At 56.4% G+C, this 56,591-nt stretch carries 51 protein-coding genes and 1 other RNA gene; 42 read left to right on the forward strand and 10 right to left on the reverse strand.

What is annotated here, in order from left to right:
- Nucleotides 1–47: 47 nt before the first annotated feature.
- The 4 genes from HALTITAN_RS04535 to HALTITAN_RS04550 form a co-directional block, all read right to left on the reverse strand.
- A complete protein-coding gene (locus HALTITAN_RS04535) occupies nt 48–620 on the reverse strand; it encodes a BON domain-containing protein (RefSeq protein ID WP_009286384.1) in 573 nt (190 codons plus the stop codon).
- A gap of 64 nt (nt 621–684) precedes the next feature.
- Nucleotides 685–1,275 (reverse strand): phosphoheptose isomerase, encoded by a 591-nt coding sequence (locus tag HALTITAN_RS04540; RefSeq protein ID WP_007114714.1) that lies wholly within the window; start codon nt 1,273–1,275, stop codon nt 685–687.
- An 86-nt stretch (nt 1,276–1,361) separates the two neighbouring features.
- Nucleotides 1,362–1,733 carry a YraN family protein gene (locus HALTITAN_RS04545; protein WP_022523915.1) on the reverse strand — a complete coding sequence of 124 codons (372 nt, stop codon included), beginning with the start codon at nt 1,731–1,733 and terminating at the stop codon, nt 1,362–1,364.
- Nucleotides 1,723–3,231: a penicillin-binding protein activator gene (locus tag HALTITAN_RS04550; RefSeq protein WP_027959093.1), complete on the reverse strand. Its 1,509-nt coding sequence runs from the start codon at nt 3,229–3,231 to the stop codon at nt 1,723–1,725. The genes HALTITAN_RS04545 and HALTITAN_RS04550 overlap by 11 nt, the downstream gene beginning before the upstream one ends.
- 113 nt (nt 3,232–3,344) lie before the next feature.
- Between HALTITAN_RS04550 and rsmI the strand changes: the two genes are divergently transcribed.
- The 17 genes from rsmI (at nt 3,345) to lpxC (ending at nt 22,408) form a co-directional block, all read left to right on the forward strand.
- Nucleotides 3,345–4,202: a 16S rRNA (cytidine(1402)-2'-O)-methyltransferase gene (gene rsmI / locus HALTITAN_RS04555; protein ID WP_009286387.1), complete on the forward strand. Its 858-nt coding sequence runs from the start codon at nt 3,345–3,347 to the stop codon at nt 4,200–4,202.
- Between the two features lie 32 nt (nt 4,203–4,234).
- An RNA gene (rnpB, locus tag HALTITAN_RS24490) (RNase P RNA component class A) lies at nt 4,235–4,593 on the forward strand.
- 67 nt (nt 4,594–4,660) lie between these two features.
- Entirely contained in the window at nt 4,661–5,617 is a 957-nt protein-coding gene (gene rsmH, locus HALTITAN_RS04560) for a 16S rRNA (cytosine(1402)-N(4))-methyltransferase RsmH (protein ID WP_027959094.1), read from the forward strand.
- 8 nt (nt 5,618–5,625) lie between these two features.
- The gene (gene ftsL / locus HALTITAN_RS04565) at nt 5,626–5,961 is read left to right on the forward strand and encodes a cell division protein FtsL (protein ID WP_022523909.1); all 336 of its coding nucleotides are present in this window, start codon (nt 5,626–5,628) and stop codon (nt 5,959–5,961) included.
- Entirely contained in the window at nt 5,958–7,664 is a 1,707-nt protein-coding gene (locus tag HALTITAN_RS04570; RefSeq protein ID WP_027959095.1) for a peptidoglycan D,D-transpeptidase FtsI family protein, read from the forward strand. Before ftsL ends, HALTITAN_RS04570 begins: the two co-directional genes overlap by 4 nt.
- Nucleotides 7,665–7,681: 17 nt before the next feature.
- A complete protein-coding gene (locus tag HALTITAN_RS04575) occupies nt 7,682–9,175 on the forward strand; it encodes a UDP-N-acetylmuramoyl-L-alanyl-D-glutamate--2,6-diaminopimelate ligase (RefSeq protein WP_009286389.1) in 1,494 nt (497 codons plus the stop codon).
- Entirely contained in the window at nt 9,175–10,527 is a 1,353-nt protein-coding gene (locus tag HALTITAN_RS04580) for a UDP-N-acetylmuramoyl-tripeptide--D-alanyl-D-alanine ligase (protein ID WP_009286390.1), read from the forward strand. The genes HALTITAN_RS04575 and HALTITAN_RS04580 overlap by 1 nt, the downstream gene beginning before the upstream one ends.
- A 14-nt stretch (nt 10,528–10,541) precedes the next feature.
- Nucleotides 10,542–11,624: a phospho-N-acetylmuramoyl-pentapeptide-transferase gene (mraY, locus tag HALTITAN_RS04585; RefSeq protein WP_009286391.1), complete on the forward strand. Its 1,083-nt coding sequence runs from the start codon at nt 10,542–10,544 to the stop codon at nt 11,622–11,624.
- A gap of 72 nt (nt 11,625–11,696) precedes the next feature.
- Entirely contained in the window at nt 11,697–13,085 is a 1,389-nt protein-coding gene (gene murD / locus HALTITAN_RS04590) for a UDP-N-acetylmuramoyl-L-alanine--D-glutamate ligase (RefSeq protein WP_035539170.1), read from the forward strand.
- Nucleotides 13,082–14,263, forward strand: coding sequence for a putative lipid II flippase FtsW (gene ftsW / locus HALTITAN_RS04595; protein ID WP_009286393.1), 1,182 nt, complete (start codon nt 13,082–13,084; stop codon nt 14,261–14,263). The genes murD and ftsW overlap by 4 nt, the downstream gene beginning before the upstream one ends.
- Nucleotides 14,264–14,296: 33 nt before the next feature.
- Nucleotides 14,297–15,394, forward strand: coding sequence for an undecaprenyldiphospho-muramoylpentapeptide beta-N-acetylglucosaminyltransferase (gene murG, locus HALTITAN_RS04600; RefSeq protein ID WP_083868698.1), 1,098 nt, complete (start codon nt 14,297–14,299; stop codon nt 15,392–15,394).
- A 17-nt stretch (nt 15,395–15,411) separates the two neighbouring features.
- A complete protein-coding gene (murC, locus tag HALTITAN_RS04605; RefSeq protein WP_027959097.1) occupies nt 15,412–16,857 on the forward strand; it encodes a UDP-N-acetylmuramate--L-alanine ligase in 1,446 nt (481 codons plus the stop codon).
- The gene (locus HALTITAN_RS04610; RefSeq protein ID WP_009286394.1) at nt 16,854–17,795 is read left to right on the forward strand and encodes a D-alanine--D-alanine ligase; all 942 of its coding nucleotides are present in this window, start codon (nt 16,854–16,856) and stop codon (nt 17,793–17,795) included. The genes murC and HALTITAN_RS04610 overlap by 4 nt, the downstream gene beginning before the upstream one ends.
- Before the next feature lie 40 nt (nt 17,796–17,835).
- Nucleotides 17,836–18,549: a cell division protein FtsQ/DivIB gene (locus tag HALTITAN_RS04615; RefSeq protein ID WP_009286395.1), complete on the forward strand. Its 714-nt coding sequence runs from the start codon at nt 17,836–17,838 to the stop codon at nt 18,547–18,549.
- Between the two features lie 313 nt (nt 18,550–18,862).
- A complete protein-coding gene (gene ftsA / locus HALTITAN_RS04620) occupies nt 18,863–20,152 on the forward strand; it encodes a cell division protein FtsA (RefSeq protein ID WP_022523899.1) in 1,290 nt (429 codons plus the stop codon).
- A gap of 34 nt (nt 20,153–20,186) precedes the next feature.
- On the forward strand, nt 20,187–21,362 hold the full coding sequence (gene ftsZ, locus HALTITAN_RS04625) for a cell division protein FtsZ (protein WP_022523898.1): 1,176 nt from the start codon (nt 20,187–20,189) through the stop codon (nt 21,360–21,362).
- A gap of 134 nt (nt 21,363–21,496) precedes the next feature.
- Complete coding sequence (lpxC, locus tag HALTITAN_RS04630; protein WP_009286396.1) at nt 21,497–22,408, forward strand: UDP-3-O-acyl-N-acetylglucosamine deacetylase; 912 nt, start codon at nt 21,497–21,499, stop codon at nt 22,406–22,408.
- A gap of 137 nt (nt 22,409–22,545) precedes the next feature.
- Here the strand turns inward: lpxC and HALTITAN_RS04635 are convergent, their stop codons facing one another.
- Nucleotides 22,546–23,007, reverse strand: a complete 462-nt coding sequence (locus tag HALTITAN_RS04635; RefSeq protein ID WP_009286397.1) for a DUF721 domain-containing protein — start codon at nt 23,005–23,007, stop codon at nt 22,546–22,548.
- A gap of 110 nt (nt 23,008–23,117) precedes the next feature.
- Here HALTITAN_RS04635 and HALTITAN_RS04640 point away from each other — a divergent pair, with 110 nt between their 5' ends.
- The 4 genes from HALTITAN_RS04640 to HALTITAN_RS04655 all read left to right on the forward strand — a co-directional run bounded on the left by HALTITAN_RS04640 (nt 23,118) and on the right by HALTITAN_RS04655 (nt 28,677).
- On the forward strand, nt 23,118–23,468 hold the full coding sequence (locus HALTITAN_RS04640) for a hypothetical protein (protein ID WP_027959098.1): 351 nt from the start codon (nt 23,118–23,120) through the stop codon (nt 23,466–23,468).
- A 101-nt stretch (nt 23,469–23,569) separates the two neighbouring features.
- The gene (gene secA, locus HALTITAN_RS04645; RefSeq protein WP_027959099.1) at nt 23,570–26,302 is read left to right on the forward strand and encodes a preprotein translocase subunit SecA; all 2,733 of its coding nucleotides are present in this window, start codon (nt 23,570–23,572) and stop codon (nt 26,300–26,302) included.
- A 67-nt stretch (nt 26,303–26,369) separates the two neighbouring features.
- On the forward strand, nt 26,370–27,599 hold the full coding sequence (gene argJ / locus HALTITAN_RS04650) for a bifunctional glutamate N-acetyltransferase/amino-acid acetyltransferase ArgJ (RefSeq protein WP_027959100.1): 1,230 nt from the start codon (nt 26,370–26,372) through the stop codon (nt 27,597–27,599).
- Nucleotides 27,600–27,720: 121 nt separating this feature from the next.
- Nucleotides 27,721–28,677 (forward strand): Nudix family hydrolase, encoded by a 957-nt coding sequence (locus tag HALTITAN_RS04655; RefSeq protein WP_009286398.1) that lies wholly within the window; start codon nt 27,721–27,723, stop codon nt 28,675–28,677.
- Between the two features lie 114 nt (nt 28,678–28,791).
- Here HALTITAN_RS04655 and HALTITAN_RS04660 read toward each other — a convergent pair whose 3' ends face one another.
- Both HALTITAN_RS04660 and HALTITAN_RS04665 read right to left on the reverse strand, forming a co-directional pair.
- On the reverse strand, nt 28,792–29,694 hold the full coding sequence (locus HALTITAN_RS04660) for a carbon-nitrogen hydrolase (RefSeq protein ID WP_022523893.1): 903 nt from the start codon (nt 29,692–29,694) through the stop codon (nt 28,792–28,794).
- Nucleotides 29,695–29,704: 10 nt separating this feature from the next.
- Nucleotides 29,705–30,757 (reverse strand): agmatine deiminase family protein, encoded by a 1,053-nt coding sequence (locus tag HALTITAN_RS04665; protein WP_035539174.1) that lies wholly within the window; start codon nt 30,755–30,757, stop codon nt 29,705–29,707.
- 178 nt (nt 30,758–30,935) lie between these two features.
- Here HALTITAN_RS04665 and HALTITAN_RS04670 point away from each other — a divergent pair, with 178 nt between their 5' ends.
- Both HALTITAN_RS04670 and HALTITAN_RS04675 read left to right on the forward strand, forming a co-directional pair.
- Nucleotides 30,936–32,177: a lipoprotein-releasing ABC transporter permease subunit gene (locus tag HALTITAN_RS04670; RefSeq protein WP_022523891.1), complete on the forward strand. Its 1,242-nt coding sequence runs from the start codon at nt 30,936–30,938 to the stop codon at nt 32,175–32,177.
- A gap of 25 nt (nt 32,178–32,202) precedes the next feature.
- The gene (locus tag HALTITAN_RS04675) at nt 32,203–32,916 is read left to right on the forward strand and encodes an ABC transporter ATP-binding protein (RefSeq protein ID WP_022523890.1); all 714 of its coding nucleotides are present in this window, start codon (nt 32,203–32,205) and stop codon (nt 32,914–32,916) included.
- A gap of 16 nt (nt 32,917–32,932) precedes the next feature.
- Here HALTITAN_RS04675 and HALTITAN_RS04680 read toward each other — a convergent pair whose 3' ends face one another.
- The gene (locus HALTITAN_RS04680) at nt 32,933–33,490 is read right to left on the reverse strand and encodes a DUF2062 domain-containing protein (protein ID WP_009286403.1); all 558 of its coding nucleotides are present in this window, start codon (nt 33,488–33,490) and stop codon (nt 32,933–32,935) included.
- Nucleotides 33,491–33,585: 95 nt separating this feature from the next.
- On the opposite strand from HALTITAN_RS04680, the gene HALTITAN_RS04685 reads away from it, so the two are divergent.
- The 7 genes from HALTITAN_RS04685 to murB all read left to right on the forward strand — a co-directional run bounded on the left by HALTITAN_RS04685 (nt 33,586) and on the right by murB (nt 41,308).
- Nucleotides 33,586–35,865, forward strand: coding sequence for a DNA internalization-related competence protein ComEC/Rec2 (locus HALTITAN_RS04685; protein ID WP_027959103.1), 2,280 nt, complete (start codon nt 33,586–33,588; stop codon nt 35,863–35,865).
- A 55-nt stretch (nt 35,866–35,920) separates the two neighbouring features.
- The gene (gene msbA, locus HALTITAN_RS04690; RefSeq protein WP_027959104.1) at nt 35,921–37,657 is read left to right on the forward strand and encodes a lipid A export permease/ATP-binding protein MsbA; all 1,737 of its coding nucleotides are present in this window, start codon (nt 35,921–35,923) and stop codon (nt 37,655–37,657) included.
- A gap of 24 nt (nt 37,658–37,681) precedes the next feature.
- A complete protein-coding gene (gene lpxK / locus HALTITAN_RS04695) occupies nt 37,682–38,710 on the forward strand; it encodes a tetraacyldisaccharide 4'-kinase (protein WP_009286404.1) in 1,029 nt (342 codons plus the stop codon).
- A gap of 13 nt (nt 38,711–38,723) precedes the next feature.
- The gene (locus tag HALTITAN_RS04700) at nt 38,724–38,945 is read left to right on the forward strand and encodes a Trm112 family protein (RefSeq protein ID WP_027959105.1); all 222 of its coding nucleotides are present in this window, start codon (nt 38,724–38,726) and stop codon (nt 38,943–38,945) included.
- A complete protein-coding gene (kdsB, locus tag HALTITAN_RS04705) occupies nt 38,945–39,733 on the forward strand; it encodes a 3-deoxy-manno-octulosonate cytidylyltransferase (protein ID WP_009286405.1) in 789 nt (262 codons plus the stop codon). Before HALTITAN_RS04700 ends, kdsB begins: the two co-directional genes overlap by 1 nt.
- Nucleotides 39,734–39,807: 74 nt before the next feature.
- Nucleotides 39,808–40,272, forward strand: a complete 465-nt coding sequence (locus HALTITAN_RS04710) for a low molecular weight protein-tyrosine-phosphatase (protein ID WP_009286406.1) — start codon at nt 39,808–39,810, stop codon at nt 40,270–40,272.
- Between the two features lie 25 nt (nt 40,273–40,297).
- Nucleotides 40,298–41,308, forward strand: coding sequence for a UDP-N-acetylmuramate dehydrogenase (gene murB, locus HALTITAN_RS04715; protein WP_035539177.1), 1,011 nt, complete (start codon nt 40,298–40,300; stop codon nt 41,306–41,308).
- 105 nt (nt 41,309–41,413) lie between these two features.
- Here murB and rne read toward each other — a convergent pair whose 3' ends face one another.
- Nucleotides 41,414–44,857, reverse strand: a complete 3,444-nt coding sequence (gene rne, locus HALTITAN_RS04720; protein ID WP_027959107.1) for a ribonuclease E — start codon at nt 44,855–44,857, stop codon at nt 41,414–41,416.
- Nucleotides 44,858–45,565: 708 nt separating this feature from the next.
- On the opposite strand from rne, the gene HALTITAN_RS04725 reads away from it, so the two are divergent.
- From HALTITAN_RS04725 to sppA, 3 genes are read left to right on the forward strand one after another with little or no spacing between them, the layout of a single operon-like run.
- Nucleotides 45,566–46,507: an RluA family pseudouridine synthase gene (locus HALTITAN_RS04725; protein WP_009286408.1), complete on the forward strand. Its 942-nt coding sequence runs from the start codon at nt 45,566–45,568 to the stop codon at nt 46,505–46,507.
- 39 nt (nt 46,508–46,546) lie between these two features.
- The gene (locus HALTITAN_RS04730) at nt 46,547–47,191 is read left to right on the forward strand and encodes an HAD family hydrolase (protein WP_027959108.1); all 645 of its coding nucleotides are present in this window, start codon (nt 46,547–46,549) and stop codon (nt 47,189–47,191) included.
- 9 nt (nt 47,192–47,200) lie between these two features.
- Complete coding sequence (gene sppA, locus HALTITAN_RS04735; RefSeq protein WP_009286409.1) at nt 47,201–48,322, forward strand: signal peptide peptidase SppA; 1,122 nt, start codon at nt 47,201–47,203, stop codon at nt 48,320–48,322.
- 22 nt (nt 48,323–48,344) lie between these two features.
- Here sppA and HALTITAN_RS04740 read toward each other — a convergent pair whose 3' ends face one another.
- The gene (locus HALTITAN_RS04740) at nt 48,345–48,986 is read right to left on the reverse strand and encodes a Maf family protein (protein ID WP_162471386.1); all 642 of its coding nucleotides are present in this window, start codon (nt 48,984–48,986) and stop codon (nt 48,345–48,347) included.
- A gap of 202 nt (nt 48,987–49,188) precedes the next feature.
- On the opposite strand from HALTITAN_RS04740, the gene HALTITAN_RS04745 reads away from it, so the two are divergent.
- The 9 genes from HALTITAN_RS04745 (at nt 49,189) to mltG (ending at nt 56,553) form a co-directional block, all read left to right on the forward strand.
- Entirely contained in the window at nt 49,189–49,719 is a 531-nt protein-coding gene (locus HALTITAN_RS04745; protein WP_027959110.1) for a YceD family protein, read from the forward strand.
- A gap of 36 nt (nt 49,720–49,755) precedes the next feature.
- Nucleotides 49,756–49,926, forward strand: coding sequence for a 50S ribosomal protein L32 (gene rpmF / locus HALTITAN_RS04750; protein ID WP_007114757.1), 171 nt, complete (start codon nt 49,756–49,758; stop codon nt 49,924–49,926).
- 43 nt (nt 49,927–49,969) lie between these two features.
- On the forward strand, nt 49,970–51,019 hold the full coding sequence (plsX, locus tag HALTITAN_RS04755; protein WP_009286412.1) for a phosphate acyltransferase PlsX: 1,050 nt from the start codon (nt 49,970–49,972) through the stop codon (nt 51,017–51,019).
- Nucleotides 51,020–51,132: 113 nt separating this feature from the next.
- Complete coding sequence (fabD, locus tag HALTITAN_RS04760; protein WP_027959111.1) at nt 51,133–52,092, forward strand: ACP S-malonyltransferase; 960 nt, start codon at nt 51,133–51,135, stop codon at nt 52,090–52,092.
- Nucleotides 52,093–52,150: 58 nt separating this feature from the next.
- Entirely contained in the window at nt 52,151–52,894 is a 744-nt protein-coding gene (fabG, locus tag HALTITAN_RS04765) for a 3-oxoacyl-ACP reductase FabG (protein ID WP_009286414.1), read from the forward strand.
- Nucleotides 52,895–53,018: 124 nt separating this feature from the next.
- Nucleotides 53,019–53,252 (forward strand): acyl carrier protein, encoded by a 234-nt coding sequence (gene acpP, locus HALTITAN_RS04770; protein WP_008956801.1) that lies wholly within the window; start codon nt 53,019–53,021, stop codon nt 53,250–53,252.
- A gap of 192 nt (nt 53,253–53,444) precedes the next feature.
- The gene (gene fabF / locus HALTITAN_RS04775; protein ID WP_022523874.1) at nt 53,445–54,683 is read left to right on the forward strand and encodes a beta-ketoacyl-ACP synthase II; all 1,239 of its coding nucleotides are present in this window, start codon (nt 53,445–53,447) and stop codon (nt 54,681–54,683) included.
- Nucleotides 54,684–54,689: 6 nt separating this feature from the next.
- Nucleotides 54,690–55,502: an aminodeoxychorismate lyase gene (gene pabC / locus HALTITAN_RS04780; protein ID WP_009286416.1), complete on the forward strand. Its 813-nt coding sequence runs from the start codon at nt 54,690–54,692 to the stop codon at nt 55,500–55,502.
- Between the two features lie 43 nt (nt 55,503–55,545).
- Nucleotides 55,546–56,553 (forward strand): endolytic transglycosylase MltG, encoded by a 1,008-nt coding sequence (mltG, locus tag HALTITAN_RS04785; RefSeq protein WP_022523872.1) that lies wholly within the window; start codon nt 55,546–55,548, stop codon nt 56,551–56,553.
- Nucleotides 56,554–56,591 lie beyond the last annotated feature (38 nt).

The following is a 56,591-nucleotide window of genomic DNA, read 5'->3' on the forward strand; positions in this document are numbered from 1 at the left end:
AGNGNGCTTTTTTTGTGGCTGCTAAAACGCAATGGGAAAACAGTGGATTAGTCTAGGTAATCAAATACTTTTACGATTCGTTGTACACCGCCAACTGAGGAAGCGGCATTGACGATACGGTCAGCCTCTTCCCGGGTCACGCGGCCCATCAGATATACGCTGGCATTTTCGGTGGTGACTTTGATTTTTGAAGAATCGATGCGGTCGTTGGTTGCCAGGTGGCTGACGACATTCGTGGTGAGCCATGTGTCGGTCAGGCGCTGGCTGGCCGGTAGGCGAGCGGCGATGGTGAGTTCGTTGTGGACGTCAGTAACACCGCGTAGGTTGCTGGTAACCTCACCCGCCATATCGCGAAGCTCTTCACTGGGTACTTGGCCCACCAGGAGCACAACGCCGTTATAACTGTGGGCACGAATGCGGGCATCGCCTAACCGGGCGTCAGCACGCTTTAATGCGTCATCAACTTCACGCTCAATGGTGGTATCGATGGCTTCAACATCGTCGCTACGCTGAGCATAGTTGGACTGATTGGAGGCTGAGTTGTTAGCGCAGCCGGTAATGAAGAGTGCCGCGCAAAGCGCAACGGCCATGAAGCCGCGGGGGGAGAGGCGTTGGGTCATCGTATGACTCCTTTGATGCTAGCAGTTAAAGACATCGTGGTTGTTAACACAGTACAAATGGCGACTAAGCGCTGCCAAACAACTGTTCATCGATAAGATCGCATAAACAGTGAATCACCAGTAGGTGAACTTCCTGGATGCGGGCCGTCGATGTCGCCGGGACGCGAATCTCGCAGTCATCCTGGCCTAACAGTGACGCCATATCGCCACCGTCGCGGCCGGTAAGGGCAACCACGGTCATATCGCGATCATGGGCGGCTTGAATGGCCTGCACAATATTGCCCGAATTGCCACTGGTGGAGATGGCCAAGAGTACATCACCGGGCTGCCCGAGGGCGCGAATCTGCTTTGAAAACACCTCGTTGTAGCTATAGTCGTTTGCGATTGAAGTGAGCGTGGACGTATCAGTGGTGAGTGCCAGTGCGGGTAGGCTAGGGCGTTCTCGCTCAAAGCGGTTGAGCAGTTCAGAGGAGAAGTGTTGGCTGTCACCAGCGCTGCCGCCATTGCCGCAGGCAAGAATTTTTCCTTCGCTGACAAGGCACTGCACCATCATTTGGCTAGCCACTTCAATGAACGGCGGAAGTACTTCGCTGGCGTACGTCTTGGTGTCGATGCTAGCGTTGAAGTGGCCGAGTATCCGAGATTGAAAGTCCATCAGGGCTTCCTGGTTGAATAGTGATAAAGAGTGTTTTTTAAAGACCGTTTTTAAAGCCAGTTTATACAAACAGCTTTAAAAAACAGTCAAAAGGCATCAAAGGCAGCTTTTACCCAGTGAAACTCCAGGTTGGGCGGCTTACCCGTTATGGCCAGGATATCAAAGCGGCAGGGTGAAGAAAGCCCGCCGCGGGCGATATAAAGCCGTGCTGCACGCACCAGGCGCTGTTGCTTCTGATAAGTGACGGTTTCCAGCGGGTGGCCGTAGCGCGTCGTGGTGCGGTGTTTGACTTCAACAAAGACGAGAATATCGCCATCGCGCATTACCAAGTCAAGCTCACCCCCTTTCACGTAATGATTCTGCGTGACAAGGGTGAGCCCCTGTTGGCGCAGCCATTGAGCGGCAAGCTGCTCAATGGCTGCGCCGCGGGCACGGGCAGTGTGGGCGTTAGTCGTCACTTTCGACCAGGTTAGGAATTAAAATAGGTGATGGAACGCCATTCTGGAATTTAGCCCAGGGCAGCTCGCGGTAGATGCGGCCATCGTCGCTTAAGTAGAGAGTGCCGGTGCTGCCATGAAGGCCGTTCAGCTCGCCAAGGTTGGACAAGCGGATAGCCAGCTCGTATGCATCAACGCCCATTGCCATCAGGCGGAACATGGAAGCGTCTGATTCATCCCGCAGGCTTTGGTAGGTAGATGCAAAGGGCAGAGCCTCTTCGCCACCAACGGCGGCGTCGGGGATTTGCCAGGGGATATCAACGAACATGACATCGTTTAGATCTTGATCGAGGCGAGTCTGCAGGCGTCCTTCATGCAAGTGTGAGGTGGCATAGATTGGCAGGTTGGGAGCGTAGTAGTAATCCATAGTCGGCGGTACCTGGCGCGCATACTCGGGCAGTGCGAGCAGGAATAGGGCGTCAATATTGCCTAGGCGCGCGCGATCACCGCTAACACTGAGCGCGGTTTGTACGGCATTGGAGACCGAGCTATCCGGGTTATAGCGCACGGCGTTGGTGATTTCGCCACCCTGGCTATGCCACTCATTCCAGAAGGCTTCGCCTACGCGTCGGCCCCAGCCGTTATCCGGAACCATCATGGACATTTGGCGGTGCCCGTCCTGCCAGGCGCGGCGGGCAACTTGGCGTGCTTCGTCTTCAGCTGAAAGGCCGTACTGGAAGAGTCGCTGGGCTTGATTGTTATCACCGCTACCATAGTTGAGTGCCAGTGTAGGGAGCGGCACGCTATCGCGCTGTTCTAGCTGGGTAACTCGATCCTTATCCAGCGGGCCAATAATTAACTGCGCATTCATTTGTTGGGCGCGGTCATAGAGCTCATCCATCGAGTAGCGCGAGGTGTCCAGGAAGCTTAGCTCGACGTTGCTGCCCTTGGCGTCATGGTGCTGCCGCATAGCCGAAGCGATAGTATTGGCGACGCTGCTAAGCGGGCCTGATTCGGGCAGTGCTACCACGATGCGGCGTATTTCCTGACCCTCAAGCTCTGGCAGCGCAACGCTCACTGCGCCGCTGGGCTGATCAAGCGCCTCACGGGCCCAGCGCTGGCGTTCTTCAAGCCGCTCCTGCTGGTTAGCCTGCATCGGCAGCTCGTCGCCGAGTACCTGAGTGGCGCGCAGCACGGCACGGGGTTCATTCAACGCGCGGGCAAGCTCGGAAAATAGCAGTGCCCAGCGTACCCGGTCGGGTTCTGAGAGCAAGCTTTCATCAATCCCATCGGCGGTTTCGAAGGCTCTGTCGCGCTCACCTTGACGGGCCAGAATATTAGCCGCTTCCAGGCGTGTTTTTGCGGCTTGCTCTGGCGCTTGCTGTTCCGCTTGGCTGAGTAGCTGGCCAGGGTTTTCATCGGGCACTCGATCTACCACGCTAGGCGATTGCATCGCACAGCCAGCAACGAGAAATGCCACAAGGGCAGCGGCGAGTAAGCCACGTAATGACTGTTTCATGTATCCTTCCTTAGTTTCCATTTGCGCTGTCGCTGCTTGTCAGCGATTGACCAAGCCACTGCACAAGCATAGCGCACCAGCAGGGCAAGCCATCAACGAATTGAGAGTCAACAATGACAGACGATAATCCGGGCACATTGTACGTGGTTGCCACGCCAATTGGGAATTTGGATGACTTAACCGCGCGTGCCGCTCGGGTGTTGGGCCAAGTGACACGAATTGCCGCTGAAGATACTCGCCATAGTGGCCGCCTGTTGGCGCACTTGGGGCTAAACAAGCCCATGCTCTCTTTACATGAGCACAACGAGGCGCGCCGGGTAGAGGCTTTGGATAGTTATCTCGCCGCAGGTGAAGATATCGCCCTGATCAGTGACGCCGGCACACCGTTGATTAGCGATCCCGGCTTTGTGCTGGTACGTGAACTGAGGGCGCGCAATCGCCATATTGTGCCTATCCCCGGCCCCTGTGCGCTGATTACTGCGCTGTCAGGGGCAGGCCTGCCAACAGACCGCTTTGTGTTTGCCGGTTTTCTGCCTGCCAAGCCAGGCGCACGACGCCAAGCATTGGAGAGTTGGAAAACCCGCGAAGAGACGCTGGTGTTTTATGAATCTCCCCACCGTATCGTGCATACCCTTGAAGCGTTACAGGCGCAAATGGCGGATCGCGATGTGGTATTGGCGCGTGAACTCACTAAAACCTTCGAAACGTTTTTGCACGGTACGCCTGCATCGTTACTGGAGCAATTGACTGTCGACCCTAATCAAGCCCGCGGCGAATTCGTGGTGATTGTTGCCGGGGCTCCGCCGGTTGAGCAGAGTGAACATCAGGATATATCAGCGGACGCCTTGCTGGAGGCACTGCTGGCAGAGGGGGTTGGAGTGAAACAGGGCGCTGCAATTGCCGCGCGAATGCTTGGTGGTCGTAAGCAAGTCTGGTACGCGCGTTTGCAAGCAATCAAAGGTGAGCATTGAGGCAAGTCGAGGGCGCTGGTATGCTTGCCGCCGGAGTTGGCCAGACAGTCGCCGCTAATACCCCTTAAAAGGTGTTGGGGGAGGAAAGTCCGGGCTCCATAGGGCAGAGTGCCAGGTAACGCCTGGGCGGCGTGAGCCGACGGAAAGTGCAGCAGAGAGTAGACCGCCTAAGCCTTTCGGGGCCGGTAAGGGTGAAAGGGTGCGGTAAGAGCGCACCGCGCGCCTGGTAACAGTGCGTGGCATGGTAAACCCCACTCGGAGCAAGACCAAATAGGGATCCAATGGCGTGGCCCGCGCTGGATCCGGGTAGGTTGCTTGAGCGCTGTGGTAACGCAGCGCCTAGAGGAATGGCTGTCCACGACAGAACCCGGCTTATCGGCCGACTCCCCCACTTACGTACCAGAGCGTGTCCGCACGCTCTTTATTACGCTGTCACTATCATTTTGTGTGAGAAAAACATGCCTTCTCCTGACGCTGAACAGGTTGCTAACTGCTTTCGCCATACCAGCGTTCTACTGGAAGGTGCTGTCGATGCTCTGGTGCACGATGCGCGAGGCGTCTATTTAGATGGCACCTTTGGGAGGGGCGGTCACTCACGCTTGATCCTTGATCGTCTGGATGCTCAGGGCCAGCTGCTTGCGATGGATCGCGATCCACAAGCGATTGCCGCGGCCGCTGACATAGACGATCCACGCTTTCAGATTGCCCAGCGAGAATTTGCTCAGCTCGCCGAGTTTGCCCGTGAACAGGGCGTATTTGGCAAGCTTTCCGGTGTGTTACTCGATGTTGGCGTGTCGTCGCCTCAACTAGATGACCCCGAGCGCGGCTTCAGCTTTATGCGCGATGGCCCGCTAGATATGCGTATGGATCCTACCCAAGGGCAAAGTGTGGCTGATTTCCTGGCCCGGGCCAGTGAAGCAGACATTGCCTACGTGTTTAAAACCTACGGCGAAGAGCGCTATGCCAAACGTTTGGCCCGCGCTGTGGTCACTCGCCGGGTCGAGAAGCCGTTTACCCACACGGTGGATTTGGCCGAGGTATTAAAAGTAGCCCACCCCGCCTGGGAAAAGGGACGCCATCCTGCCACCAAAGCGTTTCAAGGGCTGCGTATTTTCGTCAACGGCGAGCTGGAGCAGTTAGACAGTGCTTTAGACGCCGCGCTAGAGGCGCTGGCACCTGGTGGTCACTTAGTGGTTATCAGCTTTCACTCGTTGGAAGATCGTCGCGTGAAGCGCTTTATTCGCCACCATGTCCGCGGCGATACCGACTTGCCGCGAGGGGTGCCGATTCGCGATGATCAAATGAATCGGCGTCTTGAAGCGCTAGGCAAAGGTGTGCGGCCAAGCGAGGAGGAAGTGGATGCCAATCCCCGCGCACGTAGTGCCGTCATGCGGGCTGCACGCAAACGGATGTAAATGTCATCATGAGCATGGATCGGATTGAGCAGTGGGCAACCACGCTACGCACCGAATGGCCTTTCAGGCTGCGTTTACGCGCCTGGCCGGTAGCTATTACGCTACTCTTTCTACTCTGCATGGCCTCCGGGCTGGGCGTGGTTGTCACTACCCATATGACGCGGGTTCAATTTGCTCAGCTGCAACAGCTGGAGCAAGAAGAGAACCAGCTGCAAACGGAGTGGGGACAACTGCTGCTCGAGGAGGGCGCATGGTCGACACCTGCCCGTATTGAACAAATTGCCACTGATCGCCTGGGTATGCGAATCCCCGATGTCCATGATGTTGAGGTGATTCGACCATGAGAAGCGAACGTCGAGGCGGTACCTCGCGTCAGGCGCCGATTGCCCCTCCGCTCGGCAGCGGGCGGTTCATGTTTATTCTGCTTGCGATTGGCTTGGCATCGGCTATTTTGATTGGTCGGATTACCTTGCTGCAGGTCATTGACCGTCCCTTTCTGCAAAGCCAGGGCGACGCGCGTACTCTTCGTCACGAAACTATCCCCGCCCACCGCGGCATGATTACAGACCGCAATGGCGAACCGTTGGCGATTTCCACTCCAGTGGTCACCCTCTGGGCCAATCCGCAAGAACTGCCCGACGATGCTATACAGCGTGTAATGCTGGCCCAGGCGCTGGGTATGACGCTGGGTGACTTTGAGGCGCGGGTAGCGCGCTTCAGCGAGCATGAGTTCATGTATTTACGTCGTCAGATGACCCCCGCGGCGGCCCAGCAGATTCTAAACCTGCGCACGCCCGGCGTTTACCCGCAGCGTGAATATAAACGCTACTATCCCGCTGGCGAGGTCGCCGCCCAACTGCTGGGAGTAACCAACGTTGACGATGTCGGTCAGGAAGGCCTGGAGCTTGCTTATCAGCCTTACCTGGCGGGGCGACCTGGTCAGCGGCGGGTCATTAAAGATCGCCGCGGGCGCCTGGTGCGTGAGCTGGGCGTTATTGACGAAGCCCAGCCGGGGGGCGAACTGACCCTCTCTATTGATCAACGCATTCAATATATGGCTTACCGGGAGCTGCGCGCCGCGGTGGTTGAGAATGAGGCCGATGGCGGCGTGCTGGTGATGATGGATGCCCGTACGGGAGAGGTGTTGGCTATGGCTAACTTGCCCTCCTACAACCCTAACAACCGAGCGGGGCTTGATCCGCGTGGGTTACGTAACCAGGCGTTGGTCGATGTATTTGAGCCCGGTTCGGTGATGAAGCCGCTGGCCATGGCTGCCGTGTTAGAGAGTGGCGTGGTGGACCGCGACGCTGTGGTCGATACCTCGCCCGGTTGGATGCGATTGGATCAGTTCACCATTCGCGATTTCCGTAATTATGGCGAACTGGATTTGGCTGGCATTCTGGAACACTCTTCGAATGTGGGGATGTCCCGACTAGCGCTGCGGTTGAGCGATACGGCGATTTGGGAAAAGTATAACCAGTTAGGGCTGGGGCAGGCACCCGGAACCGGTTTTCCTGGCGAGTCCACTGGCAGCTTACCGGCGCCGGTTCGCTGGTCGCGCAGCGAGCGGGCGACGCTCTCCTACGGTTACGGCCTATCCGTGTCAGCGGTGCAGTTGGCGAGTGCTTACACGGCGCTAGCCAATGATGGCGTGCGTTTGCCGCCTTCGCTGTTACGCCTTTCTGAGCCACCCCAAGGCATCCCCGCGATAGAGCCCACGGTTGCCAATGACCTGTTGCGAATACTGGAAACTTCCGTTGCGGCCTATACCGGCGGGCGGCGAGCTCGTGTCGAGGGTTATCGTGTTGGCGGAAAAACGGGCACGGTGCGCAAAATAGGCCAGCAGGGCTATACCACCGATGCCTACCGCAGCGTTTTTGCCGGTATTGCGCCTATTTCCGACCCGCGTATTGTCACAGTGGTAATGATTGATCACCCCAAAGCAGGCGAATTTTATGGCGGCGCTGTTGCCGCACCGGTTTTTTCCAGCGTGACGGGGAATGCTTTACGCTTGCTGGACGTCCCGCCGGATCACGAGGCGGAGTAGTTTTTTAAGGAGATGGCATGACGCTGAGTCCAGGCGAAATATTAACGGCGCTCGCGAAAGTATGGCCCAAGTCACCACTGCCCGCTGACCTGCCCAAGCTGCCGGATCAGGTGCGCATTGAAATGAACTCGCGCAAGCTTGCCAAGGGCGACATTTTTGTGGCCGTGCCTGGTAGCCAGCGTGACGGACGCGATTTCATCGAGCAAGCCCTTGAGGCTGGGGCTTCGCTTGTTTTAGCGCAGGGGTCTCACGGCGATGTACAGCTTGAGGGGCGGGTGTTGAAGCTACCGCATTTGTCGTCGCGCTTAGGCGAGCTAGGTAGGGCACTGTACCAGGTGCCTAGTGATCTGGAAGTCATTGCGGTGACCGGTACCAATGGTAAAAGCTCTGTTACTCACTATATTGCTGCCCTCAGCGAAGCGTTGGGAACACCTGCGGGTCTTGTCGGCACCTTAGGCGTGGGGCGTCCTGGCGAACTGAGCGATAGTGGCTTAACCACGCCTGGCCCCTTGGCGCTGCAGGCGACGCTGGGTGAATTGGCCCAACAGGGGGTGAAGCGCGTTGCCCTCGAAGCCTCTTCCCACGCTCTGGATCAGTACCGGTTGGAAGCGGTCAACGTTAGTGTAGGGGTGTTTACCAATCTGACCCGCGACCATTTAGATTATCACGGCAGCATGGCGGCCTATGCGGCCTCGAAAGCCAAGCTGTTTCGCCGTTCTGAGCTTAGCTTGGCGGTGGTGAATGGTGATGACCCTTTGGCGCGCTTAATGCTGGCTGGTTCTAGTAGCCGCGTACGTGTGCTGGCCACTGGGCAAGACGAGGCCGTTACGCTGCGGGTGCTGGACTGGCAGGCGTTCGAGCAGGGGCAGCAGGCAATGATTGCGACCCCCGATGGCGAGAAAATGCTGCGCTTAACGTTAATGGGGCGCTTTAATTTAGATAACGTCCTGCTAGCGATGGCTGTGCTGTATGGGTTAGGTGAATCCCTCGATGCGCTGTTTGATGCAGCGACAACACTTTCTCCGGTGCCGGGGCGTATGGAGCGCTATGGCGATGTGGACGCCCCCAGTGTGGTCGTGGACTATGCCCACACACCGGATGCCCTACAGAGTGCCCTTCAGGCGCTACGTGCTCACTTGGGGGACGCGGGTAAATTGTGGTGTGTGTTTGGCTGCGGCGGGGAGCGTGATACGGGTAAGCGAGCCGAGATGGCCCGGGTCGCCGAGCAGTTGGCAGATCGCATCGTTGTCACTGACGATAATCCGCGGAATGAATCCGCCGCGCAAATCCGTGAGCAGATTCTGACCGGGTTCTCAACCGCTGTGCAGCCGATTGAAATTGCTGAGCGTCGCGAGGCCGTAGTAGCGGCTATTCAACAAGCTGGCGCCCAGGATGTGGTGCTGATCGCCGGGAAAGGGCATGAGGCGTATCAGGAGATACAGGGGGTGCGCCATCCTTACGCCGATAGCGAAGAGATTCAACGCGCTTTTGCTCAGCGGAGAGCGCAGTAATGCATTGGGCTCTTGGTCAAGTGGCCGCCGCGCTCGGCATCGAAGCGCCATCAGGCAGCGCACAGTTAATCATTCACTCGGTTGTTACCGATAGCCGTAAAATTGAGCCTGGCTGCCTGTTTGTCGCGTTAAAAGGCGTCAATTTTGATGGCCACGATTTTGTCGAGCGTGCCCATGCGCTCGGCGCGGCAGCGGCGTTGGTCGACGCACCTGTTGCTAGCGACTTACCCCAATTGGTGTGTCCCGATACGCGCTTAGCCCTGGGATTGCTAGCCGGTGCACATCGGCGCGCATGGCACGGGCCCTTGGTAGCGGTCACCGGCAATAGTGGTAAAACCACGGTTAAGGAGATGTGCGCGGCACTGCTGAGGCCTTTGGGCGAGGTGTTAGCGACCGAGGGGAATCTGAACAATGATTTCGGTGCGCCGCTGACCTTATTGCGATTGCGTCAACAGCACAAAGTCGCCGTGATAGAGTTAGGCGCTAATCATCTGGGTGAAATCGCCTGGACGGCGCCGCTGGCACAGCCCGATATTGCGATTATCACCAATGTCACCGGCGCCCATGTGGGTGAGTTTGGCGGCATGGGGCAGATCGCCCAGGCGAAAAGTGAACTGCTCGCCGGGCTAAGCGAGCAGGGTACGGCCATATTGAACCGCGATGATCGCTACTACTCCTTTTGGGCTTCGCGTGCGGCCCCAAGGCGAGTGGTTAGCTTTGGCTTTCATCCCCAGGCAGATGTCAGCGCCTCAGCGCTTTCCTGTGATCCTCAAGGGCGGTATGCTTTCACGCTACTGCAGCATGGTCAGGCGCTGGGCCAAGTGCGTTTACCGCTACTTGGCAAGCATAATGTCAGCAATGCCTTAGCTGCGGCTGCCGCGGCATTAGCGCTGGGCGTGCCGCCAGAGCAGATCATTACGCGCGTGGGTGCATTGCAAGCGCTAGCGGGTAGACTAACCGTAGTGCCCGGTTTGCGGGGGGGCAAGCTACTGGATGATACTTACAATGCCAACCCCGGGGCGGTCAAAGCCGCTCTGGATACGCTGGCAAGTTTCCCGGCTCCACGCTGGTGTGCATTGGGCGTAATGGGCGAGCTGGGAGACGAGTCGGCAGCGCTGCATGCGGACATTGGCCGTTACGCTGCAGAGCTTGGCATTGATCAGCTGTTGACGCTGGGCGACGCGGCACGCGCTGCCAGCGAGGCCTTTGGTCGTGGGCTGCATTTTAACGATCACGAGGCGCTAACGCGTCATGTCACTAATACTTTGCCGCCGGACACCACCTTGCTGGTGAAAGGGTCGCGCAGTGCGGGCATGGAACATGTCATTAATGCACTGCGTTCGGATAAATAAGGTAAACGCCGTTCATGTTACTTCACTTGGCGAATTTTCTGTCGCAGTACCAATCTGATTTTCAGGTAGTCAATTATTTAACCCTGCGCGTGATTTTAGGCGCTCTCACCTCATTAATGCTCTGCTTATGGCTGGGGCCATGGATGATCCGCAAACTGGTCGAGGGGCAAATCGGTCAATCCGTGCGTGACGATGGCCCTCAGTCCCATCTTTCCAAGGCGGGTACCCCGACCATGGGGGGAGCGATGATTCTGTTGGCCATTGCCATGAGTACCTTGCTATGGGGTGACCTAACCAATCTTTATATTTGGGTGGTGTTAGGCGTCACACTAGGTTTTGGTGCTATCGGCTGGGTCGATGATTACCGCAAAGTAGTGGAGAAAAATCCGCGTGGCTTACCCGCCCGCTGGAAGTATTTCTGGCAGTCGGTGGTGGGGATTGGGGCGGCAGTGCTGCTTTATTTGACTGCCTCAACGCCGGTCGAAACCAGCTTGTTAGTGCCAATGTTAAAAGAGGTCGCACTGCCGCTGGGCCTATTCTATATCGTGCTCACCTACTTAGTGATTGTGGGCAGTTCCAATGCGGTTAATTTGACCGATGGTCTGGATGGCTTGGCAATTATGCCTACGGTACTGGTGGCCATGGGCTTGTCAGTGTTTGCTTATGCCAGCGGTAATACCGTGTTTGCCGAGTATTTACATATTCCGTTTATTGCCGGTACCGGTGAGCTGGCGGTTTTTTGTGCCACCATTGCCGGTGCCGGGCTTGGCTTTTTATGGTTCAACACTTACCCCGCCCAGGTCTTTATGGGCGACGTAGGTGCCTTGGCGTTAGGGGCTGCGTTGGGCGTGGTGGCAGTGATCGTGCGTCAGGAGATCGTGCTGTTTATTATGGGCGGTATTTTTGTCATGGAGACGGTGTCGGTCATTCTTCAGGTGGGGTCCTATAAGCTTACCGGGCGGCGGATCTTTCGCATGGCGCCACTGCATCACCACTATGAATTGAAAGGTTGGCCTGAACCGCGGGTAATCGTGCGTTTTTGGATCATTACCGTGGTGCTGGTGCTGCTCGGCCTCGCAACGCTCAAGGTTCGTTAATGAAAGTTCGTTGATGCAAATGGCCAAGAGTGGATCGACGGGTCGAGAGCATGAGGCGAGAGGAAGCCGGTGATGGTTCGAGTTGCTAAAGGATTAACGCTAGTGGTGGGGCTGGGGCTGTCGGGTCGAGCGATATGCCGCCATTTAAGCCGCTTGAAAGTGCCCTACATGGTAGCGGATACACGTGCCGAACCTCCGGGGTTGGATGACTTTAAAGCCGCTCATCCGGATGTTGAAGTTCACTGTGGCCCGTTAACGTCGCTGGATCTGCGTGATGTTGAAGAGGTAGTGGTTAGCCCTGGTCTTGATCCGAGAATGCCGGGTTTGATAGAGCTGGCGGATCAACTAAACCCGCACACAGGTGAACCGATGGTGGTGGGCGAGATAGCCCTCTTTGTTCGCGCCGCTAACGCCCCCATCGCCGCTATTACCGGATCCAATGCCAAGTCAACAGTCACTTCGCTGCTGGGAGAAATGGCCGCTGCTGCCGGTGTTAATGCGGCGGTGGGGGGGAATCTTGGCACCCCTGCGCTGGATCTGTTGACCAGCCATCCCGATGCCGCGCTCTATATCTTAGAGCTTTCAAGCTTTCAGCTTGAAATGACACCCCATCTGAATGCCAGTTGTGCTGCCTTTCTGAACTTATCCGAAGACCACCTGGATCGCCATGGAGATATGCACGGCTATCGCACCGCCAAACAGCGTATTTTTATGGGTGCCGAGCACGCCGTGGTGAATGCCGATGATTCTAACACGTGGCCTGAGTATCCCGTTGACCAAGTGACTTACTTTACGCAAGCAGCCCCAAAGGGGGGCGAGTGGGGGCTGGCGCTTCACCAGAGCAAATTGACGTTAATGCAGGGCTCCACCCCTTGGTTGGCTATTGATGAGTTAAAAATGGCCGGCCAGCACAACTATCTCAATGCTTTGGCGGCACTGGCCATGGGGCAAGTGCTGGGCTTTGCGGCTGAGCCCATGTGCAGCGCGCTGCGGGAATTTAAGGGCTTGGTACACCGCAGCGAAGTGATTGCAGAAATTAACGGCGTCACCTGGGTTAACGACACTAAAGGCACCAATGTTGGGGCCACGCTGGCGGCGATTAACGGCATTGGCGCGACGCTGGAAGGCCGTTTGATTTTACTCGCGGGCGGGATTGGCAAAGGCGCAGACTTTACCCCGTTGGCCAAACCCTTAACAGCCTGCGCGCGTCACGTGCTGTTGTTTGGCAGAGATGCTCCGCTACTGGCCGAGGCGCTGCATGGGCACGTAACGACCCAGCAAGTTGACGATTTAACCCAGGCCATGCAGGCAGCGTTTGAACTCGCCCAGCCGGGTGACTGTGTGCTGCTCTCACCCGCCTGTGCAAGCCTGGATCAATTTGCCAATTACCCAGCGCGCGGCGAGGCATTTCGTCGCTGGGTGCTGGATAAAGCATCGACTACAGCCGAGGAAGCGCCATGAGTCGAATTCAGCGTCTGCGCGCGGTGCTTACCACTCGGGATCTACCCTGCGACGTGTGGCTCATTGTAGCGGCGGTGGCCTTGGCGGGGTTGGGTTGGGTCATGGTCAGCTCGGCGTCGATTGGCTTGCTGGAAGATACCTATCACTACTCACGTCAGCACGGCGTTTTCCTGGTGCTTGCCATCATCGCCTGCGTATTTATGCTCTGTGTGCCGCTTGAAGTGTGGCGCCAAAACGCAGCGCTAATTCTGCTCGCCACTATTTTTCTATTGGTTTTGGTGCTGATTGTTGGTCAGGAGATCAATGGTAGTAAGCGCTGGATAGCGTTGCCGGGGCCCTTGCCGAGTTTGCAGGTCTCTGAATTTGCCAAAGTCGGGCTGATTTTCTATATGGCGGCGTTTATGTCGCGTTTTACCTACGATTTGCGTCGTCGAGCGTTCAGCATGTGGCGCCCTCTGGCCGTGCTGGCCGTACCGGTTGGGCTGCTATTTTTAGCACCTGATTTCGGCGGGATGGTGGTCTTTACCGTCTGCGTGATTGGCATGCTGATGATGTGCGGTGCCTCGCTGGTGCTGCTGGTTGGCAGCGGGCTGCTGCTCGGCTCCGGGGCGGTTGTAATGGTGTTGATAGAACCCTACCGGCTGGCCCGGTGGACCAGTTTTTTAGACCCCTGGGCCGATCAGTTTGCGACCGGCTACCAGTTAACTCAAGCGTTAATAGCCTTCGGACGGGGGCACGTCACCGGTACTGGCTTGGGTAACAGTGTGCAAAAACTGCATTACCTGCCCGAAGCGCATACCGACTTTATCTTTGCCGTAATCGCTGAAGAGTTGGGCATGATCGGCGCGATTATCGTCGTGCTGTTGTTCACGCTGTTTATTGCCCGCGCTATGTGGATAGGGCGCAAAGCTGAACTGGCAGGGCATCTATTTGGCGCTTATGTAAGCTACGGCATCGGCTTTGTCGTAGCCGCCCAGGCGTTTATTAACATGGCGGTAAGTTCCGGGCTGTTACCGACTAAAGGGCTAACGCTGCCGCTGATGAGCTATGGCGGCTCTAGCCTGCTAGTGACAGGTATAATGGTTGGGCTACTGCTGCGCACGGATGCTGAAACACGTCATCGCCCCCGGCGCGCGTCCACCCCCTATAAATCGCGCCATGAACCGCGTTTATCGTAACGCTATGCCGCTTGGTGCTACCAGGAGTTTGATGTGACGACTAACGTTAGCCGACGAGTACTGATTATGGCGGGGGGCACCGGCGGCCACGTGTTCCCAGCCTTGTCACTCGCCAACGCTTTGCAGGCGCAGCAGGTCGACGTTGAGTGGTTGGGCAGTCCTAGAGGAATTGAAAACCGCCTGGTGCCCGAAGCGGGCATTAAATTACATACAATTGCGATTAGCGGGCTGCGCGGCAATGGCTTGACGGGCTGGCTAAAAGCACCGCTAAACCTGAGCCGTGCGGTACTGCAGGCGCGTGCGGTTATTCGCGACTTCAAGCCACATGTGGTGGTCGGCTTGGGTGGCTTTGCCAGTGGTCCTGGCGGGTTAGCCACTTGGCTGACGCGCGTTCCTTTAGTGATCCATGAGCAGAATGCCGTGGCAGGTCTGACCAATCGCGTGCTGTCGCGACTCGCCAAGCGTACCTATGCCGCTTTCCCCGAGGCCTTTGGTGCGCGTGCCGATGTCATTGGCAATCCAGTGCGTGACGATATCGCCGCCTTAGGGAATACCCCAAGAGATGCTGAGAGCCTCTCTGCAAGGCCTCTGCGGTTGCTGGTGGTGGGAGGGTCGCTCGGTGCTGTCGCCCTTAACGAGCGCCTGGCCCCCGCGCTGGCAGCTCTGCCCATTGAGCGTCGCCCCCAGGTGCGCCATCAGGCGGGTAAAAACCGTGAAAAGACCACTGCTGAAAATTATCAGCAGCACGGCGTGAGCGCCGAGGTTAGCCCCTTTATTGACGATATGGCCGCTGCCTATGAGTGGGCCGACTTAGTGGTGTGTCGCTCAGGCGCCTTGACTGTCGCGGAGTTGGCTGCCGCGGCCAAGCCAGCGCTGCTAGTGCCGTTTCCTTTTGCCGTTGATGACCATCAGCGGATCAACGCCCAGGTACTCGTCAAGGCGGGGGCGGCCAAGTGCGTGGTTCAGTCTGAGCTCACCGTTGAGCGGTTAAGTGAATTTTTAAATCAATTGCTCGTCCCAAATACCCTGGCTGCGATGGCGGCGAATGCACGTCAGGCCGCCCATTTAGACGCCACAAAGCGCTTGGCTGAAGGGTGTTTGGCGATGGTGCCGTTAGGAGACTCTGCGTGATCGATTCAGACAAAACCATGACACCCTCACGTTCTGCCGCTGGCCCCGGCATGCGCCGAATTCGGCGACTCCATTTTGTCGGCATTGGTGGCGCAGGGATGTGCGGTATTGCCGAGGTGTTAGCGAATCAAGGTTACACCGTGAGCGGTAGTGATGCGAAAACCTCTTCGGTCGTGGAGCGGCTGCGGCAATGCGGTGTTGGTGTAGCGATCGGGCATGCCGAGGCCAATGTCGAGGGCGCTGATGTGGTGGTGGTGTCGAGCGCCATTGATGAAACCAATCCAGAAATACGCTGGGCCCATGAGCACCGCGTGCCGGTGGTGCGCCGGGCTGAAATGCTCGCTGAACTAATGCGTTTTCGTCACGGTATTGCCGTGGCGGGTACTCATGGTAAAACCACCACGACCAGCTTGACGGCAACACTGCTGGCTGAAGGGGGGCTCGATCCCACCTTTGTGATTGGTGGCAAGCTGACCAGTGCCGGTGCCAATGCCCGCTTAGGTGAGGGCGACTATTTAGTTGCCGAAGCCGATGAGTCCGACGCCTCCTTTTTGCATCTACAGCCGATGGTGTCGGTTGTCACCAATATCGATGCTGACCATATGGCGACCTATGGCGGCGACTTTGAACGGCTCAAAAGTACCTTTATCGAATTCCTACACAACTTGCCGTTTTATGGCTTGGCTGTGCTGTGTATCGATGACCCCCATGTGCGCGTGCTGTGTGAACAGGTGAAGCGGCAGTTCGTGACCTATGGGTTTGATAGCGATGCCGATTACCGGATTGTTGATTTTGCCCAGCGTGGCGGTGAAGTGACGTTCACGGCGCTACGCCCTGGTGGCGCTGCGCCGTTAAATGTCCGTTTGGCTATGCCGGGGCGCCACAATGCTCTAAACGCCATGGCGGCAATTGTGGTAGCCACCGATGCTGGTGTGAGCGATAGCGCTATTTTGAGCGGTTTGGCAGGTTTTGCCGGTGTTGGTCGCCGTTTTCAGGTGCATGGTCATTTCCCTGCACCCCAAGGGGGCGGCGATATCATGCTGGTGGATGACTATGGCCACCATCCTCGTGAAGTTGATATGGTCATTCAGGCGATTCGTGCAGGCTGGCCAGATCGTCGCCTAGTCATGCTTTATCAGCCCCATCGCTATAGCCGTACCCGCGATTTATACGAAGATTTTGTCAGGGTGCTTTCTCAAGTCGATACGCTTGTGCTGCTTGATGTTTACAGTGCCGGTGAAGCGGTTATTCCTGGTGCCGAAGGAAAAACCTTGGCGGGCTCCATTCGTCAGCGTGGTGACGTCGACCCGCTATTTGTCGAGCATAAACACGAACTGCCTGCGCTGTTAACCAACGTATTGCGCCCAGGCGATATTTTAATAACCCAGGGTGCCGGTGATGTGGGTGGGATCTCCCTGCGCCTGGCCCAGGCACAGCTAGCGATGAACGAGGTGGATCTGTGAGTGTTGACGTAGCAACTCCCCAGTCTCTTGAAAAAGTCGTTGTCGTTTACGGTGGCACCTCTGCTGAACGCGAGGTGTCGCTGAAAAGCGGGTCGGCGGTGCTTGCGGCGCTGCAGCGTAAAGGTGTCAACGCCTGCGGCTATGATCCCCGCGACAACGGCCTAGTGGGCTTGGAACGACTGGCTCCTTCGCTTGTCTTTGTGGCTCTGCATGGCCGCGGCGGGGAAGACGGCACCCTACAGGGCGCGCTAGAACTGCTCGACATTCCTTATACCGGCAGCGGGGTGCTTGCTTCGGCCCTGGGGATGGATAAGCAGCGCACCAAGCAGGTATGGAGCGCAGTTGGGCTACCCACTCCGGAAAGTATTATGTTGGAGGCAACGGCGGAGTGGTCCGCCGTGGTCGAGCAACTTGGCTTGCCGTTGATTGTGAAGCCTGTGCATGAGGGGTCGACGCTGGGTATTAGCATTGTAAAAAGCCAGGCAGCGCTTGAAGCGGCTTATCACGAGGCGGCCCAGTTCGACGCCCGCGTGATGGCAGAGCGTTTTGTGGTGGGTGAAGAGTATACCGTTGCGCTGCTAGGTGATCAGGTGCTGCCGGCGATTCGTGTTGAAGTACCGGGTGGTTTCTACGACTACGAGGCCAAATATATCGCTAATACCACCCAGTATCACTTGCCCTGCGGTTTGTCGGCGCAACATGAGGCTGAGCTTGCATTGCTTTGCCAGCAGGCGTTTGCCGCTATCGGTGGAGTCGGCTGGGGCCGGGTTGATGTCATGCGTGATAGTGAAGGGCGTTTTTGGCTGTTGGAAGTCAATACGGTGCCAGGTATGACCGATCATAGTTTGGTACCTCAAGCGGCGGCTCATGCGGGCATTAGCTTTGATGATCTAGTGTTACGAATACTCAATACCGCAGGCGAGCAGTTCACAGCATGAGTAATGACCTGTTTAAAAGCGCCTTTTTAAAAAGTGCCTTATGAAAAAGCGTAACGCTTGGTTGGGAATTCTCCTGCTGGCGCTACTTATGGGAGCTGGCGGGCGGGCGCTTTGGCTGTGGCTGGATCGTCCTATTGAACGTGTGTCTATTCGCGGTGAATGGGAGTACGTCAGCGCTGACTACCTGCGTACTCAGTTGGCGCCCCTGGTGGTTGATGCCACCTGGTTATCAGCTGATTTGGGTGAATTACGCGACCGTGCACTGCAAGTGGGTTGGTTAAACGAAGTGCGCATTTCCCGTGAGTGGCCGAATGCACTGGTGTTTGAGCTGGTTGAACAGCAGCCTGTCGCACGCTGGAATGATGACTTCTTGCTTAACCCTGAAGGTGAGCCTTTCGCTTTTGCGCCATTATCACCACCTGCAGGTTTACCCGATCTCGCTGGCCCTGCTGGAAGCAGTGAAGAAGTGCTGGATTATTACCACCGGTTAAAACTTCACTTTGAACAGTTATCGTTGAATCTTACTCAACTTCGTTTAGAGCCGCGCGGTGCCTGGCGGCTACAATTAAACGATGGCGCTTGGGTGATGTTAGGTCGGCGTCAGCATGAAGTGCGCTTAGCACGATTGTCGGCTTCATGGCAGCGTGAGTTGTCGTCTCTTGGCGATCAGATTCGTTATATTGACCTGCGCTACCCTAACGGTGTTGCTGTTGCTTGGCATGGAGAAAGTGAATTTACGGTGCAAGATGAGTAGCTCTTCTATTACTTGATGCAAATAAGGTGTAAAAGTGAGTGGTTGCCATCGTTGAAAAAGCCAGTAATCGGCTTTAAATTGCTACCCAAGCCTATTATTGTGGATTTGTACTAGTCGTATTGCGACTATTGTTTCTATACTATGGGCCAGAAGCGGGTTAAATAGTTTTTAATTTCGACTATTGGTACTTAGCGATTGTCTGAAAAGCAGCACTGATTATTTTGGGTAGCACGCTTTCAATGTTAAGCGTTAGATTAAGCGCCACCCTATTTATATTTATTTTTAACAATGACGCAAGGAGATTTCCCGACTCATGGCAGGCTCACCCAACGCATCCAATATGGTGGTCGGGCTGGACATTGGAACGTCCAAGGTCGTCGCGATAGTCGGTCAACCTACCGACGACGGCGGAATTGAAATTGCAGGTATTGGTTCGCATCCTTCGCGTGGCATGAAGCGTGGCGTAGTGATCAATATTGAATCGACTGTGCAGTCTATCCAGCGCGCCGTTGAAGAAGCGGAATTAATGGCCGGTTGTGATATTCACTCGGTATACGTTGGCGTGGCAGGCAGCCATATCAGTTCAATGAACTCGGATGGCGTTGTCGCTATTAAAGAGCGTGAGGTAACGCCCTCCGATATTGAACGTGTGATTGACTCCGCGCGGGCGCGTGCCATCTCTGAAGGCCAGCGAGTGCTGCATGTGCTGCCCCAAGAGTTCTCGATTGATGCCCAGGGGGGCATTCGTGAACCGCTTGGCATGTCCGGTGTGCGCTTGGAAGCACAGGTGCACTTAGTGACAGCCGCATTAAACGCGGTGCAGAATATTGAGAAGTGTGTGCGCCGTTGCGGTCTTGAAGTTGATGCTATTATCTTAGAGCAGCTCGCCTCTAGTATGGCCGTGCTGACTGAAGATGAGCGTGAACTGGGCGTCTGTATGGTCGACATTGGTGGTGGAACCACCGATATGGCTATTTTCAGCGAAGGCGCCATACGCCATACGGCGGTGATTCCTATCGCCGGGGATCAAGTCACTAACGATATCGCCATGGCGTTGCGAACACCCACGCAGCACGCTGAAGAGATCAAAGTTAAATACGCTTGCGCGCTAACCCATTTAGCCGCCAGCGATGAAATGATTAAAGTACCTAGCGTAGGTGATCGTCCAGCGCGTGATCTATCGCGCCAAGCGCTTGCTGAAGTGGTAGAACCACGCTACGAAGAGCTATTTACGCTAGTGAGAGACGAATTGCGCCGTAGTGGCTATGAAGACATGGTGGCTGCTGGGATAGTGCTTACCGGCGGTACCTCGCGCATGGAAGGGGTTAGCGAATTGGCAGAAGAGATTTTCCATATGCCCGTTCGTATCGCATGTCCGCAGAATGTAAGAGGTTTGGCGGACGTCGTTTGTAATCCCATTTATGCGACGGGCGTTGGTCTGCTGCATTATGCCTTGCAGGAAACGCGTCATGGGCAAGGTCTAAGAAGCCACGGGGGAGTGGTTGCAGCCCATAAGGGCCGTAACGAGCTTGCCCGGCGTGATATCAAGGAAGACCATTCGGCGCTGGCAAGAATTAAAGGCTGGTTCAAAGGAAATTTCTGACAGGGCCGCAAGCGCGGTTCAGGAGACGGGGCTTATGTTCGAATTGGTAGATAACGCACCCTCGAGCAGTGCGGTCATCAAAGTGGTTGGCGTTGGCGGCGGTGGCGGCAATGCTGTTAACCACATGGTCGAAAGCAATATTGAAGGCGTTGAGTTTATCTGCGCCAACACGGACGCCCAGGCGCTGAAACGCTGTGCAGCGAAGACGGTGTTGCAATTGGGTAGCGAAATCACTAAAGGATTAGGCGCAGGTGCCAATCCCGACGTGGGCCGCCAAGCCGCAATGGAAGACCGCGAACGCATTGCGGAATTGCTGGTCGGTGCCGATATGGTCTTCATCACTGCCGGTATGGGCGGTGGTACGGGCACAGGGGGTGCGCCGGTGGTTGCCCAGGTCGCCAAGGAACTGGGGATTCTCACCGTTGCGGTAGTGACGCGCCCCTTCCCCTTTGAAGGGCCAAAGCGTATGCGCGCTGCTGAAGAGGGCATGAAAGAGCTCTCTGAGCATGTGGATTCGCTGATCACTATTCCTAACGAAAAATTGCTTTCTGTGCTGGGCAAGAGTGCCACGCTACTGACGGCCTTTAGTGCGGCGAACGATGTGCTGCTGGGGGCTGTTCAAGGTATCGCAGAACTGATCACTAGCCCGGGCATCATCAACGTCGATTTTGCTGATGTGCGCACCGTTATGTCTGAAATGGGCATGGCGATGATGGGTACCGGTGGTGCCACGGGTGAAAATCGTGCTCGCGAAGCCGCCGAGAAAGCGATCCGCAGCCCGCTGCTGGAAGATATCGACCTTCACGGCGCACGCGGTATCTTGGTCAACATTACTGCAGGCCCCGATTTGTCGATCGGCGAGTTCAACGATGTAGGCGCTACCGTCCAGGAGTTTGCGTCTCCAGATGCCACCATTGTCGTCGGCACCTCCATTGATATGGAAATGTCCGACGAGCTGCGTGTCACTGTTGTTGCCGCCGGCTTGGACGGGCAAAAGCCTAAGGCGGCCGCGCGCGAGCCTGCCCGTCGGTCAGCTGCAGAGTCCTCGGATTACCGCAAGTTGCAACAGCCAACGGTAATGCGTCAGCAGGCAACAGCACGCGCTGAAGCACCCGAAGCGGCCGCAAAACCGCGTCCTGAAAAGCGTCGCGCTTCCGAAGCCGATGACTATCTGGACATCCCCGCGTTTCTACGCCGCCAGGCGGATTGATTCTCGCTATCAGGCTCATTGCAACAGCGAGCGAGCGTTTTATTGGCTAAAACGCTCGTTTGCTGTTAAAGTGAACACTGTTTGATAACTTTTCCCCTGCGGTTATTACCGTCATTAGAGCTCGGCTACTATCCATGATCAGACAACGCACCCTACAAAACGTCATTCGCGCCACCGGAGTGGGCCTGCATTCTGGCAAAAAAGTCCACTTAGCTCTGCGTCCGGCGCCGGCCAATACTGGGATTGTGTTTGTTAGAACCGATCTGGATCCCGTTGCGCACGTTCCCGCACGGGCAGAATTGGTTGAAGATACCAAGCTATGTACTGCTCTTGTGTTTAACGGGGTCAAGGTAGCTACCGTTGAGCACCTGATGTCGGCCTTTGCTGGGTTGGGTATCGATAACGCCTATGTGGATGTTAGTGAACCTGAAGTGCCTATTATGGACGGCAGTGCGAGTCCATTTGTGTTTTTAATCCAATCAGCGGGAATTTTAGAGCAGGATGCTGCGAAGAAATTCATTCGCATCAAGCACCGTGTAGCGGTGACCGATGGCGATAAAGAAGCGGTGTTCTTACCCCATCAAGGGTTCAAAGTCTCCTTTGCAATCGACTTTGATCATCCTGTTTTTGAGCAGCAGAAACAGACCGCGTTGATCGATTTCTCGACCACGTCCTTCGTTAAAGAAGTTTCCCGTGCACGTACTTTTGGATTTATGCGTGACTTAGAGTTCTTACGCTCTAACAATCTGGCGCTAGGCGGAAGTCTAGACAACGCCATTGTGGTGGATGATTACCGCATCGTTAATGAAGGCGGCCTGCGCTACGAAGATGAGTTTGTTAAGCACAAAGTATTGGATGCTATCGGTGACTTGTACCAGCTGGGTTATAGCCTGATCGGCGAGTTCCGTGGGGTGAAATCTGGCCACGCACTCAATAATCAGCTCTGCCGCGAATTGATGGCGCAGCCCGATGCCTATGAAATTGTCACCTTTGAAGAGGAAAAGGCGGTTGCGCCGATCTCTTATGCCGCACCTGCAATGGCGTGATGTAGCTAGGCTTCGCTTTTTATATTAGCGCTTTTTTACTTTTTGATTCATAAAGCATCGCTTAGGCGGTGCTTTATGCTTTTAAGAGTGTGGCGATAAGGCACTAAGCCTGATGGGAAGAGAAAATGGTGTGAGCGTTACTTGGCTGGCCGAGCATGAGATGCAAGCCGTTCCAAGGCACGTTTTAGCGCTGGATTGGTAGTATCTTCAGCGCACTCGGAAAGGGTTTTGCCCGCGTCGGCCGACAGACTACGCGTGTTACGCTTTGGTGCCACAATAGGGCGTACAGGGCGTACCTTAAAGGTAAAGCCGCTGACTCCTTCAAAGCCAGGCAGTTGATGGAGCAGTTCCAATAAGCGCCGCTGTTCGAAGCGTAACCACGTCAGCCAGCTCGCCTGACCGCTAATCAGGGTTAAACGACCTTCGCTAAAGCCACCCACAAAAATATGTTCGCGCATCTCTTCGGGCAAGTGGGCGCGCAAGTGTCGCTGGGCCTGATCGATGAGACGAGATAGGCGCATTAACTGATTAATATCACCCGACTTGGAGAGCAGACGGGCGATGGGCTGTGCGCGAGAACGCTTAACCTTTATACTCATACGCTTAATTCCTAGGGTGCTGCTGTTTAGGCACCGCTACTAATGACGTCGGCCACCTTCGCCGATGGCTGATTAGTAAACTCTACCACGCTCAGGAGCCGGTCTACAGCATGTCACCTACGCTTGATGTTCAATCAGCTTTGCCGCGGCGCCATCGCCGTTACGGTTTAGCGCGTTGGTGGCTGGCCGGTCTGTTGGTGAGTTGCCTTTTACCCGCCAGTTTAGGCCCTGCAGATGCATTCCGCGGCGGTGAGCGTAGCGTCACGATCTGTTTCTGGGTGCCCGCGATTTTACGCGCCCAGTCCCACTGGGTGGCCAGGCGTCGGCGCGCGCTGCAACGTTTTGCTCAAAGCCCCCAGCGCTTTGCGCCTGTTCGGCGTCTATGTCACTGGCTAGCCCCGATGGCTATGCTGGTCGCCGCCCGGGATGTCTTGACCCAGCGCGGCCCGCCTTCCCGCTAAGTCTGTCGATAATACATCTACTTTGTGCATGCTCTAGAGATAAACAGCATGCATTGAAAGGGCAATGTCCGCTGGGACGCTCGTGAATACTTGGATATTTCATGCTTAATAATTTATTACGAAAAGTCGTGGGCTCTAAAAACGACCGCGATGTCAAACGCATGCACAAGAAGGTGCCGCAGATTAACGCATTAGAAGCAGAGCTTGAGGCGATTAGCGATGCTGAACTGCAAGGTAAAACCGCCGAGCTGCGCCAGCGCTTAGAAGCCGGTGAGTCGCTTGATTCGCTGTTAGCGCCCGCCTTTGCGATCGTACGAGAAGCCAGTAAGCGCGTTATGGGCATGCGTCACTTCGATGTGCAGATGGTAGGCGGCATGACCCTGCACCGTGGCCGCATCGCTGAAATGAAAACCGGTGAGGGTAAAACGCTGGTGGCGACGCTGGCGGTGTACCTGAATGCATTGCCGGGTAAAGGGGTGCACGTGGTCACGGTGAACGACTACCTGGCTCGCCGTGATGCTGAGTGGATGCGTCCGCTGTATGAATTTCTGGGCCTTACCATTGGCGTCATTTTCTCCGGCCAGACAGGCGAAGAGAAGCGTCATGCGTACCAGTGTGATATTACCTATGGCACCAACAACGAGTTCGGCTTCGATTATCTACGCGATAACATGGCGTTCTCGTTAGAAGATAAAGTTCAGCGTGGCCTGCACTATGCGATTGTCGATGAGGTTGACTCGATTCTTATCGATGAAGCGCGTACGCCGCTGATTATTTCCGGCGCGGTCGATGAGAATACCGACCTCTATAAAGTCGTCAATCAACTTGCCCAGCAGCTTGAAAAAGGCGAAGAGATTGAAGATGAGGAAGCCACGGTTGTTGGTGACTTCTTGGTCGATGAGAAGCAGAAGCAGGTAGAGTTAACCGAGCAGGGGCATAATAAAGTTGAAGAGCTGATGCGCGCTGAAGGTTTATTGGGCGATGACGAGTCGCTGTATGCCGCGCAAAACCTTAACTTGCTTCAGCATATGCACTCGGCGCTGCGCGCCCGCCATCTCTATAACCGTGATGTCGACTACATCATCTCTGAAGGTCAGGTGGTGATCGTCGACGAGCACACCGGCCGCTCTATGCCCGGGCGCCGCTGGTCGGAAGGGTTGCACCAAGCCGTCGAGGCCAAAGAGGGCGTCACGGTGCAGCGCGAAAGCCAAACGCTAGCCTCAACGACGTTCCAGAACTACTTCCGTCTGTATGAAAAACTCGCCGGGATGACCGGTACGGCGGATACTGAAGCCTTTGAGTTTCGGCAAATTTACGGCCTCGACGTGGTGGTGATTCCCACCAATCGGCCACTGGCCCGTAAAGACCTCAACGATCTGGTTTATTTGAGCGCTGAAGAGAAGTACGAAGCGATCATCAAAGATGTCAAAACCGAGACCGAAGCCGGGCGTCCAGTGCTGGTGGGTACGGCTTCTATTGAGACATCCGAGTACCTTGCCAAGCTGATGCGCGAGGCGGGCCTTACGTTCAATGTGCTTAACGCCAAGCAGCACCAGAGTGAAGCGGAGATCATTGCTCAGGCAGGCCGCCCAGGGGCGATTACGATCGCCACTAACATGGCCGGTCGTGGCACCGATATCGTTCTAGGCGGTAACTGGGAGGCCGAAGTCGCCAAGCTGCAAAACCCTAGCCAAGAACAGGTTGAGGCGTTAAAAGTCGAGTGGCAAGCGCGCCATGATGGTGTGCTCGCCGCTGGCGGCCTGCATGTGGTGGGCTCTGAACGCCACGAGTCCCGGCGTATCGATAACCAGCTGCGTGGCCGTGCCGGACGCCAGGGTGACCCCGGCTCAACGCGCTTCTTCTTGTCGCTTGAAGATAGCCTGATGCGCCTGTTCGGCTCTGACCGCGTCAAACGCTTGATGCAGGCATTGGGGCTTGAGCATGGCGAAGCCATTGAGCATAAGATGGTCTCTAACGCCGTTGAGCGTGCCCAGAAGAAAGTCGAAGGGCGTAACTTCGATATTCGTAAGCAGCTACTTGAGTACGACGACGTTGCCAACGATCAGCGCCGGGTGATCTACGACCAGCGCAATGAGATTCTGGCCGCGGACGATGTGGCTGATGCCGTTATTGGTATCCGCGAAGAGGTGATGGAGACGGCCATCAGCGACTACGTGCCGCCCCAAAGCCTGCCCGAGCAGTGGGATCTGCCCGGCTTGGAAGCGCACTTGAAGACGGAGTTCAACCTTGACGCACCGGTGGTTAAATGGGCCGCCGAAGATGATCGCTTTAGTGAAGAGCAGTTGCGTGAACGGCTGCAGACTATGCACCGCGAGGCCTATGCAGCCAAAATCGAGGCGGCTGGCGAGAAGCTGATTCGTCGCTTTGAGAAGCAGGTCATGCTGCAAGTGCTGGACACGCGTTGGAAAGAACACCTTCAGTCGATGGATCATTTGCGTCGCGGTATCCACCTACGTGGCTATGCTCAGAAAAACCCCAAGCAAGAGTACAAGCGTGAATCCTTTGAACTCTTCCAGCAGCTGTTAGAGCACATTAAAGCCGATGTGACGCGTATTCTGAGCCACGTACAGGTTCGTCAGCCCGAGGAAGTAGACGCCCTTGAGCAACAGCGCCGCGAAGCGCTGGCGCGGGAAACCGCCACGGCGGCAAGCCGTCATGACACCCCGACCCAGGAGCAGCCCGAAACTGAGCAGGAAGCGCCTGGTGTTGATGGCCGCCCTGTGCGTCGCGAAGGCCCGAAAGTGGGCCGCAACGACCCGTGTTTTTGTGGCTCGGGTAAAAAGTACAAGCAGTGCTGTGGAAAACTAAGCTAACGGCGCCCGTTTTGAGACCGTTTTTTGAGACGGTCTGTGAAACGGTCTTTGTCTAAAGGAGAAAATCATGGCGGTTGGAAACACTCCCTTTCCAGAGTTGCCACCCCTAAAAGGGGTGCGCCTGGGGGTTGCAATGGCGGGTATCAAAAAGCCGGATCGTCGTGATGTAGTGGTGATTGAACTGCCCGAGACCGTGACGGTGTCTGGGGTCTTTACCCGTAATGCGTTCTGCGCAGCGCCCGTTTTGGTGGCCAAGCAACACCTCGAGCAGTGCCGGGCAGAACACCGTTCGCCACGCTTTTGGCTGATCAACACTGGCAATGCTAACGCAGGTACGGGTGAAGCAGGTTTGCGGGATGCCAGGGCTAGCTGTGCAGAACTGGCTAAACAAGCCGGTGTGTCGTCGCAGGACGTGCTGCCGTTTTCAACCGGCGTAATTGGCGAGCCGCTGCCGATGGAGCGTCTGCTAGCGGGATTGGCACCGGCACTTGAAAGCATGGCCAGCGACAGTGTTGCCTGGGAACACGCAGGCCAAGGTATTTTAACCACCGATACTCGTGCCAAAGGCGCCAGTGTCACGGTTGAAATAGGCAATCAGCAGGTAACGATTAACGGCATCACGAAAGGGTCTGGCATGATCAAGCCCAATATGGCGACCATGCTGGGCTTTGTGGTGACCGATGCAACTATCGAAGCACCGCTGCTGGATCGGCTACTGCGTGAAACCGTCGATCGCTCGTTTAACTGCATCACGGTGGATAGCGATACCTCTACCAATGACGCTTGTATGTTGGCAGCGACCGGCACAGGCCCCCGCATTGCCGATGATGAGCAGATTGCCGTTTTCAGCAACGCCTTGCAGCGGGTAATGACCGAGCTGGCGCAGGCGATTATTCGCGACGCCGAGGGCGCAACCAAATTCGTTACCCTTCAGGTCGACGAAGCGAAAAGTCGTCAAGAGGCGCTCGATGTGGCCTTTACTGTTGCGCACTCACCGCTAGTCAAAACAGCGCTTTACGCTTCAGATGCTAATTGGGGGCGTATTTTGGCCGCGGTAGGACGAGCGCCTGTAAGCGACTTTGATGTCAACCGTGTGGTGATTGATTTAGGCGATGTACGTCTAGTTGAAAATGGCGGGCGTGCTGCAGGCTATACCGAAGCGGCAGGAAGCGCCGTCATGGCCGAGTCAGAAATTACCATTCGCATTAACTTGGGGCGCGGCGAGGAAAGTGCCACGGTATGGACCTCCGACCTCTCCCATGACTATGTGTCTATTAACGCGGATTACCGCAGCTAGTCAGTCTCCCCCTGTGTGGGGCGTTGGTTGGCAGGGGTAGTGGGCACACGCAGCGATATAGCACCGATGCCTTTAGCATTGGTGCACGCAGTGGATAAAGACGTAACGAGTATATGAGTCTATGAGCATAAAGGTAAAACGACGGGTTCACGTCGCGGCGGCAGCGATTATCAGCGCCGATCAACAGCAAGTACTGATCGCTCGTCGGCCATCAAACGTAGATCATGGCGGGCTTTGGGAGTTTCCAGGCGGCAAACTGGCCCCTTATGAAACAGGTCTTGAAGGGTTAAAGCGTGAACTGCACGAAGAGCTAGGCGTTGAGATTGTTTGTGCCCAGCCGTTGATTCGCGTCCACCATGAGTACCCCGACAAGCATATCTTGCTCGATGTATGGCAAGTGCATGAGTTTGCTGGCGAGCCCTTTGGTCGTGAAGGGCAGGCGGTGCGCTGGGTGCCCATGAGCGAGCTCTCCAACTACCCCTTCCCGGCGGCTAATTTGCCGATTCTGCGAGCGGTAAGGTTGCCTACCGAGTATTTAATTACCGGGGAAGAGTTGGATGAGGCGCGTTTCGATGCGTTTTTGGAACGCGCGCTGCGTGAAGACAAAATTCGCCTGGTACAACTGCGCGCCAAGCAGTTGGATGAAGCGGCTTATCTGGCTCGTGCCCAGCGTGCCTTGAGCCTGTGTCGTAAGCACGGCGCGCGACTGCTGCTCAATGGTGAGCCGACGCTGCTTGATCACATTGACGCCGATGGCATTCATTTGACCAGCGAGCGTTTGATGCAGCTCGAGCGTCGTCCGATTGCCGAAAGCAAGTGGCTGTCCGCATCAACACACAACCAAACCCAGCTTACCCAGGCGGCGGTGTTAGGCTGCGACTTTGTTAGCTTATCGCCGCTGCGCACCACACCGTCACACCCGGAAGTATTCCCGCTCGGCTGGCATGATTTCCAGCAGTTGGTAGAGCGCGCAGGCATGCCGGTATTCGCACTGGGTGGCATGACGCGCTTTGATGCCAATCATGCCCGTGCCGTGGGCGCTCAAGGAATCGCATCGATCCGCGATTTCTGGAAATAACACGCCAAGCCAGAACGCATAAAAAGAGCGTTATATAATGAAAAACGCCTGCCTCGGTATTTAGCCAAGGCAGGCGTTTTTACGTTTTCATCTTTAAGACTAAGGCCAAGCCTACTAGTCGCGGTAGCGGCGAGTCAGATCCCCATAAGCGTCCACACGACGATCGCGCAGATAGGGCCAGATGCGGCGGGTATTTTCACTGCGCGCCATATCCAGCTGAACGACTAACTGTTCAGTCTCTTCCCCCGCATGGGCCAATAGTTCACCTTGTGGTCCGCAGACGAAGCTGCCGCCCCAAAACTGAATGCCGTCTCCCACCCCAGAATGATCCGCCTCAAAGCCAACCCGGTTGGCGACGAGAACCGGCAAGCCGTTGGCGACACCGTGGGCGCGCTGAATCACTGTCCAGGCATCTTTTTGGCGGCTCTTTTCTTCCCCGTCGTCATTGGGATCCCAGCCGATCGCCGTGGGGTAGAGCAGTAAATCGGCACCGGCTAGCGCCATAAGACGGGCGGCTTCGGGGTACCACTGATCCCAGCAGACCAAGACGCCGAGACGGCCCACGGATGTTTCGATCGGAGTAAAGCCTTCTCCGCGGGTGCTGTCATGATCACCCGGCGTGAAGTAAAACTTCTCATAAAACCCGGGATCATCGGGAATGTGCATCTTACGATACTGACCTACCCGGCCCTTGGCGCGGTCATAGACCACCGCAGTATTGTGGTATAGCCCTGGAGCGCGGCGTTCAAATAGCGACCCAACCAGCACAATATTCAACTCTTTAGCGAGCGCCGCCAGGCGCTGGCCGGTAGGGCCATCCAGCGGTTCCGCTAGATCAAACAGGGCAGGGTCTTCAAATTGGCAGAAGTAGTGGGTGGCGTGCAGTTCTTGTAGCAGTACCAACTGCGCGCCTTGTTTAGCGGCGCTACGGATACCTTCTTCGCTTGCTGACAGGCTTTGGGCTTTGTCCGGCCACGCGGGTTGCTGCACAACAGCGACGGTTAGCGTTGTCGACATGGTGACTCCTTTAGCAAATAGCGGTCGTGGCAAGCGTGCCTTGTGGAAGCTGCATGGTTAAACAGTGCAGGCTGCCATGTTGGCGAATAACGCTTACGCACTCAATCGGAATTAGCGTGTGCTCAGGAAAAGCAACCGCTAGCGCGTTCAGTGCAGTGACATCCGCCGGGTCGCCGTAGGTAGGCACCAGTACGGCCTGATTGATGATCAGGAAATTTGCGTAGGTGGCGGGCAGGCGGTGGCCATCTTCCGGGTCAAAGCAGGCTTGGGGCCAGGGCAGTGGAACAAGCCGGTAGGGTTCACCATTGCGTTGCCGGAAAGACTGCAGTTCTTGCTCCATCGCCGCCAAGGCCGCGTAGTGCGGGTCGTGGGGATCGTCACAACGCACATAGGCGATGGTGGTTGGGTTGCAGAAGCGTGCCAGGGTATCAATATGGCTGTCGGTATCATCGCCTTCTAAATGGCCGTTGGCCAGCCACAGCACACGGTCAACGCCGAAGTCGTCGCTAAGCTGCGCTTCTACCTCTGCTCGGGATAGCGTGGGGTTACGGTTGGGGTTAAGCAGGCATGCTTCGGTGGTGAGCAGGGTGCCTTCGCCGTCAGTTTCTATACCGCCGCCTTCCAGTACCAGATTCCGCGAGGCCACCGGGCAGGCCCAGGCGCCCGCATCGGCAAGCCACTGGGTGAGCAAGTTATCGCGTTCGGCGGGAAATTTTCCACCCCAGCCGGTGAACGTGTAGTCGAGCAAGACACATTGGCCATCTTCATCGACCACGCTGATCGGGCCATGATCCCGCGCCCAGGTATCGTCGGTGGGTGCGACAATAAGCTGCAGGCGTTCAGCGGGCACAGCGTAGGCGTGAAAAGTATCGGCCAGGCGCTGTTTGGTTAGTTCGTCTGGTACGCAAATAAGCACGCGCTGATAGCGTGCGGTGGCCATCACGATACGTTCGAGGGTGGCTTCGATGCGCGCAAGCAGAGGCGCCCAATCGCCGTCTGGGCGTGGCCAGGTCAGTTGTATCCCATCTTGGGGATACCATTCGGGTAGCAAACGATACGTCATAAAAGCGCAGCCCACTGTCAGCAGTAAATCGGCGCAATGTAGGGTGTGGCGGGGCAAGTTGCAAGCGTAACGTTTTTATTATGAACGCTCACGGCGAAGGCCGCTCTAATGGCCGTTTGAACATGCAGAGAGACTAAAAAAACCGTACCATGAGCGCTTATTGATAAGGAATGACGCCATGCTTGATCGTTTGCCTTTTCTGGTGGGGCTGCGCTACGTGCGCGCTAAACGCCGGAACCACTTTATTTCGTTTATTTCGCTCACCTCGATGTTGGGGCTAATGCTGGGGGTCGCCGTACTTATTTTGGTGCTGTCGGTGATGAACGGCTTCGACCATGAGCTGCGCACACGTATTTTAGGCATGGTGCCCCACGCTAAAATTGAGTCCCGGGAGGGCATGGTTGAATGGCAGGCTCTGGCTGAAGAGCTTATGCAAAGGGAGCGGGTCATTGGTGCGGCGCCCTACGTTGAGCAACAAGGTATGTTCTCCGTGGGCGGGCGTAATCAGGGAGCCATGGTCAATGGCATCAACCCGGAATGGGAAGACCGAGTGTCAATTATTGGTGAGCACATGCGCCAAGGTGAATTGACCGATCTGGTTCCCGGAGAGTGGCATGTGGTGCTGGGCTCAATGCTGGCGCGCAACTTGGGCGTTGGCGTGGGGGATCGAGTAACGCTGCTGGTACCCGAAGCATCAATTACCCCCGCCGGGGTCTTTCCACGCTTAAAACGCTTTACCGTTAGCGGTATTTTTAGCGTCGGTGCCGAACTAGACGCTAATTTGGCCTACGCCAATATTGAAGATATGCAGACCCTTGCGCGCCTGGGTGATGCGGTTGGCGGGCTGCGTCTACAGCTGGATGATCTGTTTGCCGCCAGTAGCGAGACCCAAGCGATTCTCAATGAGCTTGGCCCGGAGTATCGGGGCAGCGACTGGACGTTCTCTCAAGGCAATCTTTTCCAGGCGATACAGATGGAAAAGCGCATGATCGCGCTGCTGTTAACCGTGATTATCGCCGTGGCAGCTTTCAACATCGTCTCTACGCTGGTTATGGTGGTGACCGATAAGCGCGCGGATATCGCCATTCTGCGGACGATCGGTGCTAAACCGAGCTCGATTATGGGGATTTTTATTGTTCAGGGCATGGCCATCGGGCTGATTGGTATCGCTGTTGGGGTGGCCGTGGGTGTGCTGCTGGCGCTGACCATTGCGGATCTGATTGGCTGGGTGGAAGGAACGCTGGGGATTCAGTTCCTGGATGCTGGGGTCTATTTCATTAGCGACCTGCCTTCACGCCTGCAGTGGAATGATGTCAGTCGTATCGTATTGGCCGCCTTTGGTCTGACGTTCCTGTCGACACTTTATCCCGCTTGGCGGGCGGCAAAAGTTCAGCCGGCGGATGTGTTGCGCTATGAATAATGGCTTCAGGAATAAGGATGACACGATGTCGATAAATACAGGGCAAGAAGCTGCCGTCATGCTCGATTGCCAGACGCTGACACGAACCTACAGCGAAGGCCCCCAGGATCTGACGGTACTGGATAAGCTCAATTTGCAGGTGCGCGCCGGGGAACGGGTGGCCATCGTCGGCAGCTCGGGGTCAGGTAAGACAACGCTGTTAAACCTGCTGGGCGGTCTTGACCGCCCTAGTGAAGGCAGCGTCGTTATCGCCGGTGAGCCTCTATCAGGGCTGAATGAAGCGGCGCTTGGCAGCTTTCGTAACCGCTACATCGGGTTTGTGTATCAATTCCACCATCTATTGGCGGAATTCACTGCACTCGAAAATGCGGCGTTACCGCTGATTATTCGCGGTCAGTCGAAAAAGGCGGCCGAGAAGCGTGCCATGCAGATACTCGAGCGGGTAGGCATGCAGCCGCGGGCGGATCATAAGCCGGGTGAGCTTTCCGGCGGGGAGCGCCAGCGCGTGGCGATTGCCCGTGCGTTGGTCACCGATCCTAGTTTGGTGCTGATGGATGAGCCCACGGGCAATCTGGATCAAACCACGGCGGCGACTATTTTGGCACTAATGGATGAACTGGCCAAAGAGAGCGCCTGTGCATTCGTGATTGTGACCCATGACGTTAGCCTGGCGGCCCATCAAGACCGCGTGCTTAAACTGGATGCGGGTAAGTTGGTCGAGCAGGCGCCGGCGCTTTAACCGTCGGGTTCAATCATTAAACCTTATCGTCAAATTCTGCTTCTATCTGCGCACGCCGCTGCCGACGTATCTGGCGGCGGCGTTTCCAGTTATGGGAGACGTGCCAGCGCCAGATCAAGCGAATGCCAATATTGACCACGATGGCTAATATGATCGCTGTTACCAACGAGCCGACGATCAGTGGCGGCATAATGTCGTGCATCTGTTCGGCGATCCAGTGCGTTGAAATACGCGAAGGGGCCTCCCGCACGGGCGCGCCGAGGATAAAGGTGCCAATCCAGTAGTTGCCGTAAAAAATCAGCGGCATCGTTAATGGATTAGTAATCCATACCAAGCCTACCGAGAGGGCTAAATTGCAGCGTGTTAGGCGCGCGCCTAGCGCGGCAACGACCATCTGAAAGGGGATGGGCAGCATCGCGCAAAACACGCCCACGCTAAACGCATTGGCAACGCTTCGGCGAGTTAGAAGCCACAACCCCGGGTCTGCAATCAGCGGTGCAATAAAGCGTAGCGAGCGCTGTTTCCTGATAGTGTCGGGTTTGGGCATGTAGCGCTGCAGGAATCTGCGCGGCATGGCGGATACTCTTGCCTATCGATGTGGCTCATTATCCATATAGAGCCACTCTTCGGCTATGCTAGGCCATTAATGAACATTCGCTGGAGGGCTCTATGCGGTTAGGTGTTGCCATGCCCGCGGCGCTTGCAGCACTTGCAGGAGGTATTTTTGCCTGGTATTTCCACACCGCAGAGGTGACTCCAAATGCGTTTGGCTGGGTGTTGGTAGCCGCGTTGCTGGTAGTGGGGCGGTGCCCGCGATTTGCTATATGGCTGCTGATCGGCGCCTGGGTCTTCACTGGCGTACAAGAAGAGTGGGGGAGTCGCTTACCGACGGGGCTAAGCGGAGAAGATCTTGCTGTTGAGGCAACCGTGTTGACCGCCCAACCGGTGGGTAATGCCACGCGCCTGCTGTTAAGCGTTGATCAGTGTCAAAGCTCTTCGACTAGTCTGATACAACGGCCCAGCTGTTCCGCGCTCACCAAGGTGCGCATTACCGCTTATAGCGATGTTCGCTTTAGGCCCGGCGAGCAGTGGCAAATGACGCTTCGTTTGCGTCCCCCAAGTGGCTTTGCCAATCCTGATGCCTTCAATTATGAGCAGTGGCTGTGGCGTGAGGGAATCCACGCCACCGGCTACTTGCGCCAGGAGCCAGCGCCGGTTCGGCTTTCTTCTGCGGGCCCTTCGTTGCGCCAGCTAGCGCTGGATTTTTTAGCCCGCCAGCCTCTCGACGATCGAACCAAACGTTGGCTGGCAGCGTTGACGTTAGGCGATAGCGAACAGCTTACCCAAGACGACTGGTCGCTGCTGAATGCTACCGGAACCACGCATCTGGTGGTGATTTCAGGCTTGCATGTCGGGCTGGTGGCCTCATTTGTACTGCTGCTAGCCAAATCAGTCGCTCGGTTTGCAACGCCCACCAACTGGCGTATGCGCACCTGGCCGTGGTGGTTGGCAGCGCTAGCTTGTGTCAGTTACGCCACCCTTGCCGGAATGGCGCCACCGGCTATGCGGGCGATGGTGATGACATTGATCGGGCTGTGGGTGCTGAGTGGTCGGCATGCGCCGGGAGCTTGGCAGGGCTGGTGGCTGGCACTCGCGCTGGTACTTATTGTCGATCCGCTAGCGCTATGGCGTCCAGGGATGTGGCTATCGTTTGTGGCAGTGGCGTGGCTGATTATTATTTGGCAGGGGCGGCGGCGCCCTCAAGGGATAAAGGGCTGGTGCTGGGCGCTGGTGAGATCGCAACTGCTGCTAGCCCCGCTAATGGCCGCCGCCGTATTGGTGGCCTTTGGGCGAGTGGCACCCGCTGCTCCATTGATCAATTTAGTCGCCGTACCCTGGGTAAGCTCGGTGATGGTGCCGACCGCACTGCTGGGGTGGCTGCTGTCACCTCTGCCCATGGTGGGAGAGACGGTATGGTGGCTGTTTGAGCAGGCGCTAAGCGTTTTCCACCTGTTGCTGACGCTGGTGGTGCAGCACTGGCCACTATGGGAACCTGATCGGTCGTTAACGTATCCGCTCTCCCTCGCACTGTTGCTACTGTCGTTATGCTGGGGGCTACCTGCCGTGCTGCCAAGCTTACGGCTGGCAGCCTCAGCGCTGATCGTTGCGCTGCCCTGGTGGTCGCTTCCGTCATCGATTCCCCCCAATGCGCTCAGAGTCAGCGTCCATGATGTGGGGCAGGGGCAGTTGATAGAACTGCGCAGCGCGCATTATCGCCTGCTCTACGACACCGGCCCTCGCTTTCGTAGTGGTTTTATGCCTCTGGAGGCGCTTTGGTCACCGGGGCAGTTGTTTGATCAAGTGTTAGTCAGCCACGCTGATAATGACCATGCGGGCGGTATCAGCGCATTGTTAGCCGATCATCGGGTCAAACAGTGGATGGCTCCTGCAGGTGAGGCGCTGCCAATTTCCGGTATTGATTGTCAGCGTGGTCAAACATGGCAGCGTGATGGGGTGAGTTACCGTATTCTCTGGCCGCCCGCGGGTGATAACGATTTATCTGCCAACGATCGCTCCTGCGTACTTGAGGTGAGCGCTGGTGAGCAGAGACTGCTGATTACGGGGGATGTGAGCACTGAGGTAGAGCGTCGCTTTCTGCGAGAGGTGGAGCCGCCTGTTAGTGTATTGGTGGCAGGGCACCATGGCAGCGGCACCAGCTCGGGTATCCAGTTCGTACGTTCCATCGCTCCTGAGCATGTGATATTTAGCGCCGGGCGGAGTAATGCGTTTCAACATCCGGTAGATTCTGTCGTGCGCCGTTTTCGCCAGCAGGGCAGCTGTCTATGGAACACGGCGCATGACGGCGCACTGCGTTTTTGGCTAAAAGCGGCCCAGCCCATCCAGGTTGAAACAACGCGACCATTGCCAGGGCGACGCAACCAGTGTTGAAGCGCGTCGCCATCAGGTAGAATTCTCCGATTGCACACTATGGCCAGGAGCGCGTGTGACTGATTCAGGTTGGGGTATTTATAAGCGGTTGTTGGGCTATGTGAAGCCGCATTGGCGAGCTTTTGCGCTAGCGATAGTGGGCTTTGTGGTTTACGCCGCGTCGAGTACCGCGCTGGCGGAAATGATGAAGCGATTAATTGATGGCATTCAAAACCCAGATGCGGCGTTTCGGTTCTTTCTACCGCTGTTTGTAATTATTATGTTTTCCGCCCGGGGGTTAGGTACTTTTTTAAGCACCTACTTCATGGCCTATGTGGGCCGCTACGTGATTCATACCCTGCGTTGCGACGTGTTTGCCCATCTACTCCATCTGCCGGGCTGGTTTTTTGACCATCACTCCAGCGGTCAACTGGTATCACGGGTGACCTACCACGTTGAGCAAGTCGCGGGGGCGGCCACCAAAGCGGTGACGATTATTCTTCGGGAAGGCCTGTTCGTCGTCGGCTTGGTGCTCTATCTACTCTGGACTAACTGGATGCTAACGCTGCTGTTTTTGGGCGTGACGCCGATCATTGCCGTGGTGGTAAGCTACGTCAGCAAGCGCTTTAGACGCATTTCAAAACGCATTCAGCACTCCATGGGCGATGTCACCCATATTGCCTCGGAAGCGCTGTCGGGCTATCGGGTAGTGCGCACCCACGGCGCAGAGCCGTATGAAAAGCAGCGCTTTGAGCGGGTCAGTGAAGAGAATCGCCGCCAAAGTATGAAAGAAGCCATGACCCGTGCGGTCAGTTCCCCTGTGATTCTGATGTTGGTGGCCATCTCCATGGCGCTACTGGTCTGGCTGGCCATGGCACCCTCGCTGATGGAGAACATGACGCCTGGTGAGTTTGTGGCCTTTATTACCGCGGCTGCCCTGATGATCAAGCCGGTACGTCAACTGACCGAGATTAACGGTGAAATTCAGAAAGGCCTGGCGGCCGCGTCAGAGCTTTTCGGATTGCTGGATATGACCCCTGAAGAGGATAGTGGCAAACATATTGCCAGCCGTTTAAACGGCGATGTCGTGATCGATCATGTTAGCTTCCGCTATGCCGACGACCAGCCCGAAGTCCTGCACGATATTAATCTACGCATAGCACCGGGCGAACTGGTGGCGATAGTCGGGCGTTCGGGGAGCGGCAAGTCCACTCTGGTCAGCTTGCTGCCGCGTTTTTACTGCCCCACTCAAGGCAGTATTACTATCGATGGCATTAATGTTGATGAATACGCGCTTGGCCCACTGCGCCAGCAGATTGCTCTGGTGTCGCAGCAGGTGACGCTATTTAACGCCTCGATTGCCGATAATATTGCTTACGGGGTGGCCAATCCTGATCCCCAGGCTGTTCAGGCTGCGGCTGAAGCCGCCTATGCCCATGAGTTTATCGATAAGCTTCCCAATGGTTATGCCACCACCGTGGGTGAAAATGGCGTGATGCTCTCGGGCGGCCAACGCCAGCGGCTGGCGATTGCCCGGGCGATCTTCAAGGACGCGCCGCTACTGGTGCTGGATGAGGCCACTTCTGCGTTGGATACAGAATCCGAGCGCTATATTCAAAAAGCCCTTGAGCGAGTCTGTGAAGGGCGCACCACGCTGGTCATCGCCCACCGCCTCTCTACCATAGAGCGGGCTGACCGGATTGTGGTGATGGATCAGGGGCGCATTATCGAAGAGGGGGCGCATCAGTCGCTGCTTGATGCCGATGGCGCCTACGCGGCGCTGCATCAACTGCAGTTTCAAGAAGCGCCATGAGGCTATCGATATGAGCCTATCGTTATGAGCTTTGCCAAGAGAACGCTGGCGGAGCGCTGGCTGCAAGGCGCTTACCAGGGCAGCCGCTGGCTATCGCCGTTGAGGCCTTTAGGGGCGCTTTATCAGTGGGCCATGGCGCGGCGGGAGCGGGAATACTCTAGCGGCCAAAAAGCTACTTGGAAGGCGCCGGTGCCGGTTATCGTGGTAGGCAATATCACCTTGGGGGGGACGGGTAAATCGCCGCTGGTGGCGTGGCTAGCTGGCTGGCTGGTGGCCCAAGGCTGGTCGCCAGGTATCGTTAGCCGCGGCTATGGCGGAAATGCGCCCAGTTACCCGCTGCTGGTCACCGCCGACACGAACGTTGTCGAAAGCGGTGATGAGCCGCTGATGCTGGCACAGCAGACGGGACTGCCAGTGGCCGCAGACCCCAATCGCGTGCGCGGTGTTCAGGCACTGATCGAGAAGGGCTGCGATATTATCTTGAGCGACGACGGTTTACAGCACTTGGCACTGGATCGAGATATTGAGTTGGTGGTTGTGGATGGTGACCGTGGATTGGGCAACGGGCGCTGCCTGCCCGCCGGGCCGCTGCGCGAGTCGCCCAGCCGGTTGCAGCGTGTTGACGCGGTGATCATTAACGGCGACTCACAGCCCTCTTTGTCGCTTACTCCGTCTATTATGCAGGCAGCCACTACTATGCAGCTGGCGCCGCTGCGCTGGCGCCGCCTTGATGACGGCGCACGTTTTCCGCTTGCGCCGCTGCCGTTTACGCTGCCGGTGCACGCGGTGGCAGGTATCGGGCATCCCGAGCGCTTTTTTCGTACACTCTCCGCGTTGGGTGTTGAGGGCGAGTGGCACCCGTTGGCCGACCACCAGCACTTTAGTGCGGGCGCGCTAAGCTTTGCAGATACCCGCCCAGTGATTATGACCGCTAAAGACGCCGTTAAGTGTTACGCCCTGGCCCCGCCTAACAGTTGGGTATTAGATGTGGAGGCATCCCTTCCACCCGAATTTGAGCACTGGCTGGCAGCGCGGCTGTCGGCACTTTCCTAAAGGAGATAAGCGCATGGATAAGGAACTGCTGGCAATGCTGGTCTGCCCGTTGTGTAACGGTAAGCTGAAGTATGATCGCGATGCTCAAGAGCTGCGCTGCCACTACGATGGCCTTGCCTATCCGATCAAAGAGGGGATTCCGGTGATGTTGCCGGAAGAGGCTCGCGTGATGGATGCTGATGAAAAGCTGCCTACTTCTCCAGGACGTTCCCAAGAGCGTTTAGGAGACGCTTAATGGCTGTCTTTGATGACATGGTTGATTTCAAGGTGCCTGATTTTACCGTCGTCGTACCTGCTCGCTACGGCTCTACCCGGCTGCCCGGCAAGCCACTGCTTGATATTGCCGGGGAACCGATGGTCGCTCACGTATGGCGCCGTGCTTGCCAAAGCCACGCCAGCCGAGTGGTCGTGGCAACAGACGATAGCCGTATTCGTGATGCCATGCTGCCCTACGGCGCCGAAGTGATCATGACCCGCGACGATCACCCCTCGGGCACCGACCGATTAGCCGAGGTGGCTGGTATATTGGCATTGACGGATGATGCGCTGCTGGTGAATGTGCAGGGCGATGAGCCGCTGATTCCTCCCGCGCTGATCGACCAGGTGGCTCTGCGCCTAGCCGACGATCCCGGAGCGTCGATAGCCACGCTGGCGGAGCCTATCAATGACGTGGACACGCTGTTTAATCCCAACGTGGTCAAGGTGGTGCGAACGCTACAAGGCCGCGCGCTGTATTTCTCACGGGCCCCTATCCCCTGGGATCGTGAGCAGTTCAAAGCGCCACCGACCATGCTGGCAACCGATGCCTGGCTGCGCCATATCGGTCTCTATGCGTATCGTGCCGGTTTTCTAGCTGCCTACCGAGACTGGCCAGCCTCAAGCCTCGAACAGCTTGAACAGCTTGAACAGTTGCGTGCGCTGCAGAATGGTCACGCTATTCAAGTGGCATTGGCCTGCGAAGTAAACCCTGCCGGTGTTGATACGGCCGAGGATCTAGCGCGGATTCGGGCGCTGCTGGCCTAGCGCGGGTTCGGGTGTTGCCGGTTTAGCGCAGGGGCGGGCGCTTGCTTGGGCAGCTCAGTTTTTAAGGAGCTATCGTGAAAGTATTATTTGTATGTTTAGGCAATATTTGCCGTTCACCGACCGCCGAAGGTGTTTTTCGTCGTGCTCTTGAGCGAGCAGGGTTGGCCGATGAGGTCGAGATAGACTCCTGCGGCGTCGGCAGTTGGCATGTCGGCAAAGCGCCAGACGCCCGCGCGCAGCAGGCGGCACTACTGCGCGGTATCGATATAAGCGACCTGCATGCCCGCCAGCTAAGCGAACACGATTTTACCCAATTCGACTACGTGCTAGGCATGGATCAGGACAATTTACGCGCCATGCGCGAGCTGAAGCCTGCCAATAGCCAGGCGCATGTTGGGCTGTTTTTAGATTTTGCTGGTACCCCCGGTGCTGAAGTCCCAGACCCCTATTTTGGCGGTGATGAGGGATTTGAGAAGGCTCTGGATATGATTGAAGCTGCATCAGAAGGGCTGATTCGACACCTTAAGCGAGAGCTGTAATGGGGCTAATGGTGTGGCTGCACAGATGAATATTCTCAGCAATGTGGATTTGTCCGCCGCTAATACACTTAGGCTCCCCTGCCAAGCAGAGCGCTTCGCGTCACCAAAGACATTAACAGCTCTACGCCAAACGTTAGCCGAGGCACGCCATGAAGGCTGGCCCGTCACGCTGCTCGGTGGCGGCAGCAATGTTCTGCTTCCCGAGGCACTACCAGGTTTGGTGGTGCGGCCTGATTTGCAACAGTACTGGCTCAGTCAGCGTCAAGGGCATGTGCTTGCCCATGTAGGGGCGGGAGTTAATTGGCATACGCTGGTGATGGCGACTGCTGCACGCGGCCTGTGGGGCATTGAAAATCTGGCGCTGATCCCTGGCAGTTGTGGTGCTGCGCCAGTGCAGAACATTGGTGCCTACGGTGTTGAACTTGCCGATACGCTGCAAGCGGTGCAGGTAATGGAGCTTGCCACCGGGCGGGTAAATTGGCTAAGCGCGCAAGAGTGCGCCTTTGGTTACCGTGAGAGTATTTTTAAAGGCGAGTTGGCAGGTAGCATGGTGATCACTCAGCTAGTCTTGCGTTTGTCACGCACGCGAGCACCCCGGCTAGGCTATGGCGATCTCGCCGCACGCTTGGCAAGCCCTCCCACACCGCTCGCGGTAGCCGAAGCGGTATGTGGTATTCGACGCGAGAAGCTGCCCGACCCACAGGTGCTGGCCAACGCGGGGAGCTTCTTCAAAAATCCGCTGGTAGCTGATGTGCTGGCAGCGCAGTTGTTGCAGCAGTATCCTGCTATGCCCCATTTCCCCCAGGAAGGAGGGCAAACAAAGCTGGCGGCGGGGTGGTTAATCGACCAGTGTGGCTTGAAAGGGATGCGTGATGGTGCCTTCGGAGTACACCAGCATCAAGCGTTGGTGCTGGTGCACTTTGGCGGCGGTGATCGTCAAGGGCTAATGAAAACAGCTAGCTATATCGCTGACCAGGTCGAGGCACGCTTTGGGGTGCGTTTAGAGCCCGAGCCGCGGTTAATTAATCCCTGTTAGTTAATTTCTATTAGTTAATCTCTAGGCCCTGCCTCTAAGGTGCACATAAAGCAAAAATCCCCGCCGAAGCGGGGATTTTTGTTACTACAATACGCGCCGAACGATCTATTCGGAGCGTGTGTCTTGCTGCGCCTGTTTGCGCTTCTCACGCGGGTCATTGTGGGCCCGGGTGCGACGACGGCGCGGTTTAGGTGCTTCTTCCGTTACTGCGGCCTCAGCGGGTGCCTCACTGGCGGCTAACTGAGCGGGCTGGGCGTCTGCTTCAGCTGCAGTGACTTCAGTCGCAGGTGTTTCAGTTGCTGCTAGTTCGTCGCTGCTCTTTTCAGAGCCATTTTCAGGACTAGCTTCAGAACTATTCGTTTCAGCGCTACTCTCTTCAGCGACTTGCTCTTCAGCGTTTGTGTCTTTAACACTCTTAGGTTCATCACCTTTTACTTCGCTGTCTTGCTGCGGCTCGCTGTTGGCAGGCTCTTCAGTTGAGGGGGCTACGGCGACACTCTCCGAAGCGCTCTCAGAGGTACTCTCAGCAACCTCTGGGGTTGCCGCTTCCTGGCGAGTTTGGGTGCTAGCTGGCGCTTCGGGCTGATGCTCGTCGCTGCTTTGATCCGTACCCGCACTATTGAAAGGTGCCGGGGAGGCCGCCTCTTCAATCGTTGCGGCTGGATCAACGGCGTTGGTCGCAGGCGGTTCGACGACTTCAGGCGCTGCCTGTTCGCTAGCACTGGGCTGCTGACTATCGTCGGTTTTCCCACTTTCAGCTGGTTCGGCGTTGGTTTTGGCCGTTGCTGAGGTCACCTCAGATGGCGCTGACGGCTCTTCGCTGGCTGTGGCCTCCGGTTCGCTTGGCTTGGCGGCGGCCTCATCCTGCTCAACGGTGCTGGCAGTTGACGTTTGCTCCGCCGGTGAAGCCGCTTTAGGCTGGCGGCGCTGGTGCGTCGACTTGCGCGCTTTAGCGTTTTCTGCCACGGGGCGGTCGGCGGTCGTCGCGTCGTCCGCTTGCTCGGCGTTGGATTCAGGCGCATCGGTTGCTGCCGTTTCTGGCTGAGCGGTAACGTCCGAGTCCGATCCTAGTGCAATCGTTGTGTCATTTGTCGCTGCTTTAACCACCTGTGCCTGTTCTTCTGCCGCAGGGTCTTCGGCCGGCTCTGGTGTTACTGCTGACGCTTCATTCTGAGCCTCGGCCTGCAGTTTTAACTGCTCAGCTTCTGCCTGGGGGTTGATCGCCTGGGTGCGCGTGCGGTTACGCGGGTTGTTACGCGTACGCTTCGGCTTGCCGTCATCCTGCTTGGCCTCTAAGTTCTTGGACTCTGGGCTCTTGGCCGTTGCATCGCGCTGGCTGTCGCGGTTTTTGTCACCACCATCACGACGCGACTCTTTCTGCGCTGCACTTTTGCCGCTGGTGCTCTCTTTAGAGCCCTCTTTCGTGGAGCTGTCTTTGCTAGGGCTGTCTTTGGAAGAGCTATCAGCCTGGTTCTCTTTACGAGGCGCTTTGGCTGACTCTTGACCGTTAGCATCGTCCTGCTGGGGGTGGCGACGGCGGTTGCGGGTACGGCTGGGGCCGCTCCGCTTATCGCTATTGTCGTCACTGGCAGGACGCGGTGTGCTGCTGCGCTGCTCGGCTTTTTGTTCAGCTTTTGGCTCAGGGCGGGCGCTATTATCGCTGCGCGACTCGTTACGGCTGGCGTTGTCGCCACGCGACGATTTTTGCCGCGACTCGCTGCTGCGCTGATTGGTTTTGCGCTCGCTTGGCTTGCGCGGAGCCGGTGTTTCAACCTTGGGCTCTGGCGTGGCTTCGGTATTGCTTTCGTCGCTACCGAGCAGTTTGGCGAAGCCGCGGATAAAGCGCCCAATAACGCTGGGTTGCTCGCTGGTCACCGGTGCTGCTTTGGCTGCTGGAGCTGCAGCGGGCGCCTTCTCTTCCGTTTGCAGCGATGCCGGGGCGGGAGCGTTGTGGGTGACACTCTTGACGGCGGCTTCGGCGCGTTGAGCGGGCGGCACGAAGCTGGGTGTCGGCTCTTTGCCTACTTCGGTGTCGGTGGAGAGCTCAAAGCTCGATAGGCTTTGAGTGTCATCCTCGTCCAGGTGGTCATCACGCAGCCGCTGCACGTCGTAGTGGGGCGTATCCATATCAGGATTGGGCAGCAGTACTACGCGAACATTCTGGCGAGACTCTAGATCTGCCAGCACGCTGCGTTTTTCGTTGAGCAGGTAAGTCGCCACGGGTACCGGTAGAATGGCGCGAATCTGCGCGCTATTCTCTTTCATCGCCTCTTCTTCAATCAGGCGCATGATAGAGAGGGAGAGCGAGCGAACATCGCGAATGGTGCCCTGGCCATTACAGCGCGGGCAGACCACGCCGCTGGTTTCCCCCAGTGAGGGACGCAGGCGCTGGCGGGACATTTCCATCAGGCCAAAGCGTGAAATACGCCCAATCTGTACCCGTGCGCGATCCAGCTTGAGGGCATCGCGCATGCGGTTTTCAACTTCACGCTGGTTGCGTGCAGGCCCCATGTCGATAAAGTCAATAACCACCAAACCGCCGATATCACGCAGGCGCAGCTGGCGGGCGATTTCATCGGCGGCTTCAGAGTTGGTCTGTAGGGCGGTCTCTTCGATATCGCTGCCGCGGGTGGCGCGTGCGGAGTTGATATCGATGGAGACTAGCGCTTCGGTGTGATCGATCACAATCGAGCCGCCAGAAGGCAGCTTCACTTCGCGCTGATAGGCGGTTTCGATTTGTGATTCGATCTGGAAGCGCGAGAATAGCGGTACTTCGTCCGCGTAGAGCTTGATCTTCTGCTGGTACGAGGGCATTACCTGGCGAATAAAGCTCAGCGCTTCGGCGTGAATCTCGGGGCTGTCGATCAATACTTCGCCGATGTCCTGGCGTAGGTAGTCGCGCATGGCGCGAATGATGACGTTGGATTCACGGTAGATCAGGAACGGGGCAGGGCGCTTGGCAGCTTCAGTGGTGATCGATTCCCACACCTGAACCAAGTAGTCCAAGTCCCACTGGAGCTCTTCCGGATTGCGACCAATGCCTGCAGTGCGCACGATCAGGCCCATTTTATCCGGCACGGTCAACTGACCCATGGCGTCTTTGAGCTGACTGCGCTCGTCGCCTTCGATACGGCGAGAAATGCCACCTGCACGCGGGTTATTGGGCATCAATACCAAAAAGCGACCAGCCAGGCTGACAAAGGTGGTTAGCGCGGCACCTTTATTGCCACGCTCCTCTTTATCGACCTGGACGATGACCTCTTGACCCTCTTTAAGCACTTCTTTAATGCTCGGACGTCCGGAAACGTCTTTGACAAAGTACTCGCGAGAGATCTCCTTGAGGGGCAAAAAGCCGTGACGGTCGGCGCCGTAGTCAACGAAGGCAGCTTCCAGGGAGGGTTCTACGCGGGTGATTTTACCGCGATAGATATTGGCTTTTTTCTGTTCTCTTGCGCCGGATTCGATATCTAAATCGTATAGGCGTTGTCCATCAACTAAAGCGACACGCAGCTCTTCGGGCTGGGTCGCATTGATAAGCATCCGTTTCATAGTGTCTCGCATAGCGTTGCGTGCCGGCGAACTGCCTATTGGGTGACGTAGGCGAATCGCTGGGTGCTGCGTGCTTGTGCTCGGCGCATTGCAATGCTGACGCGTCAAGCCGGGAAGGCATCATCGCCAACCCGGCCGATAGGGCGTTGAGTACGTGGCGGAGGCAGGACGTGTTCCGGTGGCTGTCACGTCCATCCGGCCCTGCTGACACCGCCAACACCTGGCATTCATCGATTCACCAACGCCGGCCACCGGCACAGCGTTGAACTTTTCGCCCGGAGTCAGTCATCGCCTTGTGACGAATAAGGCGGAGCTGCTCAGGACGTGGCGTTGTTTAGTTGCTGCCTGCCGTTGAGGGCAAGGCTTATTTTCCTCTGCCGGCATAAAAAACGGGCGGCAGAGTTACTGCATTTTTAAGATCATCTTTTAATACTGGAAAACGGGCAATGCGTACACTGGTGCCGTTTTTGCGTTCAGGCCTGCGTGTTAGTCGGGCAGGCGCATTAACCAAGCTCAGCGGTGATGCTCTCTGCTAACAAATTTAATCAATTAGCTATCGAACAGCTAGTCACTAGCGCTAGACAAGACAGCTTTCTGCGCTTAGCTGGTGAACGATTTCGAATATAACAGTAAAGACTACGACCAGCAATTGACGCAATGCCCTTGGGTCTACGCTAGAATGCCGTTTTTAAGCAGGAGTAAGTAGTAATGTCCGAAGGGCGTGAAGTGCAGTGGGTGGATATCGCCCCGGAGCAAGCAGGGCAGCGAATTGATAATTTTCTCATGACGCGGCTTAAAGGGGCGCCTCGCGCGCTTATTTATCGCATCGTACGTAAAGGCGAGGTGCGCGTTAATAAAAAACGCGTGAAGGTGGATTACCGTTTGCAAGCGGGGGATTTAGTACGCGTTCCGCCGCTGCGTTTGGCGCCTCGCGAAGCGGTGAAGGAAGTCAGTGATAATTTGCGCGACCTCCTGGTAGGCAGCGTGATTATGGAAGGCCCCGATTGGATGGTGCTTAATAAACCTTCTGGTTTGGCAGTGCATGGCGGCAGCGGGGTTAAAATTGGTTTAATAGAAGCGCTGCGTCAAGTGCGCGATGACCTGAGCTTTCTGGAACTGGTTCACCGCTTGGATCGCGATACGTCGGGCTGTTTGCTGCTGGCCAAGTCACGCGATGCGCTGGTGACGCTGAACGAGTCGTTGAAAAAGCACGGTATGGATAAGCGTTATCTGGCCTTGGTCAGTGGGCGCTGGCCAGCGCGGAAAACCTATGAGAGTGCTCGGTTAGACCGCTTTGATGCCGGTAACGGCGAGCGGAGGGTAAGGGTAGATCCCAACGGAAAAGTGTCGCGCACCCATTTTTCGGTGGTCGAAACCTTCGAAAAAGTAACCCTTATAGAGGCTGAGCCGGTCACGGGCCGTACCCACCAGATTCGCGTACATGCCGCCCACGCAGGCCATGCGTTATTAGGTGACGATAAGTACGCTACCCGTGAAAGTGGTCTGCTCACCAAGCAGTTAGGTCTGGGGCGTTTGTTCCTTCATGCGCGAGCGCTGACCTTTCCTGAGCCCACTAACGGCCGCCCGGTTACCGTCAAAGCGCCGCTGCCAGAAGCCCTGGAAGAAGCGCTCAAGCGCGCCCGTCAATAACTTCTTTCTTCACCGCGTTGCCTTTTACAGGGAGCTGCCATGCAGTACGAGCTAATTATATTTGATTGGGACGGCACCTTGATGGACTCAGTGCCGCGGATTGTGTCGTGTATGCAGGCGGCTGCTTTGGAGGCCGAGTGGGGGGCGCTTTCAGCTGCGGAGGTTGAAGATATTATTGGTCTGGGGCTGCCCGAAGCAATTGCCAAGCTCTGCCCAGGTATATTGCCTGCTCAGGCCGAGCGGCTTCGCGAGCGTTACGCGCACCATTTTGTGCAGGCTGATACCACGCCAATGGCGTTTTTTAGCGGTGTCGAAGCGCATATCGCCCGTTTGCGCGGGCATGAGCAACAGCGTTTAGCAGTGGCAACAGGTAAAAGCCGTCGCGGGCTTGACCGTATTTTTACTGAGACCGGCAGCGGCGCGTGGTTTCATGCCAGCCGTACCGCGGATGAAACCCGCTCCAAACCACACCCGCAGATGCTTTCAGAGTTACTGGCTGAGCTTGCGGTGCCGGTCGAGCGGGCGGTGATGGTCGGCGATACTGAGTATGATATGGAAATGGCTAGGGCGATGGGCATGGATCGGGTGGGGGTAAGCTATGGGGTGCATGCGCCTGAGCGCCTGGCAATGAGCGAACCCAAGTGGATTGCCCATAGCGTAGACGAGCTTTTTGATCGGTTATAAGGACATTTTATGAGTGACGATCCAACCCGCCAAGAGGGTGCGCAAGAGGGTCATGATGGCCCGGTTAATAGTGACCAGACCAACGAGTTCAAGGAGGATCCCTGGACTGAAGGGCCCGAGGTTCCGCCTGGTAAGGGGGCTAAGCAGCCCCCTGGGGCGCCAGGTGATGATGCCGAAACCCTGCGCGAACGCCAGCGATTAGCGCAGCTGGAAATGATGGATCACTGGATAGGCGGTGTCTTGACCGAGCAACGGCGTACCCGCCGCTGGAAGCTGTTTTTCCGTCTGATGTTTCTCGCTGTCGTATTGGTTGCGCTGTCTGCCGCGCTTTATAGCCTGTTCTGGGATTCGCCGAGTGTCGCAACGCCCACCCAACGCCACTTGGGCATTGTTGAGGTTAATGGCGTAATCGCCAGCGATTCGCCAGCCAATGCGGAGCGCATCATCCAAGGGTTAAATCGAGCCTGGGATGCCGAAAGCGCTGCTGCTGTGGTGCTGCACATTAATAGTCCCGGTGGTAGCCCCGTTCAGTCTCAGCGTATCTATGCGGAAATCATGCGCCTGCGCGAGCAGGGTGATAAGCCGATTATCGCGGTGATTGAGGATATCGGTGCCAGCGGCGCTTATTACATTGCTGCAGCGGCAGATGAGATTATTGCCTCGCCGGTGAGCTTAGTGGGCTCTATTGGTGTGATTTACGCTGGTTTTGGCTTTGAGGAGGCGATAGAGCGCCTTGGCGTTGAGCGCCGCGTGCTTACGGCAGGAGAGAATAAGGCCTTCTTAGATCCATTCCAGCCGCTGGACGATGATGCAGAGACGTTTTGGCAAGGTGTGCTGAGCCAAACTCACCGCCAGTTTATCGATGACGTCCGCGCGGGTCGCGGCGAACGGCTCAGTGATAGCTCGGATATTTTCTCAGGCCTGATCTGGAGTGGCGAGCAGAGCATCGAGCTAGGGTTGGTCGATCAGTTGGGTAGCCTCGAACAGCTGTCTCGCGATCAAGTAGGTAACATCGACTGGGTGGACTATACGCCGAGTCTTGATCCATTTGAGCGCTTTACTCGGCGTTTTACCGAGGTTGCCGCTGAAGTGCTAGGCATTAAGGCGCCTAACACCCCGCTTCGTTTCTGATCGCGAATTTACGTCCTGGGCCCTAGGGCGCGCCAAGCGGATCCAGGCCCGCTTGGCGCAACATATCGCAGAGCGCGATCAGCGGTAGCCCAATCAGGGCGCTGGGGTCACGGCCTTCCAGTCTTTCAAACAGCGCAATGCCAAGGCCTTCCATACGAAAGCTGCCAGCGCTATCTAGGGGCTGCTCTTTGGTCACATAGTTTTCAATCTCTTGCGTGCTAAGAGTGCGAAACACGACCTCGAAGGGCTCGACATGGACTTGATGGCGTTGGTGGCGAGTATCCAGTAGCGCTAAACCGGTCAGGAAGGTGACGCGCTGGCCAGAAAAGCGGGCAAGGTTAGCGCAGGCCTTTTCTGTGGTATGTGGTTTGCCAAGAATATCGCCTTCAAATACCGCCACCTGGTCGGAGCCTATAATGCAGTGGTGGGGGAAGTGAGCCGACACGGCGTTGGCTTTGCTAAGTGCTAGGCGATGTACCAGTGCGTGTGGTGTTTCGCCATTATGCGGCGTTTCATCAATATCCGGTGAATGGCACCGGTAGGGGAGTTGTAGGCGATCCAGCAGCTCACGCCGCCAGCGTGAGCTTGAGGCAAGCACTAGCTCTGTATTTTCTGTACTTAAGGACTGCGCAGTTGATGACTGAGTGCTTGATGGCTCGGTCATGGCGGGTGAGGTCACAGTATAACTCCTGGCTAATGTGGTTGCGCTAGTGGGACGGCAAAGCAGTAGAGTGTAGCGAAAGCTGCGAATTGTGCCCATGTCGGCTGTTTATTGAGGTCTATGTTGGTTATTTATTGAGGAAGCGATGAAGAAATACACCGTCAGCTTTGACACCAGCAGGGGGAGTGCCTATCATTGCGCGCCTATGTTGACCTCACAACTCCCCAGTCGGGTGGAGCCTTATAAGCTCGCAGCCCGCCACGAACGAATCGAAGGCCTGGTAGCGCTGCATAAGCTGCCACGTCTTGCCGAAGAAGCGGGTGACCAAACCGGCGACTGTCATGTCGTGCTTGAGTTTGGTGTCGATGCTCAAGGCCGTCGTGAAATTCGTGGCCACTTGCAAGCGACGTTGGCGCTTGCCTGCCGACGCTGCCTAGTGCCGCTGCCTCAAGAGGTGAGTAGTGACTTTCTGCTTGGAATGGTCACTGATGAAGCCTTGGCGGCCGAGTTGCCTGCTAGTCATGAACCGGTGCTGGTGGAAAAGGAACAGCTGGATCTTCTGACGGTAGTTGAGGATGAATTGATTCTCAGCCTGCCCCAGGTGGTCTATCACGATGAAGCCGAATGTCATGTCTCGGCGGAGCAGCTGGTCAGCAAAACAGAAGGCGCGGCGTCAGATACAGCGCCAGCGACGAACCCTTTCGCGGTGCTGAATGTCTTGAAAGGCAAAAAATAAGCACCCTTTACCTTAAATACCTTGGAGTAAACCCCCATGGCAGTTCAACAGAACCGTAAAACTCGTTCCAAGCGCGGCATGCGTCGCAGCCACGATGCGCTGACCGCTCCGACTCTGTCTCAGGACAAAGAAACTGGTACGACTCACCTGCGTCACCACGTTTCTCCAGACGGTTTCTACCGTGGTCGTAAAGTGGTTGAGGTATAAGCCTCAATTGCATTACTAAGCGGCTAAACGGACTCAGTGCGGTATGCGCTTAGCGATTGATGTGATGGGGGGTGACCAAGGCCCTCATGCGATTATCGCAGGCTCCGCAAGGGCGGTGTTAGAACACCCCGGTCTTGAGCTGGTTCTGTTTGGCCCGCGTCAGCAGATTATTGCTGAGCTTTCGCGCTTGCCGCAGCCTCTGGCTGCGGCAACGTCACGTTTGGTGGCGCGTGATTCGCCCGATAGCGTAATGCCGGGGTCAACAGCGGCCTGGGCGTTGCGCAGAGGCGAGGCAACGAGCATGGCGCACATGCTGCAGTGTGTCGCCCAGGGTGAAGCTGTGGCTGGTGTCAGCGCAGGCAATACGGCAGCGCTTGTTGCCTTGGCAAGGCGCGAACTGGGGATGGTCGAGGGGATTTCCCGTCCGGCAATCAGTACCGCGATCCCAGCCCGCCAAGGGCGCCGCTGCTATTTGCTGGACTTAGGCGCCAACGTGGATTCCCCTGCCCATCGACTGGTCGATTTTGCACTGATGGGGGCGGCGATGGCGCAGTGTATCGATGGCACTGCGGTGCCGCGCGTGGCGCTACTCAACGTTGGCGCTGAAGCCACCAAGGGGAGTGTGAGCGTACGTGAGGCTGATCGTCTGCTGCGCGAGTATGCCAGTGGTAGTGCTTTCGACTATCAAGGCTATGCTGAGGGTGGCGACCTGTTTAAAGGCCAGCTTGATGTGGTGGTGTGTGATGGCTTTGTGGGCAACGCTGTCCTCAAGGCGAGCGAAGGTTTGACGAGTATGTTGGTTGAACGCGTGCAGATGGCGTTTGAGTCGCGCCTAAGTGGTCGTTTGGCAAGCCTACTGGCCAAGCCTGTGTTAAAGCGCTTAAAGCAAGAGCTTGATCCCGTGCGCTACAACGGGGCCAGTTTATTGGGGTTGCGCGGTATCGTAGTGAAAAGTCACGGCAGTACTCATGCCGATGGGTTTTACTACGCTATTCATCGCGCCCTGCAGGAAGTAGAACATAACTTACCTGCGCGGATCGCAGGCCGCTGGCAAGCGCCATCAAGTGAAAACGATGGCACAGGCCAGCCATGATCAGATAATAACGATTTAACTTTTTTGCGGGTTTATAGGTGGCATCAGGATGTGCCAATAACCTCGCCTATCGCTCATATGAGCAAATGCCTACAAGAGCAAAGGTGAACGACATGTCTCAACCCCTTGCCCTCATTTTTCCCGGGCAAGGCTCTCAGCAGCTTGGAATGCTGCGAGAGCTTGCCGAGCGCTATAGTGTGGTGGGAACGACATTTGAGGAAGCGTCGGATGCTTTGGGCTACGATTTGTGGAAAGTCGTCCAAGAAGGTCCCGAAGAGTCGCTTAATGCAACCGCTTGCACCCAGCCTGCGCTGCTTTCTGCCAGCGTCGCCATTTGGCGTGTGTGGCAAGAACTGGAAGGGCCGCGGCCGACAGTGATGGCGGGCCATAGCCTAGGCGAATACAGCGCTATGGTGTGCGCAGGCGTCATGAGCTTTGCCGAAGGCGTCAACTTGGTACGTCTGCGCGGAGAAGCCATGCAGGCGGCAGTGCCTGCTGGCGAAGGCGGCATGGCGGCGATCCTGGGCTTGGCAGACGATGCGGTTGAAGCCGCCTGTGAAAAGGCTGCCCAGGGCGACGTTGTTTCAGCGGTCAACTACAATTCCCCAGGGCAAGTGGTGATAGCGGGCTCTAAAGTAGCCGTTGAGCGAGCTATTGTTGCTTGCCAGGAGGCCGGTGCCAGGCGTGCCATGGCATTGCCGGTTTCCGTGCCTTCGCACTGTGCATTGATGCGCCCTGCGGCCGAGCGCCTGGCAGAGGCGATACAAACTATCGAGCTGCGGGCGCCGCGCTACAGTGTCATCCAAAACGTCGATGCCCAGGCCCATGCCGATACCGCGACATTGAGCACGCGGCTAGTCGAGCAGCTCTATCAGCCGGTGCGTTGGAGCGCCTGTGTTGAATCCATGGCGGATCAAGGCGTGGAGGTGTTCATTGAGTGCGGGCCAGGAAAGGTGTTGACTGGCCTCAATAAGCGTATCGTGAAGGGTAGCAAGGGATTGGCGGTGAATGATCCTGATAGTTTGGAAGCTGCGCTTGAGCTGGCGCGTGAAACCTTGGCTGATAAGGCGTGACCAAGAGAGATTGCAATCCACTATCCTTGCTTGATTACACGGTTAGAGGCAGAACGTTATGACACAAGAGAGTAGAGTTGCCCTGGTAACAGGGGCGAGTCGTGGTATTGGTCAGGCCATTGCTCGCGAGCTAGGTCGCCAGGGCCGTATCGTCATTGGCACCGCGACCAGTGAGTCTGGCGCTGAAAAAATTGATGCCGATTTGAAAGAGCACGGCATTGAAGGGGCAGGTCTATGTCTTAACGTGACCGACCAGGCCAGTATCGATAGCGTATTGAAAACGATTACTGAGCGCTTTGGTGCGCCGACTATTTTGGTCAACAACGCGGGTATCACGCGTGATAATCTGCTGATGCGCATGAAAGAAGATGAGTGGGATTCCGTCATGGATACCAATCTGAAATCTGTCTATCGCGTTAGCAAGGCGTGTTTACGGGGTATGACCAAGGCGCGGTTTGGGCGTATTGTGTCGATTAGTTCTGTAGTGGCAACCATGGGCAACCTGGGCCAAACTAACTATGCTGCAGCTAAGGCCGGTATGGAAGGTTTTAGCCGCGCGCTAGCGCGTGAGGTCTCCTCTCGTGCGATTACGGTTAACGCAGTGGCACCGGGCTTTATTGCGACTGATATGACCGAAGCGCTACCTGAAGCACAGCACGAAATGCTGCTTAAGCAAATTCCGCTGGCCCGTTTAGGGGCGCCGGAAGAGATCGCCGCAGCAGTGGGTTTTTTGACCAGTGATGCAGCCGGTTATATCACTGGCGAGACGCTTCACGTGAATGGCGGCATGAATATGCGTTGATGGCCTTGGGCTTGGCGGTTGCGTCTACCCAAGGGCGTCTATAAACTACCCCGCAGCTTTTGGCTTGCGGTTTCCAAATAGCTGGTTATCAAAAACGGCTAATGTGAACGACTGGAGTACGTTAATGAGTACTATTGAAGAGCGCGTTAAGAAAGTTGTAGCAGAGCGCCTGAACGTTAAAGAAGAAGACATCCAAAACAGCTCTTCTTTTACAGAAGACTTGGGTGCTGATTCGCTCGACACCGTTGAGCTGGTCATGGCTTTGGAAGAGGAATTCGATACTGAAATTCCCGATGAAGAAGCTGAGAAGATCACCACGGTTCAAGAAGCCATCGATTACGTGAACGCCCACCAGTAAGGGCTGCGTCGATGCATCGAACCAGGGTGGGGTGCTAGCCACCCGCCTTAAAAGCCGTCCTTTTCCAGGACGGCTTTTTTGCTTTGCTGCCACAATGCTTATAACGTTCAATCTCCGTTATACTGTTGACCAAATTTAAGCAGCAAATGACCCAAGTGGGTCGCGTCACCATGGATGCCTGGAGGAAAGCTGATGGCACGGAAAAGGGTAGTGGTAACTGGGTTAGGCCTGGTGACCCCAGTGGGTAATAGCGTTGATGAGTCGTGGGCCAACATTGTGGCCGGTAAAAGCGGTATTACGCCTATTGAGCATTTCGACACCAGCGGTTTTAACACTCGTTTTGGTGGGTCGATCAAAAACTTTGATATTAGCCCGTATCTGAATCCTAAAGATGCCCGCAAGATGGATCTGTTTATTCAGTACGGAATGGCGGCGGGCGCCCAAGCGGTAGAAGATTCGGGGATTGAGTGCACCGAAGAGAATGCCGATCGCATCGGTGTGGCTATCGGCTCAGGCATTGGTGGCCTACCCATGATTGAGCATAACCACAACGCACTCAACAAAGGTGGCGCTCGCAAGATATCGCCATTCTTCGTGCCGGGCTCTATCATCAATATGATTTCGGGCAATATGGCGATTCAGCACGGCTTCAGAGGCCCGAACATTGCCATTACGACTGCCTGCACCACCGGTACTCATAATATTGGTTATAGCGCACGCACCATCGCCTATGGCGATGCGGACGTGATGATCTGTGGTGGGGCTGAAATGGCCACCACGCCGCTGGGCCTGGGTGGTTTTTCTGCGGCTCGCGCGCTCTCTACGCGTAATGACGATCCACAAGCGGCAAGCCGCCCTTGGGATACCGACCGTGATGGTTTCGTGTTATCCGATGGTGCCGGTGTGCTGGTGCTTGAGGAGTATGAGCACGCCAAGGCGCGGGGTGCCAATATCTACGCCGAGCTGGTGGGCTTTGGTATGAGCGATGATGCTTATCACATGACTTCACCGCCGGAAGATGGACGTGGCGCAGCGCTCTCCATGCGCAATGCGATTAAAGATGCCCAGGTTGACGTTTCTTCGGTTCACTACATCAACGCCCATGGTACCTCCACTGCGGCAGGCGATCTGGCCGAAAGTCGTGCCATTGAGAACGTCTTGGGTGGCGCTGCAAGCAGCGTGGCAGTGAGCTCCACCAAATCGATGATTGGCCACCTGTTGGGCGCCGCCGGTGCGGTAGAGGCGGTGTTTAGTATTCTGGCTATTCGTGATCAGGTCGCGCCGCCCACGATTAATCTGGATAACCCGCAGGAAGGCTGCAATCTGGACTATGTGCCGCATACTGCGAGGGATATGCGCATTGATATGGCGCTTTCAAATTCCTTCGGTTTTGGTGGTACCAACGGCTCGCTGCTATTTAAGAAGGTGTAGTTAGCGATGCTGACGCCTACGTTATGTGATGATCAATCTGTGCCGTTTGATGATCGTGGGCTGGCGTATGGTGATGGTCTGTTTGAAACGGTGCTATTACGTACGGGAAAGCCGGTGCTATGGCGCTATCACAGGGAGCGTCTGGCACAAGGTTGTCATCGCCTGGGGCTACCGTTACCTTGCCAGGAGGCCCTTGACGCCACTTGGCAAGGCGATCCCACTGCTGAGTTCGAAGTGCTTAAGCTGATACTGACCCGAGGCAGTGGCGGGCGTGGCTATGCCCAGCCCGATCAGATCACGCCGCGGCTGCTCAGTCGTCGAACGCCGTTTCAACCGTCGGTTAAGCGCTGGCAGGAAGGCGTGACAGTGCGGCTTTGCGATTTGCGGCTGGCCCGTCAGCCTCGGTTGGCAGGTATCAAGCACCTAAATCGACTGGAAAACGTACTGGCCCGCCAAGAGTGGGGCGATGCCACTATTGCCGAAGGATTGCTCGCCGACAGTGAAGGCCTTGTGGTAGAAGCCACCAGCATGAATGTTTTTTGGCAGCAGGCGGGAAAAGTGTTAACGCCTCTCCTTGACCAGTGCGGTGTGGCTGGCACGTTGCGTGCTGCATTGCTTGAACACGGTGCCGTCGCTCAGGCGTCGCTGACGCTTCATCAACTTGCTGATGTCGAGCGGCTATGGGTGGCCAACTCTGTTCAGGGTGTATGGCCTGTTACCACCTTGCTTGCCGCGGATGGTTCACTGCTGCAGCGCTGGCCTCTGAGTCAGCCTGACCCGTTCCAGCGTTTGGCACATCAGCTATTGGGCGTTGTTTAAACGCCAGTGTTTAGATATCGCTCTGCAATTTTTTAGAGGTGTCATGGTGAAACGGTTATTAACCGCTTTATTGGTGTTAGTAGTGGTTGGGGCTGCAAGTGCAGCAGGCGGTTATTTCTATTGGCAGAGCCGATTAGAGGCACCGCTAGCGCTCGATGAGCCAATGCTTTACCAAGTGCCCTCTGGTGCGGGCTTTAATCAGGTCGTGGCGCAATTGGAAGAGCAGGGCGTGCTGGAGGATGCTTGGGCGTTTCGCTTGCTAGCGCGGGTCGAGCCGGAACGCGTGCCGCAACTGCGTACCGGCGAGTATCAGCTATTGCCGAATATGAGCGGTCTGGAAATGATGGCACTGCTGGGTAGCAATAAGGTGGTTACCTACTCGCTGACCATTCCTGAGGGGTGGTCTTTTCGGCAGATGCGCGAATTACTCAATGCGGCGCCGAAACTCGACCACCGCACGGCGGAGTTGAGCGATGCAGAGGTGATGACGTTACTCGATCGAGAAGGCACCTTTCCCGAGGGCTGGTTCTTTCCCGATACCTATCGCTATCATCTGGGTATGAGCGATGTCGATATCCTGCGCCAGTCATTGGAGCGGATGGAGCGCATTTTGGAAGAGGTGTGGGAGGAGCGCGCGGACGACCTAACCATTGACTCCCCCTACGAAGCGCTGATTATGGCCTCCTTGATCGAGCGGGAAACCGGTGCGCCCGAGGAGCGGCGCGAAATTGCCGGTGTGTTCAAGCGCCGCATGGAGCAGGGCATGCGCCTGCAAACCGACCCGACGATTATTTACGGTATGGGGGAGCGTTATGAAGGGCGAATTACCCGCGCCGATATTCGCGAGGCCACGCCCTATAACACTTACGTCATTGACGGCATACCGCCCACGCCGATTGCCATGCCTGGGCGTGCCTCCTTGGAGGCAGCGGTGAATCCACTGCCTGGCGAAACGCTCTATTTCGTTTCCCGTGGCGATGGCACGCACCATTTCTCGCGTACGCTGCGGGAGCATAACAATGCCGTTAATCGCTATATCCGCAATCGCTAATCGCCATGACACATCACCCATGATTGATGACCACTGTA

Origin of the sequence: Vreelandella titanicae BH1 (assembly GCF_000336575.1) — a bacterium.
Classification (GTDB): domain Bacteria; phylum Pseudomonadota; class Gammaproteobacteria; order Pseudomonadales; family Halomonadaceae; genus Vreelandella; species Vreelandella titanicae.

Excerpts from the sequence above, each read along its gene's own strand:
- HALTITAN_RS04535 (WP_009286384.1), bottom strand. The coding sequence starts at position 620 with ATGACCCAACGCCTCTCCCCCCGCGGCTTCATGGCCGTTGCGCTTTGC.
- HALTITAN_RS04540 (WP_007114714.1), bottom strand. The coding sequence starts at position 1,275 with ATGGACTTTCAATCTCGGATACTCGGCCACTTCAACGCTAGCATCGAC.
- HALTITAN_RS04550 (WP_027959093.1), bottom strand. The coding sequence starts at position 3,231 with ATGAAACAGTCATTACGTGGCTTACTCGCCGCTGCCCTTGTGGCATTT.
- rsmI (WP_009286387.1), top strand. The coding sequence starts at position 3,345 with ATGACAGACGATAATCCGGGCACATTGTACGTGGTTGCCACGCCAATT.
- rsmH (WP_027959094.1), top strand. The coding sequence starts at position 4,661 with ATGCCTTCTCCTGACGCTGAACAGGTTGCTAACTGCTTTCGCCATACC.
- ftsL (WP_022523909.1), top strand. The coding sequence starts at position 5,626 with ATGAGCATGGATCGGATTGAGCAGTGGGCAACCACGCTACGCACCGAA.
- HALTITAN_RS04570 (WP_027959095.1), top strand. The coding sequence starts at position 5,958 with ATGAGAAGCGAACGTCGAGGCGGTACCTCGCGTCAGGCGCCGATTGCC.
- HALTITAN_RS04575 (WP_009286389.1), top strand. The coding sequence starts at position 7,682 with ATGACGCTGAGTCCAGGCGAAATATTAACGGCGCTCGCGAAAGTATGG.
- HALTITAN_RS04580 (WP_009286390.1), top strand. The coding sequence starts at position 9,175 with ATGCATTGGGCTCTTGGTCAAGTGGCCGCCGCGCTCGGCATCGAAGCG.
- mraY (WP_009286391.1), top strand. The coding sequence starts at position 10,542 with ATGTTACTTCACTTGGCGAATTTTCTGTCGCAGTACCAATCTGATTTT.
- murD (WP_035539170.1), top strand. The coding sequence starts at position 11,697 with ATGGTTCGAGTTGCTAAAGGATTAACGCTAGTGGTGGGGCTGGGGCTG.
- ftsW (WP_009286393.1), top strand. The coding sequence starts at position 13,082 with ATGAGTCGAATTCAGCGTCTGCGCGCGGTGCTTACCACTCGGGATCTA.
- murC (WP_027959097.1), top strand. The coding sequence starts at position 15,412 with ATGACACCCTCACGTTCTGCCGCTGGCCCCGGCATGCGCCGAATTCGG.
- HALTITAN_RS04615 (WP_009286395.1), top strand. The coding sequence starts at position 17,836 with ATGAAAAAGCGTAACGCTTGGTTGGGAATTCTCCTGCTGGCGCTACTT.
- ftsA (WP_022523899.1), top strand. The coding sequence starts at position 18,863 with ATGGCAGGCTCACCCAACGCATCCAATATGGTGGTCGGGCTGGACATT.
- ftsZ (WP_022523898.1), top strand. The coding sequence starts at position 20,187 with ATGTTCGAATTGGTAGATAACGCACCCTCGAGCAGTGCGGTCATCAAA.
- lpxC (WP_009286396.1), top strand. The coding sequence starts at position 21,497 with ATGATCAGACAACGCACCCTACAAAACGTCATTCGCGCCACCGGAGTG.
- HALTITAN_RS04635 (WP_009286397.1), bottom strand. The coding sequence starts at position 23,007 with ATGAGTATAAAGGTTAAGCGTTCTCGCGCACAGCCCATCGCCCGTCTG.
- HALTITAN_RS04640 (WP_027959098.1), top strand. The coding sequence starts at position 23,118 with ATGTCACCTACGCTTGATGTTCAATCAGCTTTGCCGCGGCGCCATCGC.
- secA (WP_027959099.1), top strand. The coding sequence starts at position 23,570 with ATGCTTAATAATTTATTACGAAAAGTCGTGGGCTCTAAAAACGACCGC.
- argJ (WP_027959100.1), top strand. The coding sequence starts at position 26,370 with ATGGCGGTTGGAAACACTCCCTTTCCAGAGTTGCCACCCCTAAAAGGG.
- HALTITAN_RS04655 (WP_009286398.1), top strand. The coding sequence starts at position 27,721 with ATGAGCATAAAGGTAAAACGACGGGTTCACGTCGCGGCGGCAGCGATT.
- HALTITAN_RS04660 (WP_022523893.1), bottom strand. The coding sequence starts at position 29,694 with ATGTCGACAACGCTAACCGTCGCTGTTGTGCAGCAACCCGCGTGGCCG.
- HALTITAN_RS04665 (WP_035539174.1), bottom strand. The coding sequence starts at position 30,757 with ATGACGTATCGTTTGCTACCCGAATGGTATCCCCAAGATGGGATACAA.
- HALTITAN_RS04670 (WP_022523891.1), top strand. The coding sequence starts at position 30,936 with ATGCTTGATCGTTTGCCTTTTCTGGTGGGGCTGCGCTACGTGCGCGCT.
- HALTITAN_RS04675 (WP_022523890.1), top strand. The coding sequence starts at position 32,203 with ATGTCGATAAATACAGGGCAAGAAGCTGCCGTCATGCTCGATTGCCAG.
- HALTITAN_RS04680 (WP_009286403.1), bottom strand. The coding sequence starts at position 33,490 with ATGCCGCGCAGATTCCTGCAGCGCTACATGCCCAAACCCGACACTATC.
- HALTITAN_RS04685 (WP_027959103.1), top strand. The coding sequence starts at position 33,586 with ATGCGGTTAGGTGTTGCCATGCCCGCGGCGCTTGCAGCACTTGCAGGA.
- lpxK (WP_009286404.1), top strand. The coding sequence starts at position 37,682 with ATGAGCTTTGCCAAGAGAACGCTGGCGGAGCGCTGGCTGCAAGGCGCT.
- HALTITAN_RS04700 (WP_027959105.1), top strand. The coding sequence starts at position 38,724 with ATGGATAAGGAACTGCTGGCAATGCTGGTCTGCCCGTTGTGTAACGGT.
- kdsB (WP_009286405.1), top strand. The coding sequence starts at position 38,945 with ATGGCTGTCTTTGATGACATGGTTGATTTCAAGGTGCCTGATTTTACC.
- murB (WP_035539177.1), top strand. The coding sequence starts at position 40,298 with ATGAATATTCTCAGCAATGTGGATTTGTCCGCCGCTAATACACTTAGG.
- rne (WP_027959107.1), bottom strand. The coding sequence starts at position 44,857 with ATGAAACGGATGCTTATCAATGCGACCCAGCCCGAAGAGCTGCGTGTC.
- HALTITAN_RS04725 (WP_009286408.1), top strand. The coding sequence starts at position 45,566 with ATGTCCGAAGGGCGTGAAGTGCAGTGGGTGGATATCGCCCCGGAGCAA.
- HALTITAN_RS04730 (WP_027959108.1), top strand. The coding sequence starts at position 46,547 with ATGCAGTACGAGCTAATTATATTTGATTGGGACGGCACCTTGATGGAC.
- sppA (WP_009286409.1), top strand. The coding sequence starts at position 47,201 with ATGAGTGACGATCCAACCCGCCAAGAGGGTGCGCAAGAGGGTCATGAT.
- HALTITAN_RS04740 (WP_162471386.1), bottom strand. The coding sequence starts at position 48,986 with ATGACCGAGCCATCAAGCACTCAGTCATCAACTGCGCAGTCCTTAAGT.
- HALTITAN_RS04745 (WP_027959110.1), top strand. The coding sequence starts at position 49,189 with ATGTTGACCTCACAACTCCCCAGTCGGGTGGAGCCTTATAAGCTCGCA.
- rpmF (WP_007114757.1), top strand. The coding sequence starts at position 49,756 with ATGGCAGTTCAACAGAACCGTAAAACTCGTTCCAAGCGCGGCATGCGT.
- plsX (WP_009286412.1), top strand. The coding sequence starts at position 49,970 with ATGCGCTTAGCGATTGATGTGATGGGGGGTGACCAAGGCCCTCATGCG.
- fabD (WP_027959111.1), top strand. The coding sequence starts at position 51,133 with ATGTCTCAACCCCTTGCCCTCATTTTTCCCGGGCAAGGCTCTCAGCAG.
- fabG (WP_009286414.1), top strand. The coding sequence starts at position 52,151 with ATGACACAAGAGAGTAGAGTTGCCCTGGTAACAGGGGCGAGTCGTGGT.
- acpP (WP_008956801.1), top strand. The coding sequence starts at position 53,019 with ATGAGTACTATTGAAGAGCGCGTTAAGAAAGTTGTAGCAGAGCGCCTG.
- fabF (WP_022523874.1), top strand. The coding sequence starts at position 53,445 with ATGGCACGGAAAAGGGTAGTGGTAACTGGGTTAGGCCTGGTGACCCCA.
- pabC (WP_009286416.1), top strand. The coding sequence starts at position 54,690 with ATGCTGACGCCTACGTTATGTGATGATCAATCTGTGCCGTTTGATGAT.
- mltG (WP_022523872.1), top strand. The coding sequence starts at position 55,546 with ATGGTGAAACGGTTATTAACCGCTTTATTGGTGTTAGTAGTGGTTGGG.